Source organism: Paenibacillus sp. p3-SID867, assembly GCF_025142895.1.
GTDB lineage: Bacteria > Bacillota > Bacilli > Paenibacillales > Paenibacillaceae > Paenibacillus_AQ.
Genome location: NZ_JAMBDM010000022.1, coordinates 1 through 57,671, shown reverse-complemented (window position 1 = coordinate 57,671; position 57,671 = coordinate 1). Strand labels below are relative to the sequence as shown.

At 49.4% G+C, this 57,671-nt stretch carries 41 protein-coding genes (1 of these 41 running past the window's edge); 12 read left to right on the top strand and 29 right to left on the bottom strand.

The genetic code is table 11. From position 1 onward, the window contains the following. The 4 genes from M4D81_RS29680 to M4D81_RS29665 form a co-directional block, all read left to right on the top strand. A protein-coding gene (locus tag M4D81_RS29680; protein WP_260069095.1) for a glycoside hydrolase family 35 protein crosses the window boundary here: on the top strand, nucleotides 1-596 show its final stretch. The gene continues 1,174 nt to the left of window position 1, outside the view; the window shows 596 of its 1,770 coding nt (coding positions 1,175-1,770); the start codon falls outside the window, past its left edge; its stop codon occupies nucleotides 594-596. 39 nt (nucleotides 597-635) lie between these two features. Then, nucleotides 636-5,942, top strand: coding sequence for a polysaccharide lyase family 8 super-sandwich domain-containing protein (locus M4D81_RS29675; RefSeq protein ID WP_260069094.1), 5,307 nt, complete (start codon nucleotides 636-638; stop codon nucleotides 5,940-5,942). A gap of 19 nt (nucleotides 5,943-5,961) precedes the next feature. Then, entirely contained in the window at nucleotides 5,962-7,083 is a 1,122-nt protein-coding gene (locus M4D81_RS29670) for a glycoside hydrolase family 88 protein (RefSeq protein WP_260069093.1), read from the top strand. Between the two features lie 282 nt (nucleotides 7,084-7,365). After that, nucleotides 7,366-7,563, top strand: coding sequence for a DUF6366 family protein (locus M4D81_RS29665; RefSeq protein ID WP_096773700.1), 198 nt, complete (start codon nucleotides 7,366-7,368; stop codon nucleotides 7,561-7,563). 823 nt (nucleotides 7,564-8,386) lie between these two features. Here M4D81_RS29665 and M4D81_RS29660 read toward each other — a convergent pair. The 16 genes from M4D81_RS29660 to M4D81_RS29585 form a co-directional block, all read right to left on the bottom strand. Beyond that, a complete protein-coding gene (locus tag M4D81_RS29660) occupies nucleotides 8,387-9,766 on the bottom strand; it encodes an extracellular solute-binding protein (RefSeq protein ID WP_260069121.1) in 1,380 nt (459 codons plus the stop codon). Nucleotides 9,767-9,805: 39 nt separating this feature from the next. Next, entirely contained in the window at nucleotides 9,806-10,675 is an 870-nt protein-coding gene (locus tag M4D81_RS29655; protein ID WP_071220686.1) for a carbohydrate ABC transporter permease, read from the bottom strand. Nucleotides 10,676-10,736: 61 nt separating this feature from the next. After that, nucleotides 10,737-11,687 carry a carbohydrate ABC transporter permease gene (locus tag M4D81_RS29650; RefSeq protein WP_260069092.1) on the bottom strand — a complete coding sequence of 317 codons (951 nt, stop codon included), beginning with the start codon at nucleotides 11,685-11,687 and terminating at the stop codon, nucleotides 10,737-10,739. 276 nt (nucleotides 11,688-11,963) lie between these two features. Beyond that, the gene (locus tag M4D81_RS29645) at nucleotides 11,964-13,637 is read right to left on the bottom strand and encodes a ribonuclease J (protein ID WP_260069091.1); all 1,674 of its coding nucleotides are present in this window, start codon (nucleotides 13,635-13,637) and stop codon (nucleotides 11,964-11,966) included. Nucleotides 13,638-13,839: 202 nt separating this feature from the next. Then, nucleotides 13,840-14,523 (bottom strand): DUF554 domain-containing protein, encoded by a 684-nt coding sequence (locus M4D81_RS29640; protein WP_260069090.1) that lies wholly within the window; start codon nucleotides 14,521-14,523, stop codon nucleotides 13,840-13,842. A 70-nt stretch (nucleotides 14,524-14,593) separates the two neighbouring features. Continuing rightward, nucleotides 14,594-15,409 (bottom strand): MerR family transcriptional regulator, encoded by an 816-nt coding sequence (locus M4D81_RS29635; protein WP_260069089.1) that lies wholly within the window; start codon nucleotides 15,407-15,409, stop codon nucleotides 14,594-14,596. 193 nt (nucleotides 15,410-15,602) lie between these two features. Continuing rightward, complete coding sequence (locus M4D81_RS29630; RefSeq protein WP_260069088.1) at nucleotides 15,603-16,385, bottom strand: hypothetical protein; 783 nt, start codon at nucleotides 16,383-16,385, stop codon at nucleotides 15,603-15,605. Continuing rightward, a complete protein-coding gene (locus tag M4D81_RS29625; protein ID WP_260069087.1) occupies nucleotides 16,382-17,200 on the bottom strand; it encodes a PHP domain-containing protein in 819 nt (272 codons plus the stop codon). Before M4D81_RS29625 ends, M4D81_RS29630 begins: the two co-directional genes overlap by 4 nt. 266 nt (nucleotides 17,201-17,466) lie before the next feature. Further along, nucleotides 17,467-20,685, bottom strand: coding sequence for a glycosyl hydrolase (locus tag M4D81_RS29620; RefSeq protein ID WP_260069086.1), 3,219 nt, complete (start codon nucleotides 20,683-20,685; stop codon nucleotides 17,467-17,469). A gap of 24 nt (nucleotides 20,686-20,709) precedes the next feature. Beyond that, nucleotides 20,710-22,713 carry a glutaminase family protein gene (locus M4D81_RS29615; RefSeq protein ID WP_260069085.1) on the bottom strand — a complete coding sequence of 668 codons (2,004 nt, stop codon included), beginning with the start codon at nucleotides 22,711-22,713 and terminating at the stop codon, nucleotides 20,710-20,712. Nucleotides 22,714-22,877: 164 nt separating this feature from the next. Continuing rightward, nucleotides 22,878-24,536 (bottom strand): extracellular solute-binding protein, encoded by a 1,659-nt coding sequence (locus M4D81_RS29610; protein ID WP_194542580.1) that lies wholly within the window; start codon nucleotides 24,534-24,536, stop codon nucleotides 22,878-22,880. Nucleotides 24,537-24,608: 72 nt separating this feature from the next. Beyond that, nucleotides 24,609-25,505, bottom strand: a complete 897-nt coding sequence (locus tag M4D81_RS29605; RefSeq protein ID WP_260069084.1) for a carbohydrate ABC transporter permease — start codon at nucleotides 25,503-25,505, stop codon at nucleotides 24,609-24,611. Between the two features lie 12 nt (nucleotides 25,506-25,517). After that, nucleotides 25,518-26,444 (bottom strand): ABC transporter permease, encoded by a 927-nt coding sequence (locus M4D81_RS29600; protein ID WP_113059944.1) that lies wholly within the window; start codon nucleotides 26,442-26,444, stop codon nucleotides 25,518-25,520. A 52-nt stretch (nucleotides 26,445-26,496) separates the two neighbouring features. Continuing rightward, nucleotides 26,497-29,565: an alpha-mannosidase gene (locus M4D81_RS29595; protein ID WP_260069083.1), complete on the bottom strand. Its 3,069-nt coding sequence runs from the start codon at nucleotides 29,563-29,565 to the stop codon at nucleotides 26,497-26,499. Nucleotides 29,566-29,605: 40 nt separating this feature from the next. Then, a complete protein-coding gene (locus M4D81_RS29590) occupies nucleotides 29,606-31,825 on the bottom strand; it encodes a hypothetical protein (RefSeq protein ID WP_260069082.1) in 2,220 nt (739 codons plus the stop codon). Nucleotides 31,826-31,990: 165 nt separating this feature from the next. Beyond that, the gene (locus M4D81_RS29585; protein WP_260069081.1) at nucleotides 31,991-33,139 is read right to left on the bottom strand and encodes a GntR family transcriptional regulator; all 1,149 of its coding nucleotides are present in this window, start codon (nucleotides 33,137-33,139) and stop codon (nucleotides 31,991-31,993) included. A gap of 318 nt (nucleotides 33,140-33,457) precedes the next feature. Between M4D81_RS29585 and M4D81_RS29580 the strand changes: the two genes are divergently transcribed. The 4 genes from M4D81_RS29580 (at nucleotide 33,458) to M4D81_RS29565 (ending at nucleotide 39,870) form a co-directional block, all read left to right on the top strand. Then, nucleotides 33,458-35,512 (top strand): GxGYxYP domain-containing protein, encoded by a 2,055-nt coding sequence (locus tag M4D81_RS29580; protein WP_260069080.1) that lies wholly within the window; start codon nucleotides 33,458-33,460, stop codon nucleotides 35,510-35,512. Nucleotides 35,513-36,044: 532 nt separating this feature from the next. Further along, entirely contained in the window at nucleotides 36,045-37,133 is a 1,089-nt protein-coding gene (locus M4D81_RS29575) for a GerAB/ArcD/ProY family transporter (RefSeq protein WP_260069079.1), read from the top strand. Between the two features lie 3 nt (nucleotides 37,134-37,136). Beyond that, nucleotides 37,137-38,669, top strand: coding sequence for a spore germination protein (locus M4D81_RS29570; RefSeq protein ID WP_260069078.1), 1,533 nt, complete (start codon nucleotides 37,137-37,139; stop codon nucleotides 38,667-38,669). Between the two features lie 31 nt (nucleotides 38,670-38,700). Next, nucleotides 38,701-39,870: a Ger(x)C family spore germination protein gene (locus M4D81_RS29565; RefSeq protein ID WP_260069077.1), complete on the top strand. Its 1,170-nt coding sequence runs from the start codon at nucleotides 38,701-38,703 to the stop codon at nucleotides 39,868-39,870. Nucleotides 39,871-40,005: 135 nt separating this feature from the next. Here M4D81_RS29565 and M4D81_RS29560 read toward each other — a convergent pair whose 3' ends face one another. The 12 genes from M4D81_RS29560 to M4D81_RS29505 form a co-directional block, all read right to left on the bottom strand. Beyond that, complete coding sequence (locus tag M4D81_RS29560; RefSeq protein WP_194542573.1) at nucleotides 40,006-40,176, bottom strand: hypothetical protein; 171 nt, start codon at nucleotides 40,174-40,176, stop codon at nucleotides 40,006-40,008. 155 nt (nucleotides 40,177-40,331) lie between these two features. Beyond that, a complete protein-coding gene (locus tag M4D81_RS29555) occupies nucleotides 40,332-41,522 on the bottom strand; it encodes an epoxide hydrolase family protein (RefSeq protein ID WP_260069076.1) in 1,191 nt (396 codons plus the stop codon). Nucleotides 41,523-41,696: 174 nt separating this feature from the next. Further along, nucleotides 41,697-42,551 (bottom strand): protein phosphatase 2C domain-containing protein, encoded by an 855-nt coding sequence (locus M4D81_RS29550; protein WP_260069075.1) that lies wholly within the window; start codon nucleotides 42,549-42,551, stop codon nucleotides 41,697-41,699. A gap of 32 nt (nucleotides 42,552-42,583) precedes the next feature. Further along, nucleotides 42,584-43,330, bottom strand: coding sequence for a DUF4184 family protein (locus tag M4D81_RS29545; RefSeq protein WP_260069074.1), 747 nt, complete (start codon nucleotides 43,328-43,330; stop codon nucleotides 42,584-42,586). Between the two features lie 145 nt (nucleotides 43,331-43,475). Then, nucleotides 43,476-44,468 carry an LLM class flavin-dependent oxidoreductase gene (locus tag M4D81_RS29540; protein ID WP_260069073.1) on the bottom strand — a complete coding sequence of 331 codons (993 nt, stop codon included), beginning with the start codon at nucleotides 44,466-44,468 and terminating at the stop codon, nucleotides 43,476-43,478. Nucleotides 44,469-44,489: 21 nt separating this feature from the next. Continuing rightward, complete coding sequence (locus M4D81_RS29535) at nucleotides 44,490-44,972, bottom strand: RrF2 family transcriptional regulator (protein WP_071220665.1); 483 nt, start codon at nucleotides 44,970-44,972, stop codon at nucleotides 44,490-44,492. 323 nt (nucleotides 44,973-45,295) lie between these two features. Then, on the bottom strand, nucleotides 45,296-46,168 hold the full coding sequence (locus M4D81_RS29530) for a sugar phosphate isomerase/epimerase family protein (RefSeq protein ID WP_260069072.1): 873 nt from the start codon (nucleotides 46,166-46,168) through the stop codon (nucleotides 45,296-45,298). A gap of 15 nt (nucleotides 46,169-46,183) precedes the next feature. Continuing rightward, the gene (locus M4D81_RS29525) at nucleotides 46,184-47,257 is read right to left on the bottom strand and encodes a type 2 periplasmic-binding domain-containing protein (RefSeq protein WP_260069120.1); all 1,074 of its coding nucleotides are present in this window, start codon (nucleotides 47,255-47,257) and stop codon (nucleotides 46,184-46,186) included. Continuing rightward, nucleotides 47,254-47,844: an extracellular solute-binding protein gene (locus M4D81_RS29520; protein ID WP_260069071.1), complete on the bottom strand. Its 591-nt coding sequence runs from the start codon at nucleotides 47,842-47,844 to the stop codon at nucleotides 47,254-47,256. The genes M4D81_RS29525 and M4D81_RS29520 overlap by 4 nt, the downstream gene beginning before the upstream one ends. A gap of 33 nt (nucleotides 47,845-47,877) precedes the next feature. Then, entirely contained in the window at nucleotides 47,878-48,774 is an 897-nt protein-coding gene (locus M4D81_RS29515) for a carbohydrate ABC transporter permease (RefSeq protein ID WP_260069070.1), read from the bottom strand. A gap of 16 nt (nucleotides 48,775-48,790) precedes the next feature. Beyond that, a complete protein-coding gene (locus tag M4D81_RS29510; protein ID WP_260069069.1) occupies nucleotides 48,791-49,663 on the bottom strand; it encodes an ABC transporter permease in 873 nt (290 codons plus the stop codon). Nucleotides 49,664-49,861: 198 nt separating this feature from the next. Beyond that, nucleotides 49,862-52,171, bottom strand: coding sequence for a helix-turn-helix domain-containing protein (locus tag M4D81_RS29505; RefSeq protein WP_260069068.1), 2,310 nt, complete (start codon nucleotides 52,169-52,171; stop codon nucleotides 49,862-49,864). 230 nt (nucleotides 52,172-52,401) lie between these two features. Here M4D81_RS29505 and M4D81_RS29500 point away from each other — a divergent pair, with 230 nt between their 5' ends. The 4 genes from M4D81_RS29500 to M4D81_RS29485 all read left to right on the top strand — a co-directional run bounded on the left by M4D81_RS29500 (nucleotide 52,402) and on the right by M4D81_RS29485 (nucleotide 56,563). Further along, nucleotides 52,402-53,598, top strand: coding sequence for a cytochrome P450 family protein (locus M4D81_RS29500; RefSeq protein WP_260069067.1), 1,197 nt, complete (start codon nucleotides 52,402-52,404; stop codon nucleotides 53,596-53,598). A gap of 307 nt (nucleotides 53,599-53,905) precedes the next feature. After that, on the top strand, nucleotides 53,906-55,096 hold the full coding sequence (locus tag M4D81_RS29495) for a styrene monooxygenase/indole monooxygenase family protein (RefSeq protein ID WP_260069066.1): 1,191 nt from the start codon (nucleotides 53,906-53,908) through the stop codon (nucleotides 55,094-55,096). A 146-nt stretch (nucleotides 55,097-55,242) separates the two neighbouring features. After that, on the top strand, nucleotides 55,243-55,731 hold the full coding sequence (locus M4D81_RS29490) for a DUF2243 domain-containing protein (RefSeq protein WP_071220657.1): 489 nt from the start codon (nucleotides 55,243-55,245) through the stop codon (nucleotides 55,729-55,731). Nucleotides 55,732-55,735: 4 nt separating this feature from the next. Next, the gene (locus M4D81_RS29485) at nucleotides 55,736-56,563 is read left to right on the top strand and encodes a cytochrome c oxidase assembly protein (protein WP_260069065.1); all 828 of its coding nucleotides are present in this window, start codon (nucleotides 55,736-55,738) and stop codon (nucleotides 56,561-56,563) included. On the opposite strand, the gene M4D81_RS29480 is transcribed toward M4D81_RS29485, so the two are convergent. Continuing rightward, nucleotides 56,560-57,483, bottom strand: a complete 924-nt coding sequence (locus tag M4D81_RS29480; protein WP_397376792.1) for a VanW family protein — start codon at nucleotides 57,481-57,483, stop codon at nucleotides 56,560-56,562. The two genes, M4D81_RS29485 and M4D81_RS29480, sit on opposite strands and share 4 nt — an antisense overlap. Nucleotides 57,484-57,671 lie beyond the last annotated feature (188 nt).

Below are 57,671 nucleotides of genomic sequence, written 5' to 3'. Positions count from 1 at the left end.
GAAAGCAGTGCTCGCTGGAGCTGCAGGAGGTGCATGACCGGGCGCTGGTATACGTCAATGGCGAATACAAGGGGGTTATCGAGCGCTGGGACCCGAAACCGATCGAGTTTGAGGTTCCGGAAGGCGGGGCCGAGCTGCGCATTCTGGTCGAAAATATGGGCCGGACCAACTATTGCCCGTACTTAAGGGACTACAAGGGGATCACCGAGGGCGCCAGACTGGGCTTCCAGTTCTTGTTCAACTGGACCATCCATACGCTGCCGCTGGATAATCTCGGCTTGCTGAATGAACGCGCTGCCGATCAGCCGGCAGAGGCGAGTAGTCCGGCGGAAGGACCAGCCTTCTATAAAGGCAGCTTCCATATTGCGGACGAGGCAGATATTGCCGATACCTTCCTGAAGTTTGAGGGATGGACCAAAGGCGTTGCGTACGTGAACGGCTTCAACCTGGGACGCTATTGGGAGGCCGGTCCGCAAAAGGCGCTGTATGTACCCGCTCCGCTGCTTCGGGCGGGCGATAACGAAATCATGGTATTTGAGCTTCACGGAACTTCACAACAGCAGGTTATGCTTCAGGATCATGCAGAATTAGGTTAGCACTACTATACTTAGCTTCAGACGAAAAGGAGCGCACTTATGGATATCAAAAAGAAACAGATATCAATCATAGTAGTATTCTGTATGACGGTTCAGCTGGTTTTTGCAGGTTTGCCCATGTTGAATGGGCAAGCCCACGCCAGCACGCAGATTGATTCAACGGCGAATTTGGTCGTTAACGGCGGATTCGAGAACGGGGGACTGACGCCGCACACGGACTGGACGGGAGGCAAGCCTGAGGGCTGGAGCGTCTGGAAGCCGACGCCCGGCGGACAGGTATCCGTCACGGAGGCCGTTTATCTCACCGGCACCCGCGCTGTAGAGATCAAGCATGATGCGGCCTCGAGAACATCGGTTTCGCTGAGCCCGCTGGCCCCTGTCACGCCGGGGCAATCGTATACGATGCAGGTTTGGCTGAAAACGGACAATGTTCAGCCTGCCGATGCCGGCAAGGGCATGTACATTCGTACACAGTTCTGCGCGGAAAGCGGCGCCAAGATCCAGGACGGACCGAGCATTCCTTTTGTAAAGGGGACTACCGACTGGACACTGTATGAAATGAACATCAAGATACCTAACGATGCCCAGATCACAAGATTCAAAATTGAAGCACTGCTAGAGGCGGGGACGGGAACCGTCTGGATGGATGATGTCTCCCTGGCTCCAGTGAAGGGCATCACCGCACTGGATCTTTCTCCGAAATCGGCGAACATGAAAAAAGGCGAGACTTTGCAGCTGACACCGGTTGCCACACCGGCAGGCGAGCCGCTTGACGGTCTGGTCTGGAGCTCCTCCAATCCCGCAGTGGCTTCCGTTCAGAACGGACTGGTCACCGCAGCCGATCACGGATCGGCAGACATTGAAGTCCGTACCAGCGACGGGAAACACTCCGCACTGAGCCGGATCAACGTAGAATCGGAAGCCCAGCTGCAGGCGTATGATCTAGTCCGTCAGAAATGGGCATCCAAGCTGGCCGGCGGCTCCGGCATCGACCGGAATGATCCCGATGTCGCTGCGAACGTGGAGGCACTGGTGAAGCGGATGACAAATCCGGAGATAACGGGAAGATGGGACACGATGAACAAGGCCGCTGATCCCGATGCCCTATGGCCGGATGTAATCAGCAAAACCCAAAACGATTCGTGGCGCATTTCGTGGGCCTACGGCATTGTCCGCGATCTGTCGCTGGCCTATTCCATCGAGGGCTCCTCGCTGTATAAAAACGAAGAGCTGAAGCAGGATATCGTGCGTGCCATGGACTGGATGTACCGGCACCATTACAACCCGAGCAAAAATATTACCGGCAACTGGTGGGACTGGGAAATCGGCACGCCCCAGGAGATCATGAACATCCTGTCCCTCATGTATGACGCGATTCCACCGGCGATGCTGGATCAATATATGGCCGCGATTGACAGGTTCGTTCCTGATCCGAAGAAGCGCGTAGCCAATTCGGCGGCCGTTGAAACCGGTGCGAATCTGCTCGACAAGGCCTTGGTGGTGACCTTGCGGGGCATTGTCGGCAAGCAGGAAGCCAAAGTGCTCCAAGGCAGAGATGCCATTAATAATGAATTTTTGTACGTGAAGCAGGGGGACGGGCTCTATGAGGACGGTTCTCTTGTACAGCATAAAAATATAGCCTACACCGGCGGCTACGGAGCCGTCCTGCTCGGGCGCATGGCGGATTTGTTCTTCCTGTTCGAAGGCTCCCCATGGCCGATCACGGATCCGAATGCGGGCAATGTTTACAACTGGGTGGAAGATTCCTTTGAGCCGTTAATTTACAAAGGGGCCATCATGGATTCGGTGAAGGGACGCAGCATATCCCGGGCTGCCGATTCGGACCATATTACCGGGCGCACAATCATCATGACACTGCTCCGGCTTGCGGAGTCCGCTCCGGCCGATCAGGCGGCAAGAATCAAAAGCATGGTGAAGGAATGGGCGCTGACGGACACGACGTTTGACAACTATTATGCCGGATTGCCGCTCTACGAGTTGAACCTGTTAAAGAAACTGATGCAGGATCAGAGCATTGCCCGGCGGGGTGAATTGGTTCATACCCAGATGTTTGCAGGCATGGACCGCGCCGTGCAGCTCCGGCCGGAGTTCGGGCTTGGCATCAGCATGTTCTCGGACCGCATCTCGGCTTTTGAATACGGCAATGGCGAGAACAAAAAGGGCTGGTATACCGGTATCGGCAAGACAAGCCTGTACAACAATGATTTAAAGCAATTCAGCAATCAGTACTGGCCGACGGTTGACAGCTATCGACTGGCGGGCACGACGACGGACGGTTCTTATAAGGCCCCGGCGGAATGGGGCTATTACATGAATCCTAAGGATTGGGTCGGCGGCTCGGTCCTGGATAACTACTACGGTGCCGTAGGCATGGACTTTTCCTTGTCCGGCAGCACGGGAAGCCCGCTGCAGGGCAAGAAATCATGGTTCCTGTTTGACGACGAGATGGTGGCCGTTGGTTCGGACATTGCCAATACCTCCGCCAAATTGACGGAAACCATCGTTGAAAACCGGCAATTAACCGAAACGGGAACGAACCGGCTCATCGTGGATGGCCGGGAAATGCCGTCCCAGCTTGGCTGGCAAGAGAAGATGGCCAATGTGAAGTGGGCTCACCTGGAAGGAAACGTAGCGGGCTCGGATATCGGATATGTCTTCCCATCCGGGCAAGAAGTGGCAGGAAATCGCGAAGCCCGCAGCGGCTCCTGGCGGGATATCCACACCAGCGGCCCGACGGATGTCATTACCCGCAATTATTTGAGCCTGGCTGTCGAGCATGGCGTCTCGCCTGAAGCAGGGTCATACGAGTATGTGCTGCTGCCAGGCAAGACACCGGAGCAAACAGCGGCGTATGCCGTGAACCCTGACATTCAGGTGCTGGCGGCGAACGAACGGGTTCACGCCGTTAAGGAAGTGAAGCAAAACGTAACCGGCATGAACTTCTGGAAGGCCGGTGCCTTCCAGCACGTAAAAACCGATAAACCGGTGTCGGTGATGCTGAAGGAAAGCGGCGACCTGCTGTCGGTAGCGGTAGCGGAGCCGACGCAGAAGCAGGGCACGGTGGTGGTGGATATCGGCAAGATCGGCTTCGAGGTCATGTCACAAGATCCAAGTGTAACCGTGATGCAGACATTCCCTTATACCCGCCTTGCGATCGATACGCAGGGCACGGCCGGGAAGACGCATGCCATCACTCTGAAGATCGATCCGAATCAAACGATCAGCCTGGAAGGCTCGGGGCCGGCGGCTGGCGCGGTTGTCAACGTGCCGGTAGCGGAGGATACCTTCGTCCGTGACGGCAGCCTGGCCGGAACGAATCAGGGGAACAAAATGGTTTTGGAGGTCCGCGAAGGCGGTGCCGGCTATACCCAGCGCTCCTTCCTCAAGTTTGATCTGAGCGGGATTGCAGGGGAAGTGGAGTCCGCTCGTTTGAAGGTGCACGGAGCGATCAACGGCAATACGGATACGACGACAGCTGTCATCCGTGCCCATCGGGTTCAGGAAGACAGCTGGAAAGAGATGGAGATGCTGTGGGGCACTCAGCCGCGCTATGAAGAGGCCATCGCTTCGATGACCATCGGCAAGCAGCAGAATTGGCATGAACTCGATGTGACGGCTCAGGTTCGGGCAGAGGCAGCAGGGGATAAAACGCTGAGCCTGGCCCTGATCGAGCAGCCGCAGAACGCTAAGGCCTGGAATATGCAAATCAAGAGCAAAGAGCAGGGCCAGCAGGCACCTTATCTTGAGGTTGAATTGAAAGGGGCGCCTGCCATCGTTGTAACGGAGGTGGCGGTTACGCCGCCAAGCGCCACGATGAAGCAAGGCGAGCAGGTCACGCTCACGGCAGCAGTGAAGCCAGAGAACGCGCAGAATGCTCAAACCGTATGGTCGATGACGGCCACTGATCGAAGCCTGGCTTCACTGCAAGTGAGCGGCGGCCAAGCGGTTGTAACGGGTTTGCAGCCAGGCACGGTAGAGGTGAAGGCTACCGCTGTGGATGGCGGGGTCCAGGCATCCGCGACGATTGTGATTGAAGCCGCGGCTGGCAATCCGGAACCGAACCCGGGTCCGGGGCCAAATCCGAACCCAAACCCAAACCCGAGCCCAGGCTCGGGCTCGGGTTCAGGGCCAGCACCAACGCCTTCACCAAATCCGGTACCGCAGCCTTCTTCAGGTTCCCATGCGGTTAAGGTGCAAGAATTGCTTGGCGATAACGTTGCGATAGAAAGCACAGAGAAGCAGTTAGCTGACGGCCATATCCGCGTTGCGGCGGCCGGCGAGACATCACAGCTCCGCCTGACACCGGCGGCTGTATCCGGCCTGCTGGCATGGAATCGCGGCGCTACGCTCGAGGTGGAAGGGGAGGGTCTGTCCTTCAAGCTCCCTCTCGATAAGCTGGCTCAGCTTCAAGGCGGCCAGTCCGTGACACTTGGGCTTGCAGCTCCCTCTGAAGTGACGGCTGCCGCAGTCGAGGATCAGCTGCACCAATTGGGTGCAGCGCTGATCCGTGTCGCCGGCCGAGCTGTCGCTGAAGGTGTGGCGCAGCCGGGTGCACAGGCCCAGCCGCTGGATACTGGCAAGCTGGCCATGAATTTGAGTGCCGATACAGCCGGAAAGCGTGCGCAACTGGCACTTGTCCGCTATGACAAGGAGCGCGGTGCGCTGGTGCCTGTGCTGGCGCAATGGAAGGCAACGGACAACAGGGCCGAAGCCAGCTTCCAGGGCTTGCCGGGCGAGACGTACCTCGTTATACAATACGAGAAGACGTTTCCGGACATGGAGCAGCACTGGGCAAAACAGGATGTGGAATATCTTGCCTCGCAGCTGATTATGCAGGGCAGGACGGCTGAGCAGTTTGAGCCGAATGCCGGTCTGGCGCGAGCGGAAATGGCGGCATTGATCGCCCGCATGCTGGATTTGAACGCGAAAGGGGCATCCCTCCCCTTCAAAGATGCAACCGACATTCAGGGGAAATGGTATGAGCATGCGGTGCTCCAGGTAAATGCAGCCGGAATGATGTCAGGGTATCAAGATGGGGCTTTCCGGCCGAAGGATTTCATCACGCGCCAGGAATTGGCGGTTATGGCCGCCCGCATTATGAATCAGACTCAGCCGGGCTGGAGCAAAGACGCTGAGCCGTCGGTGCTGGATCGTTTTGCAGACCGGGAAGAGATCGCGAAGTGGGGCGAGAAGGAGGCCGCCGCAATCGTGAAGAGCGGCATCATGCAGGGAGATCGCCAGCAGCAATTCAACCCGCAAGCGATCGTCACCCGCGCTGAGGCAGCTGCCATTTTGAGCCGTATGCTGAATCAGATGAATGGATAGATGGAAAGGGAGTAAGGACGTGTGGAAACAGGCAATTGAGGATGCATTGATCAAAATCAAAAACAACGTGGAGCGTTTCGGAGATCGCTTCCCGCATGTCAGCGTCAATGGAAAATATGAGTTAAACAACAATGAGGATTGGACAAACGGCTTCTGGAGCGGCATGCTCTGGCTGGGCTATCAGCATTCCGGCGACGAGGCTTACCGCGAAGCTGCACGCCGCACGGTGCAAAGCTTCAAACGACGGATGGAGCAGCACATCGTGCTTGACCATCACGATATCGGCTTTCTTTATTCACTGTCCTCCAAGGCACAGTGGATCGTGGAGCGCGACGAGGAGGCCCGGCAGCTGACGCTGCAGGCGGCCGATGTGCTGTTGCGCCGCTGGAGAGAAAAGGGGCAATACATCCAGGCATGGGGCTTGCCGGACGACTCGCAGCATGCAGGGCGCATGATTATCGATTGTCTCCTGAATCTGCCGCTCCTGTTCTGGGCTTACGAGCAAACCGGGGATGAGCGTTACCGGCAAGTCGCTATTCGGCAGGCGGATCAAAGCTGCCGCTATCTCGTTCGGGGGGATGACAGCTCTTATCATACCTTCGTGTTTGATACGGAAACGGGTGTGCCGATCGGCGGAGCAACGCATCAAGGCTATACCAACGGCTCGACCTGGGCCCGCGGCCAGGCATGGGGCGTGTACGGGTTTACGCTTGCTTACCGATACACCGGGGACAAGCTGTACCTGGATACGGCCAAGCGCATGGCAGCTTATTTTCTGGAGCAGCTGCCGGAGGATCATGTGGCTTATTGGGACTTCAATGCTCCGGTGGATGCAGCGACCTACCGGGACAGCTCGGCCTCTGCCATCGTGGCAGCCGGCTTGATTGAGCTGCTGGAGCATATGGATGCGGAAGATCCCCAGCGCGCCGGGTTTGAAGAGAAGCTGAAGCTGTCCATGACCTCCCTTGTGCGGAACTATTCCACGTTGGGCGAGCCAGAGGCTGAAGGGCTGCTGAACCACGGCTCCTATTATGTGCGAGGGAATGTGGCTCCCGACGATTATATGATTTGGGGCGATTATTACTATCTTGAAGCGCTGGTGCGGATGGATAAAGGAATCAAAGGATATTGGTACGAATAATGGACAATCAACGCTTGCTGGATCTGGAAGCAAAGAAACTCCTATCTCCTTGGTCCGGTTGAAACCGAAGAAACCGTCCCGAGCGTAATGCGGTATGCCGGCGAGTATTGAGATGAAACGACGGGCCTGCAGTACCTAACAGGAGGCAGGATAGTTTAAGATCTATTCAATGTTCATTTAAATCCCATTAAATAACATAAAAATGTTATTATTATACTACTTCATCGATAAATTGGTATTGGATATCTAATTAAAATTATTAACCTAGGGGGTAGGTAAACAATGAGCAAAGATTATGAAACTCCTGAAAGAACAAGAGAAAGACTAAGACAAGAAGAATTGGAAAATAATCCATTTGGTCATATGAATCCCGGAAATAGTAGGGCTCGGTATAGTATAGTCGATTTAGGTTGGAAAGGCACTTTAGTATTAACTATTGTTATTATTGTCGGTCTTATAGTTGTTCAATATTTTTATTAATGGTTTTAATATTTGAGAAAGCCAAAATTTGGTCCCATTGAAAGTCGCTATTTGAGCGGCTTTTTTATGGTTCACAATTGATTGACATATGTACAAAATACGAGTTTTGTGAAACAGATGTTAAGTAAAAACGCTAGTTTTTAATCACACTTTCGGTTTGTTTTATTTCTTAACTTCAACTTTCAGTTCATTCGTTTAAGCTCATTTGAATTGCTGTTGAATCCTAGGTTTAATCAATCATCATAAATATTCATTTTTCAATAAATCTTAATTCGTCTGATCATCCAGATTCTTTCACGTTAAGTTATCATTTACACCGTTTATGGATTTATTTATTGAACATTCTAGATTTGATGTGCATTTATTGTTTGTTTCTTACAAAGCTTGAGTCCATAAGCATTTTAACCCCTGAACTCATAATCATCACTAGCTGAACATTGTTATCCTTGTTATTTTTCACGTTGCCTCCCTTCTATATTCTTATTATTTACCATTTATTGTTATTTTATGTGATTTCAATATCTATTTGCTTTGAACTCCATGATCGCCTTATTCGGAATGATCTAGATACGAAATATCACAAAAAAACCGGCCATATAGGTCGGTTTTTTTTCCGGGCAGCATCGAGATCATGCACGTTTTACATAATACTGGAATATATTATGTTGTTTGACTCATATAATCATCATGATTAGTCCCGTCTCTGCAGGGATAAGATTACCAAAGGTTTTCTAAAGTCTTCTCATGCGGCGGAAAACCCGCGATTCCGTAGACTTTACGTTTCAACCACGCCAATACGCACCCAGTGCAGTCCCCTCCTGCTTTACTTCAGATTTGCCGACCATTTCTCAGCACGAGCCTGCAGATCATCCAGAAACTTCTGAATATCCGGTGCGTTTCCGGATGCAGCCTGGCTTATAAATCCGTTAATGGCTGGAGCGATATCGCTCATGTAGAACGGATTGGCTTCATCCATGAGCTCCGAGTGGCCAACATTTGCGATTTCGAGTGCTTTCTTGACAAATTTGTCTTCCGGCGTTACGAAATCAGCGTTTTTAAGTGTCGGAGTACTGGAGAAGTTTTCATACATATATTTTTGCGTCATGTAGCTGGTCAAAAACTTTAACACTTCCCATGATGCATCCACATCTTTTGCATTCTTTGCCATGATGAACGGGTCAACCGCAACCCAGCCTTCGCCTTTAGGCCCCATGTTCAGCACTGGCTCAAAACGGTCCAGCAGCTCTTTATTCTGCTTCGACCGGTATTCACTCATCGTTGAGCCGCCGGTGGAATCAAGGGCAATGGCGATATTGTTCTTCTCCAGTCCGAAATTTTCAGCTCCCTGGGCATTCACGAAACCTGCTGGCGGCAGTTGTGCGGCTTCTTTCAGCCATTCCAGCACTTTGACCATTTCCGGTGAATTCAAGTGCCACTTAATGTTCTTGATATCTTTCAGCGATCCTTCCGCTCCTTTGGCACCATAAGCAAGGGTTAATGCAACAAAGGTGGATCCGTTTAATGAATTGCCGCTCCAATACAGACCGTAATTGTCTTCACCGGTTTTCGGGTTTTTGCCCGTCATTTGCTTGGCTTTCTCCAGAATTTCGTCCGGTCCTGGCTGTGCCGAGAGTGTTTCGACACCCCATTCTTCAAACAGCTTCTTATCATAAATGGTCATCCGGCGGCCAAGAACGGCAGGAATCCCAAACTGCTTGCTTCCATCCGGCGACTTGGTGCTGTAGGAGTTGTTCATAATGCCTTCCAGATAAATGCTCGGGTCAAACGAAGTATCCTTTTCGATCAAGTCGTCCAGATCACGCAATAGCCCTTCCTGGTACCATTGCGATGCAAAGGCTCCCCCGGTATACAAGACATCCGCATCGCCGGAGAGCAACATAGCCGTTTGTTTGGCTTTTACGTTCTCCCAGGGAATCTGATAAACCTCCAGCTTGATGTTCGGATACATTTTTTTGAACGTTTTATCCAAATATTCGTTGAGTCCGATGGTCGGGTTACCTGTCAGCGCATCGATTCCGTTATCCAGCTGCCAGCCTGCCAGCGCAACGCGAACCGTTCCTTCCATATCCGATACTTTTTCAATTGTAACACCGCCTGTTACATCTTTTCCCGAACTGCCTGAACAAGCGGCCAATGTAAACACCAGCACGAATGACAGGATAAGCAGCACAGCTTTTTTCATCACATCAACACCCCCGCATAAATTTAGCTTTATTCTGAATTATTGCTTGATACCAGATAGCGCAATGCTCTCGATAATATAACGCTGCAGGAACATATAAACGACGATAACCGGAATGAGGCTCGTAGTCGTGGCCGCCATAATAATGGATGGCTGTTGGTTAATACCGTTGTTATACGTAAACATGGCCAATCCAATCTGGATTGTGTACTTGGCAGCCGATTTCAGGATCAGCAGCGGCCACAGCATATCATTCCATACGCCTAAGAACAGCAGAATGACCATGGTGGCGATAATAGGCGTACACAGCGGCAGATAAACCCGGCTGAATACGGTGATTTCCTTGGCGCCATCCAGAACGGCCGCCTCCCTTAGACTGCTGGGCAATTGATCGAAGAAGGCTTTGGCTAAAAAGGTACCGAACGCATAGTTCATGGCCGGCAAATAAAAAGCCAGGTAGTTGTCGACCAGTCCGAGTTTACTGAACAGCAAATATTGCGGAATCATCGTCATTTCGAACGGAATCATCATCGTGCTTAGCGCCAGCAGCAGGACGAAGTTTGCTCCTTTGAAGCGAAGCTTGGATAAGGCATAACCGGATAATAGTGCAGACAACGAGCTGATAATGATGACCCCTGCACTTACAAGCGTGGAGTTGCCGATATATCTGAACATATTGATGTTGGTGAAGGCGGCTTCATATGTTCGAATCGACGGCTCCTCCGGCCATATTTTCGGTGGGAATGAAATATTTAATCGTGCAGCCCAATCGAAGCTTGTTACCAGCATCCATAAGAATGGCACAATCATGATGAATGAACCTACCAACAGAACCAGCGTTAGGATCAGCTGTTGAAGTGTAATTCGTTTACGGCGCACAGGCTCTTTGGGTAAGGCAGAACTGCTCATAGTTACCCTCCTGTCTTCTGGAATAAGGTTCCCCTACGGACCCGAATCATGGATAATGGCGTTAGTCCAAACTGTCTTTGCGGCGGCTGAGCAGCATGAGGAACACGGTTAGGATGAGTATGATGACGAATAACAGATAGGATACGGCCGTAGCCAGCCCCATCTGTGAAGAGAGAAACGCATTTCGGTAAATATATAGCACCACGGTCATCAAGCTTCCTCCCGGATTACCAGCGGTTCCGCCGATTAACCATACATCCGTAAACCGTTTCATTCCGCCGATGGTTCCCATGATGAGCATGAACACGAAAATTGGACGCAAGTATGGAATCGTAATATACCACCATTTCCGGTAGGTACCGGCCCCATCCACTTCTGCAGCTTCATAAAGATCACGCGGAACGCTCTGCAAACCAGCCAGAAAAATAATGGTGTTGTACCCAAGCGCGCCCCATAAACTCATGAGCACGATACTGTAACGGGCTACTTCCGGGTTCGTGAACCAGCCGACGGGATCAAGGCCGAACAAACCAATCACAAAGTTGATCAGCCCTTCCTTGGACGGAAAAAACAAGAAGGAGAACAACAAGCTTGTAGCAACGCCTGACACGACATTGGGCAGAAAGTATACCGCTTTGAAAAAATTACGTCCCAGATGCCATTTCAGATTATTAATTAAGCTCGCTAAAACAAATGATAGTGCAATTCCAAGCAGTACAGACCATATCCCCATGACAAACGTATTTGAAAGCGCTTGCCAAAATAAGGAATCTTCTAATGCGTATTGGTAGTTGCTCAGGCCCACCCAGGTGCCGGATAAATTGAGCCCGGATGTCTGATGAAAACTCATAAACAGTGCGGCGAACATAGGATAAATGGCAAACACGATGACACCAACAATCAGTGGGGCGCTGAATAGATAGCCCATCCAGTCATTGCGCGTAAATCTGAACTTTCGTTTAGCCCATTTTCCATGCTCCGCTGTCCATTTCCCTTCTGGGGTGGATGACAAACCGATCCTCCTCCTTTCGTTAATAACCGGATCCATTCCGGTAATCGGACAAGACGTTCATGTCCATTCTGTAAATGGTTATGTGGACGAATCCGGATTATGTGTTATTCTTTTTTTCACAGACGTGAATGGAAGAACAACACCTTCAGCGATTCCTTATCGGCAGTGTATGCAGCGGCCCGCATCCGGGTGTATGCCTACAACGACCATGTTTCGAATCTCACTGAAAAAAGCACAGCCTGAAATAGGCTGTGCTTTTTTTATAATTCAAAAGGCTTATACCTCGATAATGATGGGCAGAATCATCGGCCTTCTCTTTGTCTCGCTGTATATGAATTTCCCGACATGATCTTTCAAGGTCTGCTTGATCAGATTCCATTGGGTGGACCCGGTTTCCGTTAAATCCTTCATGGAAGACATGACGATATCGTGGATTTGCCCCATGAATTCCTCCGAATCTTTCACGAAGATGAAACCTCTGGATATGAGCTCAGGCTTCGCTACCATCTGCTTTTCCGTTTTACTGAGCGTGGTTACGATAATAAGCATCCCATCGGAAGATAGCTGTCTACGGTCCCGCAAAACGATGTTGCCTACGTTCCCGATCATCAATCCGTCCACCAGGCTGTTGCCAGAAGGGATTTTTGGACCTAAGGAGGCCATTCCCTGCTGGATTTGGATCGTGTCGCCATTCTGAATGATGAACACATTCTCATTAGGGATCCCCACGGATTCCGCCAGCTGACGATGCTGATACAGCATTCGGAATTCACCATGAACAGGAATCAAATAATCCGGTTTCATCAAGGTGAGCATTAATTTCAACTCTTCTTGGCTGCCATGCCCGGATACGTGCATCCCTGAAGCAGAACCGGACCCATAGATGACCTGGGCTCCCAGCACATACAAATTATCGATCACATGAGCAAGGTTCCTCTCATTTCCCGGTATGGCCCCTGCAGCTATGATAACGGTATCGCCAGGCAAAATCTCGATATGGGGATGCTTGGAGTTGGCTAATCGTGATAAAGCTGCCATTGGTTCCCCTTGACTCCCCGTGCATAGCACGGCAATTTTGTCCGGTGGATAACGCTCGCTGTCGCCTGCATCAATCAGTAAGTCATCGGGGATATTTAAGTAGCCATGCTCCTTGGATACGGTAACGACATTCACCATGCTGCGGCCGAGCAGAATGAGCTTTCGCCCTGTTTCAGCGGCGGCATCGATGATCTGCTGAACACGGTTCACGTTCGACGCAAACGTAGAGATGAATACCTGCTGTTTTGCCTGTGCGAATGCTTCCAGGATATGTCCGCCAACGAGACGTTCCGAAGGCGTAAAACCCGGTCTCTCGGCGTTTGTGCTTTCGGATAATAACACCTTTACCCCCTGCTTGCCGATATCAGCCATCCGATGCAGATCCGGATATGGTCCCTTCACAGGAGACATGTCAAATTTAAAATCCCCTGTGTGAACAACATTGCCTTCGGGCGTCTGAAAGACGATACCCACGCAGTCCGGAATGCTGTGGCTGGTCGAAAAAAAAGAGGCATGGATGGCTCCCGCTTCAATGGTGGAATTTGCATCGATCGTATGGAGCTCGGAATCACGCAGAAGGCGATGCTCTTTCAGCTTGATTTTAATCAGCTCAATCGTGAGCTTCGTCCCATACACAGGGATCGGGAGCTGCTTCAGCAAATAAGGTATCCCTCCGATATGGTCCTCATGTCCATGGGTGACGATAAGAGCTCTGACTTTATCCGCATGGTCCAGCAAATAGGTGAAGTCAGGCACAATCAAATCGATACCGGGCAGGTTTTCGTCTGGGAATTTGGAGCCGCAATCAATGACCACGATATCTTGATCGTACTGAATGAAGTACATGTTCTTACCAATTTCGTTCACGCCGCCTAGCGCTGCGACCAGCAATTGATGTTCAGCTGTATTCATAACGATGAAGCCTCCTTCTCTCTATCCACCTAGTCCAATTCTTCGTTACGTTCTCCTATATTATTGAAATTGTCACAGAACTTATGCACCAAGGTAAACAATGGTTCATTCCGTGAGCATGGTATGGAAGAACAGCAGAAAACCCGCCATCCGTAGGCGGGCTATCCTTAAAATGAAGATATGGCTGAATCCGGATTTCATATTAAAAACCGAGCAGATTTTTAATCGTAATGAATATGACCGGGATCAACAACGCTGGCGTGAGATTCATGGTTTTGAAGTTCCGTATGCCCAAAATGTTAAGGCCTGAAGCAAAAATTAATATAGCGCCAATGATGGATATTTCGGTTAACAGCTCCGTTGTAATGAAGCCAGAGGCTGCGCCGGCCATTACGTACAATAACCCTTGCCAACAAAATGTGGCCACGGCGGATAGAATGATGCCAATGCCGAAGGTTGAAGCCAGTACGATGGACGTCACGCCATCCAGAATGGCATTGGTAAACAGATAAGTATGATTATTGTTCAAAGCGCTCTCGATCGGTCCGATAATGGACAATGTCCCCATACAGAACAACAGGATGGCCGTTGTTAATCCTTCAGCCAAATTTCCCTTGGCAAACCGCGACACCGCTTTTTTAAATCCCTGCTCCAGGTTCAGCTTCTCCCCGATCAGACCGCCTATGGCAAGACTTACGATGAATAAGACGGGATATTGGCTATCCGGCATATACTTCACGATCGAATTCACACCGAGTGCCATGACGGCCAAACCCATGGCCTGCATCAGGATGTCCTGATAGGTTTCGCTCATCCCCTTCTTAAATACATTTCCAATCGTACTGCCTACAACAATGGTTGTTACGTTTACAATGGTTCCTATCACAGCCGTTCTCTCCTACTAAATATGTTTTGATACAAAGAATAAACCCTCCAGCAGCTGGAGGGTCAATCGTTTATTTAGCAAGCATTTGAATTTCGGTTACGAATTGAGAGGGATCACCGGTAAGCCCGTAATCAATGTAAGTGATCTCCAACGCATCCTCGATCAGAGTGTATCCTTTTTCCTCGATATAATCCAGGAGCTTTCTATAATAAGGCGCTGCATCTTCATGTGTCCCGGCAAACCGAATCGTAATATAAGTGCCTTTGGGCCATATCTTCTCTTCGACCTCAGAGCTGCTGCGTGCCCTATCCTGCTCCACAATGACAAAAATGGAGTCATATTCATCAAATTTACTTTGCATTAAACGATTAATCGAGATCGTTAATCCTACTTTGCCAAGGAAAATGGTGGACTTCATTTTGGTGCTGTTCTCCAATAATCGGATCGGCATATCCAGATTGTCGCTTTTATGTATGTTCTGTTTGAGCAAAACCATCACTCTCTCGGGAAACTCGACTTCCCGAATTTTGTAGAGCTCTTCCTTATTCGAGGCATCTTCGATCTGCTTAATTCGGCTTTTGATCTTCGCCCGGATTCTTTGATAATCCTCAATTTTCTCTTCGGTTCTGCGCTGCTGCTCCTTGAGCAGGGTTAGTATATGGTCAATCTCCCGATCATCCAGAAAAAGCTTAATGTCCTTTAAAGGGATGCCAAGCGCCTTGAGATACAGAATGGTATTCAGCTGCTCGAATTGATCGACCGAATAATAACGGTAATTTGTCAGATGATCCACGGTTGCCGGTTTAAATAAATCAATATCGTCGTAATACCGGAGGGTGCGGATATCGATCTGAAAAAGCTTGGATATTTCACCGATCGTAAACATATCATCTCTCCTCTCCTTAACAGCCTATACCCTTCGTTAAATTTGCACAATAAAATGATAGGATATGCAACAAAATACAACCAACGTCTCTTCAGCTATATTCCGGGCATGCATCATTATACGTCGTGTAAAAAAACAAAAAGACTACCGAACCACCGGCAGTCTTCTAAATAAATCGAGTGCGAGTCGCATCCTACTGATGCTTTCCCTGTTGGTTAGGGCCTTTAGCCGGCTTGTCGTCAACGCTGACAAAGATCGGATTTGAATAAAACCACAGGTCGCCATAGTTTCGTTTATTAATTTCCGCAAACCGCTGCTCGTTGTCTTCGATGTCCGTTTTCGGATCTATGAGTGGGTCGCCATTGCTGGTTTCTCCAGCAACATTCACGCCAAGATTCGTCCCTCTTAAACGGAAGTATTGATCCTTCGTTGCGGTCGTCCGATAAGTGATGACGTTGTATCCATCCCGATCGGTCTTCCAATCCTTGCTCGTAAAACGTTTAACCACTTTCGTCGAGTCGTTGGTGCTCTTGCTGTAAGCCGCCGTACCTGGCTGCGCTTTACCTGTTACGTCGCCTGAGATCAAATCAACATGATCGACGGTTACAGGATCACCGTTGTTATTTTTGCTCGGGCTCTTGAATCGGATCGTAATTTCGATCGGGTTCCCTTTCTTCACTTGCAGGTTACTCCCCATTTCGGCCTGCTTGTTCCCGTGATGAACGCGATAATCCAGCGCGTTAATTAAATCGCCGTAGACGGAGAACGATTTACCCGAACGCATACCGTTAAGTACGCTTTGCATGTCGTTCCCATCTACCCAAGTGTAATTTTTAGCGTATTGTCCAGGCCAATATCCACTGGAGTACAAACGGTTCTCGCTGATCTCAAAATGAGAATCCGAGTTCGCAAAGTTCCAAAACTCGCGTCCTTCGCCGAGCAGTGCATCCCATACGCCGCCAACCTTGGCAATCATGTAATCAGCGCGTACGTTCGGTTTTCTGGCGTGGTTAAGTTTAGTCCGCCGCGGTCAGGCTCCATCTGATTCCCCGGCATGCCTTCCATTCCGAACACCACGTTTGGCGCAATATTGTTGAAATCCCGGATATCCGCGATGGTGTACACGGCTTTTCTGGAAGGATGGTTGAGCAATGCATAACTGCGGTTTCCATAGTTTTTCTGAAGCCATGCCAGTGCTGCTCGGGCATCTTCGGGAGTCGTATAGGCCCGGCTGTCTTGTTTATTCCAATCGGCGACATCTTTGGGATTGAACATCGCTTCATCGCGATCAGTGAACAGATACTCGAACTGACGGGCTGCCTTGAGGCTCGATTCTGAACCGAATTTACCTGATATAATACCGATTCCCACATGTTCATATGTAGGCATGTCCCACTCAAAGCCTGAGAAGATAATCTTGTTCTTGTATTTCCCTGTTTCCTGAAGCTGCTGAATCTTGGGAATCTGGTATTGAGCCATTCCCATGGAGAACGGAATAGATCCGCCGGCAAGGGGATTTCCCTCGTCGTCCCGTTTAGAGACCCTAAGATGGTCGGAGACCGCGATCCAATCCAGGCCATACTTCTGGAATCCGTTGTCCAGCAATTCCTGCAGGGATTGGCTGGCATCATCGGATTGATACGTATGCGCGTGATACTCCCCTGTCATCCATTTGCCGTTTCCTTCCGGCCTAATCTTAGCCCCATCTTCCTTTGCATGAACAATCATGCCTTGCGAAAAAATGGACAAGCTGAGCGCCAAAACCATGATGGTTTTCTTCTTTAGCTGCACTTCATGGCACCTCCAAATTGATATCGTTCGTCAAACTTCTTAAGTGTAAGCCTCCATGATGAAGAGAATGTTATCGTAAATCGTTGATTGTGTAAGAATGAAGCTCCCTATTCAATATGTCTCTATGAAAAAATATCACCCTTGAAACTTGAAATACGAAAGCTCTGCATCCTTAAGATTACATATTAAATATTATGTAAACCATTTGTATGAATGACTACAACCTAACCTCGGCTGCAGTCATTTTCAAAGCTATCCATCTAAGATTACAATCTTTTAGACAAAGTTCGACGCACCAGCTTCACCCTTCCATTCATCCCGGAAGGCAACGCAGTCTTTCCATATAAGTTCTCCAGCGTATTGGCTGCCCGGATGCTAATGTGATTGCTCCCCTGCTCAACATATGGCGTGATGTTCCAGTGATAAGGAGGCCACAATCGAATCCCTACCTCCATATCATTCACATATAAAGAAGCTGTCTCCCTTATATCTTCAGCCTCCAGCCATAATTCCTCATCTGGAGCCAAGCTAACTTGGGTCAGATCCACTTGCTGTGAGTATTCTCCCGCTCCCGCATAATAAGGATAGCCGGCAGAAGCCCAACAACCAAACATATGTTCCGGACTCGCGTTTAGCCTCATCCGATCTTCTATAACAAAGGGTCCAATCAAAAATGCAGGAAATGAAATGGCCGGCATCGGCTCCAGCAATGATACCGTCAGAATCTCAAGTTCGTTCTCGCCCGCTAATAAATGGGGGGTGATATCCACGCTAGCATAGTGTTGATCCTGCCAAGTAGAGGGCTGCAGCGCATTCTGTCTTACGCCATTCACGAAAATTTCAAGGTTGCGCCTGCGCTGCAGGAAGCCGATATGGGAAGGGATTTTCTGTTCCACATCGTCCAGAATGAACTCGATCTTCGGTGATGGGTTGATATTGGATTGATCCGGAAGCCCGCTACTACTCGGTGATTGCAAGCGATCGATCAATTTCTGCGTCATGGTAAACGTTGTACGATACGTGTTCACTTGCCCAGGCATCGTAGCGTTCATCCTGGACTGTCGGTCATTCAGCGTGACCTGCCATTGGTCCAGTAATAAAACATTAGGTTCGGGTGTCTGGAAACGCCATAGCTTATCAAGAAGGATTACATCGCCGGCTTCCCGCTCCATATCGAACATTTGTTCTATTGAACCATTTGGGCTCTCCTCAGGTACAACCGAGAGCACTCGTAGCTCTCCAGGTGCATAGGTAAGAACGGAATCGCTGGCTAACCGGCGTATTTCTCCGCTTTCCAAGCCCCATTCTTCGATTCGGTACTTCGCCTCAATTGCATCAAGCTTCATGGAAACGGAATTCTCCGACCAGTTCATCAGCCACACATATACCCGGTCCCCGAACACACGTTCCACACTAATCAAATCCTCATGTTGTCCTTCGATCAACTTCCATCGTAAAACAGGAGTTTTCCTTAATAACCCGCTTACACGTTCACACAACGAATCAATCGGATCAGGAAATGGCAGGTTCTCCAGGGAATAAAACAGAGTATACCCCTTGCCGATGGATCGTAATTCATTATGCTGCGGAGTCGAATCAAACAGCGCATGCATATGCTTCGCCAGTTCCGGATCATGATGCAAGCACTCGCTATGCCGCGGTATCGCTCCTACGGCAATAAGAGTACCGCCTTGCTTAACATACGAAGCGAGTCGTGCGGCTATGTCCTTCGACATGACCTCAATCTCCGGCATAATCAAAACCGAATATATGTTCGTACACCCGTTAAATCGTACCCCTTCTCCATCCATAAGGCTGGCTTCGCGAAGCTGAGATTCGTCTACATAGTCGTAATCAATGGATCTGCGAAGCATCCGATCCGACAGGAGCGAGAATAGAGTATCGGAAGCGGGATGTTTATTCGATTGACCGGATACGAACATATTTTCGTATACCGTATGGATAGGTGACAGCAGAAGAACCTCCGGTGTACGTTTACCGCTCGCGCCAAGCAGACTCAGTCGACCGAGATAGTCGGCAAAAGCACGATAATGCGGCCAGTGAGGCGCATGCTTGAATTCCGTCGGAGGGAAATCGGTCTTCCGATACCCGGCAAACGAGTAATAGAACGCATGCGGGATGAAGAGGTTAACGCCCAGAAATGCCATGAAGTTGGCATCCAGTCGCCGCTCTCGCATGGAATAGCCGTGACCGCTTGCGCCAAACGATTCGCAGATCACCCGTTCCTTGCTGTTCAGCTGAGCGACAGAAGCTGCCGTCTTTACCGACACGATCCGATGCGGATTCTCCTTCGTGCCGATGCCGGGCGTTAAATAATCCACGCCAGCGTAGTGAAACTGCTGCAGCACCCGGGTCTGATTGCCTTGCGATCTAGCCTGTCCCCAGACCGGCTCTTCGAGCGTATGTCCGATGTAGAGCAGTCCATGCCGCTCACACCATGAACGAATCGCTTGATGATAACCCTCAACATACCAGCGTGTTATCGTATCATAATACTGCTGCCTCGTTGACCGGCTGCCATCAGCCATGTTATATAACAAGGCGCCTAACCGCGGGATGAGATCATAGCCGTTCTCTTGCTGATACCGCTCCGCCATCCCTTCCGTCCAAGCGAAGACCATGCCCGGCAGGGTAGCGCCTACATCGTGAACTGCCGTCCGAATCGCTTCTACCCCAAAGAAACCATCGTGGATCATTAGCCCGGGTTCGTCGGTGAAAACGCCCTGAATCGTTGTGCCAAAGTATTCCTGCAAGGACTGAAACGGATCATAGGACATCCGGATGAAAGTCTGAACGGCTTCCGGATTCAACGTATCCAAGTAGTAACCTTGGGCAAACGTAATGCCTTCCGCGATTTCGCAGGACCAGCAGGCCAAGACGATATAAGAACCTCCCGCTTCCGGTGTCCATTCCTGACCCCATAAATGCGTAAGATCCTCGGCTTCATGATGGAGCAGCCACTCCCCGTCTGACTCGACGGCAGGGTAAGCCAAAATCGCAATAAGCTCATTGTGATCATAACGCGCAAAATCCAGCTTCAATCCTTGTTGTTGTCTGCTATGCGTATATCTTTTCTCTTCAACCCTTAAGTAACGCATGCGATATTCCGGATGCTGACGCGTCAGTTTGCCGCCCAGCGTTCCGCTTGGCCAATTGTCCTCATCGTACAGCCAGACAACCATATTACGTTTCTTGCACTCCAGGGTGCAGAACTCCAAAGCTTCCATAAATGCCGGTGACAGGTAAGAGGTTTGCATCCCATGACGCGCATGCAGAACAACACCTCCGACACCCGCTTCATACATCGATTGGATCTGGCTTTCCAGCTCCGGCTTCGTGAGCTCATGATTCAGGAACCAGAACGGCTGCGGGCGATAGGTGGCATCCGGATTCTCGAATTGCTGCTTCAGTTGCATTAGATCCTTATGGGCTGTTTCTTCCTGAACATTCACGTTATTCAACATGCATCACCTGTCTTATCACAGATTTCATTCAGACCGGGACATAAGCAACCGGATGAAAAACCCACCGACAACGGAGCGATTCTGGAAGTTCATCTGTTTGCCGCTAATCGTGTCATACCAATCGGTCACCGGAACGCGAGCAGAGGTTTCATTCATGAAATCCCATAAGGGCGCAATCATGGCTTCAAACTGGGATTGCTTGGCACTCATGGAGGCACACCATACCAGCCAATCCGCTTTTGTATACGTATCGCGGCTATCCAGCGGAAGGCCGTAACGATTCTGTCTCAACTTATAATAGTCCAGCTCTTGGGCAGCAACTTCTTTTGGAAACAGGTTTAATTCCAGCAGGCGATCCCACACCAGATTGTATTTCATGCTCCAGGTATCGTTTGCGCTGTCGAACGTAAGCTTATAATGATCACCTGCATCGGCCATGGATATCCACTCATTCGCCATATTCCGAGCGGCTGCAAGATAAGATGCCCCTTCCTGTAAGCCCAGCAGGTCGCACATGTATGAATACGCGGCAATGCCCAAGATCGCTTTAATGGACAAATTCGCATTATGCGCCAAATGTCCGGCAAAATCATCCGTGCACAGCTGATTATCCGGATCGAGTCCATGCTGCAGTAGATATCCCGCCCAAGCGGTAAGAGGTTTCCAGTGCTCCCGGGCAAAATCCGCATTCTCTTCATATTTGCATACCGCGGCAGCCATTAGGAGCATATTCCCGCATTCTTCGATCGGCATCTGGTATTCCAGCTTGTTCTCGCCATACACCTGGCCGTTGGCTTTGGGGTATGTTCCCACGTCATGAGGCGCAAAATCGAACGGCCAATCAGGGCTCATGGCATACTTATAAATCGGGCGCATCATCCCCTTGACCAGTTCAGGATTGTATCTCAGGAACAATGGAATCGACGGATAACTGACATCGACCGTAGCGATGCATCCGTTGCTGAAATTCTCCTTGGAAAAAAACAACACATGCCCCGCTTCATCGGCAACCAATTTATGCGCGGCTACCGCCTGTCGATACGTCAAGGCCAGGATATCCCGGTATTTTTCACCGCCTGCGGCAAGGCTCTCTGCCATCAGCTCGCGATTGAAGCTCTCACATTGCTGCATGATGACTTCATATTGGGCGGCGGACTGTAACAGCATGTCATGGAACGTCAATCCGTTTCGCTTCCAGTAAGCATCCAGCGGCTGGTTAAAATATTCGATGGCATGAATATCATCATACGCAAGCATCAGATACTCAGATTCCCATTCATCCCGTACTGGGCCCAGATCAATTTCGGCTGCCATAACGGGGGTATGATTGGATACGGCCCGCGGCTTCTGCTGATCATCTTCCGGGGGTAATTGACCGGTTCGTACATATAACTCACGGCTTGACACAGAATGAATCACCGTCTGGATGCGTTCCGTACGGGGAACCGCCAGCACCATATACCCCCAATCGATTCGGGTATCATCTCCGGCAAGCTGTAGGATCGGCTGTTCGACAGTACCCATCGCCATCATATTCAATTGTCCATCGATAACGCGATGCTCCCAGGTCACTTGCTGATCCGGTGTATTTACGCACCATTCGCCTGTAACATCGAAGTAGAGCTTCACATCATGTTCGCGCCCATCCATCGAACGAAACTGAACTGTCACATACGTTACGGGCCGGGATAACAGATCAAGATCATTCAGTAATAAAGGCGTGGTGAACTCAACTTGAAGCTCAATGCCTTCCCCTTGGAACGTATAACGGGTAGTTACCGGCTCAACCGTCAAATCGGTTTGCTGGAGAACTTCAAGCTCGGGACGTTCTGCTGAATCCGCTGCTGCTACCCTCCCCATAAATCGTCTGGGCAAGCCATCGATGATCGCAAGGCCGACCATACCTTGAATCTTGTTCGTCCAATGCCGGGTATGATCATCGTAGAGATGATCCGCCGCGGACCAGACGCTGAAGTATGGATCTACGGTAACCAGCGGTACGGATGGAGGTCTGAATTTCGTTGTCATCTGACATCAACTCCTTCATGTCTTGTTTATTCTTGATAATGCCTTCTATATCCTTGTGATGGGGAAACAAAAACCAAGGAGAGCAGCAAAAGGCTCCGCCCCCTTGATGGCCAAGGTGCTGCGAAGCCTTTCGTTTTACCGGGCTCCCTTGACGATGGAAGTCATCAGTTCGGCATCTGAACGGTTACCACGTCTTTCCCCTTCAGATTTTCGTTCGTGAACTGCATCGCTTTCTCATATCCGGTTTTGCGGAGCTGTTCCCGTAGTTCATTGATAATGCTCATCGCCGCTTCATCCGATTTGGCAAATACCGCTTCCTTCCACGCATCTCCCATTCGATCCATCGATGGCTTCAGCATTTCCCATTCCGGCGCCTTCGTGATAACATCACCCGGGTTATAAGCTGTAATTACGTGAATGCCGTTCGGACGGAGGATTTTGCGAGCGTTCTCCATCGCTTCAAGCCTTTCTTGTTCCGCCCAGATGTCTCCTCCCGCAGCGGAATTGATGCGGTCAAGCCCTGTCAGCGATTCCAGACCGATGCTGATGCCTTCGTTCTTCCGCAGCTTCATGTTGGTGTCCGTGCTGAATTTGTCAAACCATTCCTGATTGGCAACCGGCTTGCCGTCCTTCATGTCCCAATGAACGCCCTGCACACCGTACCGGGCCAGCATAAAGCCTTCATCGGAAGCCATGAAATCCAGGAACTTCAATGCAGCGTCAACGCAAGCGCCTTTGCAGTTCTTCGTGATCGCCGTTACGTTATTTCCCTGAATCCCCAGATCAACAGGCCTGTCCGGCTCAACGTCAGCGCGCTCCAACGGGCCGAGAGGAATGTAGTCGCTTCCCGGATGCGAAGAGACATACTCCTTGGAAGCATCCAGGATGGCCGGATAGTGCGCAGCCAGGATGGCAATGCGGCCTTGATTGATTTTTTCCTTGGCAATCGGGTCTGTCTGGGTGAAGGCTTCAGGATCCATCAGTCCCTCTTCAACGAGCTTACGATAAAACAGCGTGTATTCTTCGTAGCCCTTAGTGAAGAAGTTATGTTCAACCGTGCCGTCGCCTTTGTCGACGTAACTCGCTCCGGAATAAAACATGGTGTTGCCGATGCCAACGGCCCAGCCGTTACTGAAACCGCCCAGCGGAAAGACCGGCTGGCCGTTCTCCTGCAGATTGGCATCCTTGATTTTTTTGAGGAAGTTGTAGAAATCCTCCTTCGTCACAACGGATTGCGGATCGACGCCGACTTTCTCGGCGATATCTTTGCGCACATAGAAACCATAAAGCCAATCCATGCCGTCTTCGTTCGTGGCCGGCTGATTTTGCAGCAGCAAATATTTTTTGCCGTCGTAGGCGTCTATCGCTTTCTCATATAATGCCGGCGGCACATTTTCTTCCGCAATCGATTTGGACAAGTTCGGATAATCCTTCAGCTTGTCCGATATATCCACCAATTGTCCCTCTTTGGCAGCCTTAATGATGCCATCCAGTTCCCCGCCCCAGGCTGGCCCGGTATAAATGTCCGGCAAATCCTGCGTGGCGAAGATCTGGTTAACCTTCTCCGTCTCACTGCCTTTTGTATATTCCCACTCGAGGGTAACGCCGGTTTTCTCCTTGATGACTTCCTCCACGGGCGTTATGGCATCAGAACCGTTGGAACCATTCCAATTGTGTAGTATTTTGAGTTTGTATGAGTTCTCTCCTTCTGCCCCTTCTCCGTTATCTCCGTTCCCTGATGAATTCGTGCAGCTGATCAGCAAACCTCCAACCATGATGGACACGAGCAATGCGGATACGCCTTTCGACCAAATCCTCTTCAAACCAATCGCCTCCTGGAATATGGATATCAATGATCTTGGTAAAGCTTTGGACAAATTCCGGGTCAGGATGACCTAACCTTTAACTGAACCGATCATAACCCCCTTTACGAAATATCGCTGCAGGAACGGATAAATGCACAAGATCGGGAAGACCGTAATGACAAGCAAGGCCATCCGGAGCGATTCCGGCGTTGCGCCAGCACCGCTGGTTCCGCCAATCGTCTGTCCGCCCTGCTGCGCGGCTCGCTGCATCGAATTCGACAGCGCTTCAGCTTCCGTCAGCATTTCTTGTAAAAGAGTCTGCACCGGTATCAAATCTTTGTTGGATACGTAGTAAGCACCCGAGAACCAATCATTCCAATGGGCCACCCCGATGAAGAGGGAGATGGTGGCAAGCACCGGGCCCGATAGCGGCAGTATAATCCGCACGAAGATTTGAAAATCGCCGTACCCGTCAATGCGGGCAGATTCCTCCAACTCCTCCGGTATGCCTTGCAGGAAGGTTCGGATGATGACGATATGCATGAAATTGAACAGCATCGGCAGCACATACACCCAGAAGCTGTTGATCAGATGCAGCTTTTGCAGCGTGATGAAGAACGGGATGAACCCGGCACTGAAAATCGTCGGCAAGAAGATGTAAAAGGTGAAAAAGGAGCGGCCAGGCAATGTCTTTTTGGAAAGCGCGTAGGCCATGAGCGTACACAGCACAACATGCAGGAATGTACCCAGCACGGTGCGCATGAGCGTAATTTGGTACGCCTTCCAGATGCGGGCGTTATCGAATACCTGGGCGTAGTTCTCCAGCGTGAATTTACGGGGCAAAAAATAAATCGCCCCCATCATCGAATCCTTCCCGTCGTTAAGGGAATACGCCAAAATGTAAATAAACGGATAGATCATCGAAAATCCGATGATGGCGAGAAAGGTGTAATTGAACATCGAGAAAAAAGACCATTTACGTTTCATTACGTCACCTCCTTAGAACAGGGATACATCACTAACTTTGCGGGCGATGCGATTGACGGTCAGAACCAGAATGAGCCCGATAATGCTTTGGAATAGCCCGACTGCAGCGGCGTAACTGAGACGCCCTTCCCGGATACCGGAATTGATGGCGTGCACGTCCAGCACGCTGCCCATACTGGCAGTCGCAGGACCATTCAAGAGAAGGAGCTGTTCATACCCGGCGCTCATCAGATTTCCCACGGCAAGAATAAATAAGATGATGGCCACGTTGCGGATACCAGGCAGTGTCACATGCCACATCTGCTTGAAGCGTCCTGCGCCATCGATCTTGGCGGCTTCGTAGAGCTGCTGATCGATACCCGCAATGGCGGCCATGAAGATAATCGAATTCCAGCCGATGTTCTTCCAGATATCGGACCCGACAATCATCTGATAGAACCAGGTAGGATTGTTCAGGAACTGGATCGATTCGACCCCAAATGATCCCAGCAAGTCATTGACCGGACCGCCATATGGAGTCAGTAATCGCTGCATCAGCGTGACAACCACGATCCAGGATACGAAATAAGGTAAATAAGAAAGCGTTTGAATCGTCTTCTTGAATTTCATCTTCCGAACTTCATTTAATAGGAGCGCAAGAATGATCGGCATCGGAAATCCGATCAGCAGCTTCATGAGACTGATGATGACCGTATTGCGAATGATGTCACCGGACTGATAGTAATTGAAAAATTGTTCAAAATACTTAAATCCTGCCCAGGGACTCCCGGTGAAGCCGCCAACGAAGGTATAGTCTCGGAAAGCAACTTGAATTCCGTATAAGGGCACGTAAGAGAATAGAAAAAACCAGACGATGCCTGGCAGCATGAACAAGTAAAAGAGCTTGTGCTGCCAGATTCGTTTCATGAATCGGTTGTTGGTTAATCGTGACTTGCTCACATTCCCACCTCTCCTTTCAGTGGGGCGGACGGGCCGCCCCGGGTTATTCAAGTTATAATCTCAACCGTAGCGTAATGATTTCAAATGGCGTAAAGGATAACGCAATCTGGTTGGATGCTTCGCCAAGCGGCAGCGCTGCAAGGATGTTTTCCATCAGATCCGTCGTCCAGGCTTCGGCCGCTTCAAATCCACAATGAAGTGTCGTGCTGGCATGTGTTCCCGATGTTTCATACAGACGAACCACGATGTCGTCGCCATCCTCGGCTTTCTTGATGGATTCCACCATAATGTTCGGATGATCCGGCCGCAGAAATGCTTGGGAAGACGGAAGCTTTCCTGTCGCTTGGTCAGGCACGGAAGGCAAGGATATCGCCCGAAGCGGGATATTCAGCTCATTGCCTCGTCGATAGATTTCGGCTTGAACATGGTTCCCTTGATGCGGATATAAAGAATATGTGAATCGGTGCTCCGCACGGTCTGCATCCGGATCCGGATAAGAGCTGCTGCGGAGCAAATGGAGATCCAGCACGTTATGAATCGCCCGGTGGCCGTATTTGCAATCATTGAGCAGCGCGACCCCATAATCCGGCTCCGATAAATCAACCCATTGATGGGCACAAATCTCGTCCTTCGCAAAATCCCACATCGTATTGCGGTGGGTCGGCCTGCTCAAGCTGCCGAACTGGATCTCGCAATGAACCTGATCCGTACGTATATTGACCGGGAACGAGGTTCTTAGCATCCTGCCGTTCTCTCTCCAATCGACGGACGTTTCGAAATCGATACGCCGGCTGCCCTCCGTCAGCACAACGGTCTGCGTCAGCGCAGATTCGCCATAAGCGTACTCGAAGACCAGCCCGACTCGCGGGCCGTCCCGCAGCTTCTGTATCGCTAGGAGGTTTAACGGCTTGCCCGGGTTCGCCGAATAGTCATGACGGAAATCCCATGCATCCCCTTCGTCATGGTACACGCGAAGATCGTTACCTGAGCGGCCTTGCTGAATGACTTCGCGAGCTTCCGCCTTATCCAGAATCGATAGAATGCCCCCGTTTTGGGCAAACTTCACGATCAGTTTGTCGTTCTCCAGGCTTCGCTCGGAAACTGTAAGGTCTAATTCCGCTTCTGGTGTTTCCAAAAGCATTTCAATGCCTGACGCTACTTCATCTTCTGCTCCGGCATCGGCGTCATTCGATATGACAGTGTAGCCCATCGATGGAACCACAACGTGATGCCATCTTCCATGCGCGCGCAGCCACTCCCGGCGTTCCCATGGCAGCGAATTAAATACGACGATTCCGGGAGAAGCTTTGGCATCGTGTGAAATGTGGTCTGCCAGATAACGATAGGTCTCGGCAATCATAGCTTCCGTGTTTGATAGCAGCTCTTTATACCGTACTAACGATTCATCGTATACCCGCTTAATGGAAGAGCCCGGAAGAATGTCGTGGAATTGATACAGCAGAACTTCTTTCCAGATCGTCTCCAGCGTCTCGGAAGGGTATGTCCTGCCTAACCGGGCAGCCAGCACGGAAGCAAACTCCAGCTCGCGCAGCGCTTTCTCCATCTTCCGGTTGTACAGCTTGCTTCGCGCCTGACTGGTCAGGGTGCCTTGATGCTTTTCCAGATAAAGCTCACCGCGCCACGTCTGGAATGAATCGCGTTCCTCGTTCAATCGCTCAAAGAACTTCCACGAGGGCTCCTGTATGACGGGGGACAGTCCGAGCAGGTTCTTCTCGCGTGCAAGCCGCTCCAAATGCTCTTCACCAGGACCGCCGCCGCCGTCCCCAATGCCGAAGAGCATCAGGGCATGGCTGGATACATTTTTATCTAAATATTCCCGCTCCGCTTTGGCGATGGAACGCGGGGCTGCCGGGCTGTTGTAGGTATCTTCAGGCGGCATATGCGTTAATACGGCGGAGCCGTCAATCCCTTCCCATAGAAAGGAATGGTGAGGGTGCCGGTTATATTCGCTCCAGGAGAGCTTCTGGGTCATCATGTAATCCACGCCCGACTTCTTGAGCAGCTGCGGCAGGCTGGCGGAGTATCCGAAAACATCCGGCATCCAGAGCGATTTCATCTCCAAACCGAATTCCTGCTGAAAATACCGCTTGCCGTATAGGATTTGGCGCACCAGAGATTCGCCGCCCGGCACATTGGTATCCGGCTCCACCCACATGGCCCCCTGCGGTTCCCATCTGCCTTCACGTACCCGCTCCTTGATCTGTTCATATAACGCGGGATAATGCCGCTTCATCCAATCGTACAGCTGGGGCTGGCTTGCGCCGAATACATACTCCGGATAGCGTTCCATCATGCGAAGCGCGGTCGAGAACGTCCTGGCGCCTTTTCGGATCGTTTCGCGGATGGGCCACAACCAGGCCAGATCGATATGCGCATGACCCACCGCGCTGATCGTTAAGACCGGATCGCCCCCTTGCAAGCTTAATTGTTTACCCAATTGCTTCTTCGCTTGATTGACCTGCTCCGGCGAGAATTCCGTTAGCTTCAGTGATACGTCATAGAGGACCTGATAGATTCTCTCTTTGCGCGCGGTTCCGGCAGGAAGCTGCTCGGCAGCTTCCAAGAGGACTTCGACATCGTAATAGAGGCCTCGAATGTCTTCCCGGCAGACTGCGATGACAGCCTCTTTCAAAGTACCTCCCTGGTATTTGCCGAAGAGATCGTTATTGCCTGCATCTGCCCATACTTCAATGTCAGATCCGCTCATGTACATGTCATGAAGAAGGACAACACGCTTGCCGGGGAGTCCTAATGAAAAATCGAATTCCGAATTCACGGTAGTCAATCCCTGGACCGGAGATCCTTCCCGGTCCACCAGACACAACTCGCCGTTAATGTCCAGTAAAAGAACGTGGTCTTCCTTACGGCTATTTTCCGGAAGGCTGCCGGTAAATCGGAACCAGGCACAGTCCCACAGGTTGCCCCATCGTTCTCCGTGGACAAGCGTCATTGGCGCACCCGTCATTCGATCCATGAACGATACGGGCTCAGGCGTAACCCATGCCTTCACTTCCAACTCGGCAACCGGCTCATATATCGCTTCCCGAAGCTGGTTTAACATTTGTTTTAACCGTTCCGGCCTTATCAGTTCGTATGGCATGATGATTTGCTCCTCTCTAGTGCGTCAATCGGCTGCAGATTCACATATGAACTTCGCTTGCTGTCCAATCCACCTGGATCTCTGCATGATTCACGCCGCCATGTTCATACTGCAGCAGCACGGTTTGCGACTTCGGATCCCATACCCATCCAGCAGGTACGGCTTGATCCTGAATAACGTACTGAACAGATATCGGCTCTGTTGGGCAATACAATCTCGCGCTTGCCTGCAGATTGGACGGCCCTCTCGCAATGAATCGGAAGCCTGATTCCGTCTGGACAAGATCCTCGATTCGGGAGGAAGCGGCAATGACGGATACCTTGCCGTTCGAAGGACGTCCGGCCTCAACATCATAGAGCAGCGCCTGTTTCCCGGGGCTTAACGTAACCTGATCCAAAACGGATAGCTTCGAATCGAACAAGTCCACAATCGGTCCCGAGATATTCAACGGCTCAGCGGAGATCGATTCCTCCAGAACCGAAGCGATCAGATAAGGGCCTCGCTTGAGCTTGAAATAATGTTTGGGATTCCACGGTCGTTCTGCGCCGTGATGTGCTTCCAGCGTGGCTTGGACGGCGTGCCGCAGCCGGTCCGCCCCCGCTTTGGATAAGGTGAATTCAGCCGGATGTTGATCCAACCAGCACACGATGCCTTTCCCTGCCGGATGGATGCCTTCCGCTTTCCCCTTCAGGCCAAGCTGCTCAAACAGATGCTCCCGCGGCGAATTATACTTCGAGCCAAACGGTTCATCCTTGTGATCATGGTTCCACCATGAACGAATGCCGTGATACGGGTCGCTGTCATCGCCAACATAGATCAACGCCCCGCCATCCTGCACCCACTGGGCAAGAGCATTATGAATGTCCGGATACTCCGGTTTGATGAACTCATAGCTCAGAACCAGCACGCGGTATGGAGCCAAATAACCCGGATACCGCCTTACATTATCCAGCTGAAGCGGACGAACCGGGATTCCATGTTTCAGCAGCGGCAGTGACAGACCGTAAAAAGGGGAAAAATCGAGAAGCTCCGTGTCCCCTTCCGCCTGAAATCCTTCAGGGTCCGTACCATCGTATTTACCGGCATCGGGCGCTTCCGGATCCGGCTTCATCCGCTGAAACATCGCGGAGTCGGCAATAAGAACGCCAACCTGCAACTCATCCTCTGCCGATTCGATCACTTCTTGGTCCATATTGCCCAGCGTGTGCATGACCTGGAGCAGCGTCGTTGCATAGTCAGACGGGATGGATTCCTTACCCGAGCCGTCTTCAGATGGATAAGTTCCTTTAAAGATTCTTCGCGGCCAGGGTGAAACTTCGTAATGGGCCACTCCGGGATGCAGCAGTGAGGCGACCACGGTCTTTAAGTAGTTCTGTTTGTAATCCGCCCAAGTGTGGTTCGGGTTATCTTCAATCGGATCATGCAAGAACCACATGCGTCTGTCGGTTCCGCGGACCAGCTCCTGCATCACGCCATATTCAAGGTAAGCGGTTTCAAACGTCCGTTCCTTGCGCAGTCCTTCATACACATTCGGTGTTCGGGACGTCCCCGTCCAGATCTGTGCAATGTACCCGTCAATGGATGGAAGCTCTACGAGCGCGGATTGCGGGCTGACAATTCGCCACTGCGTGTAATTGATCAGGGAATGAGTCGGAACGTAAAAGCGAAGGACTCGGCCGTAACGATGCAGGGCGTAATCCTTCATTTCTGCACATAATCGGTCCAGCACGCGTGTGTATAAATACGCTTTCAATTTGGAAGCCCGGTATTGCGCGTCAGGAGAAGCGTGCGGTGGAATCCATGGCTCTTTGTAATACAGCAGCCATTCCCGCTTAAATGCTTCCGAATAACCGCCATTTACCCAGAATTCGGGCTCTTCCAGATGAATGGCCTCTACGCCCGCATCAACCGCGACGCGTATTCGATCCGCCAGATAGCGCCCAAAGGAAATCGTCGGCACCATGTAAGGAATAACCGGTTTTTTGCCATGCAGGATCATCTCTCCGTGACGATCGGTCTGTGCTTCATCCCAATGTGATAAGCCGTCAACCTCCCCGTCCAGGTAGTTGTTGTATGTCCCCCATGCGACTCCTGTCATCAGATGGACGATATATCCTTTGTCCTTCCATTTCTGAATGCGCTCCGGCATCGTTTCATCAATTCCGTAGACCATCACAAAGTCAGTCTGAAGATCATAGTCGGGATGATACGGAGCCGATTCCTGAAACCCGGTTCGTTCTTCTCTGCGGTCTCTTGGCACGTTCTAAACCTCCCTGCTCTGGTTAGATGCACACTTACTTCTTGGTTATCCATCATTTTCTAGAATATAATATATAATATTAATATATTCAATATGTTTTTTAGTGAGAAATAAAAAAAGCCCTCTCCGTTAGTTAACGGAAAGGGCTTTTCCTTAGCCTAAGTATTAAGTTTGTGGAACATGACCCGACGTTTGACGAATGATCAACTCCGGCTCAATCAGCAATTTGCTGTAGCTCTTCACTTCTCCATGACCGCGCAATACTTCGAGCAGTTTACCGGCAGCCTGGTATCCCATATCCCATTCAAACTGTTTGACATGGGTAAATATGCTGAATTCCTCCACGATGGAAGTCGGATCGTCGAAGCTGACGATCGAAACGTCTTCCGGGACGCGAAGTCCCGCTTGCTTGGCCATCTGATAGATTTGGACGCCCAATCTTCCGTTTAGCGAAATATAGGCGGTAACCATGCGATTTCGGATATATCGGTACAATGGATGAGCTTCGGCATCCTTGAGCACACTCAGCGGTTTGAAATCCGTAATCATATGCGCCGGATTGATTAATGCTTCCTTGTCCTTTAATGCATCAATGTACCCTTCGATCCGCTCCTGAACCGTGACCGTTTGCAGGGGAGAATCCGAGCATATGGCGATGTCCCGGTGTCCAAGCTCCCATAGATGTTCAACGGCGAGCCTCGTGCCGCGCCTTCCATCAGCGGCAATATAATGCGTCTCGACCCCTGGCAAATACCGGTCAATCAGCACAAAAGGAAACCCGGATAGCTTCATACCCAGTATTTCCTCGTTGTAGTTCTCCTCGTCGACCGGGAAAATCAACAGGCCTTCGGCTCCGAGAGCCTTCAGCTCTTTGATGGCATTCTTTTCTTTTTCCAGCTTGCCGTCGGTTAGCATGATCATGCTGCGATAACCTTCGTCATTCAACGCAGCCTGGATTCCCTCAATGAGCCTGATCGCGAAATAATCATGGATGGTGGGCATGATCACGCCAATGATGCCCGTGGCCAGCTTCCCCTCTTTTCCCTTAAGCTTCGCAGTTGATGACTGGCCCGCAGTTAAGAAAACGGCCTCCTCTGCTACAAAACTGCCTTTACCCGGCACCCGGGCAATTAATTTCTCATTCGCTAATCCGGTTAGGGCATTGGCAACCGTTATTTTACTGACATGAAACTGATCCATCAGCTCCTTCTCTGTCGGAATGCGGTCCCCAGGCTTCATATTTTCTGTTGTTATGACGTGTCGGATATAGTCCTGGATTTGCTGATACAACGGAATTCGATCGTTTGCACTCATTCTAATCACATCACCAATTCATTCATGATATTTGAAATATATAATATATCCTTACACATACAAGCGCAATAAACAAGCATGAGACGATCACCGTCTCTAACGACAAACTCTTGATATACCACTGTTTAATTTGCCTGATTTTCAAGAATTATAGGAAGTTTTGTCGAACCACTTGTAAAACCATACTTGAATATATTAAATATGTGTTGATAAGCGAAGTGTTGACCGGCTATTGGGCCGAAAAAGGAGGATCGATGTTTGCGGATGAACACACGCTTTAAATTCTGATCATAGTTCATAACAAGGAGTGAATTCGCCATGGCTCGTAGATTCACGATTCTCTGTTTAGCTATCCTATGTGCTTTTTCATTAACGACCAGCGCAGCTTATGCTTCGGAAACGAATCCACAATCAGCGCAAACTGACAGCTCCAATCATCGTGAACTGCCAAGTTTCAAGAAGCCTAAGCATCTGGACGTCGCAGATATTTATGATGCACCAGGCGACATCAAATTGTTGTTAGGGACCTTGCAGGGAATCGTAAACAGGGAACAGCCCCGAATCTATTTGATTGAATCCCAGGAAGAAGGGAAATTGACCTGGCTTAACGATATCGATGTGCCTTACACGCTTCATGAAGACTATTGGGATGTGTTCTCCGCATATCGCAGCGAGGCAAAAGGCATGATTGTATATGATCCGGAAGTTCCTGATACGATTAATGTCGCCACCACGCTCGCAGGTTTGAAAAATGCGGTCGTTGCCAGTCCTGAGCTGGCCGACAAATTGTCCAAAGCTCCATTCGACTTGAAGATCCTGGACGATCTTCGCGGTAAATTCGATAATCGACTTGAAGCATACACCTGGCAATATGAGCATCTGTGGGAGCAGACAACTCATCAGATGCTGATCGGGCTGGATCCGGATACAGCGATTCGTATTCCTTCCGGAATGCCTGAATCGTTCGTAACGATTGCGGAAGAGAAGCAGCAAGTGCGAGATGCGAGCAACCGTGATACTTACAACCTCGACCTCTCCTCTCTCTTGGGAGAATCATCCGTTTATCTGCGCTTTGATGATGCTTTTACCCAGGATGGCTGGGGACCCGCGGTACATGAAGTTACGATCAAGGCTGACGGCAAAGAGATAGCAAGCTTCATCGCAGGAACGCCTGAAGAAGAGTCATACCTCTATGATCGGCAAAACTCCAAGTTCAGTGAAGGCCAAGGCGGTCACCGCTTTGCCGATAACGGCAGTTATTTTGTATATGAATTCACTCCGCCTGCGGGAACCGAGATACTGACCGCAGAAGTTGATATGTGGAACCAGTACAAGGTTTCGGCGGGGAATATCCGTCCGCCTTCTGCAGAGCAGCAGGAGCCCTATGGCTATTTAAGAGATTACGCTGTTGCCAATAAAGCGATGGTATTCTGGCTCGATTCCAATGTACCTGAGCAAAAAGCGCTTTTCGAGAAAATCATGTCCGATGTGGAGCCGGGCACCCCTTACCTCGGCTGGTTCAGCAATGATGTGGAAGGCGAGTTCAGCTCGGTCGAGATAGCCTCCCGTTACGGCGTCTATGTGCTGGCAGCCGATTGGTTCAGCAATCTGACCGTGTTCTCAGGAACCAAGCCGAAGTTCAAGCTGGCGAAAACACCTCCACAGCCGGGGCTTGAGAACAAAATTTATGTGACCTATACCTTTACGGAAGGCGACAACTTTCAATATAACCAGCATCGCATGCGCGTCATGTGGGATGACCCGGCCAGAGGCAAGGTTCCGATAAACTGGACTTCAAGTCCATTGCTCTATGAAGGTGCCCCTGCCATATTGAATTACTATCTAAACACGGCAACGGAGAACGATTTGCTCATTGCCGGACCGTCCGGTGCCGGTTACTTCTATCCGAGTCCATGGCCTGACGCAAGCTTCCGTGAGTTTTTGCAGCAAACCGAGAAATATATGAAAAAGACAGGAATGACAATCCCTTATGTATTGAACCGAATCGATGGCGAAAATGTGCCGTTATCAACGTTTAAAGCAAAAGCTTATGAGGAGGAATATAACGTACCTGGTTTATTTATTAGTTATGAAGACAAATACGGGGTTGAAATTATCGGCGACAGCCTGCCCGTGTCTACGATCCGGGGGATCAGCACCGTTCAAGACGGATTGCAGGTGCTCAATGATGCCAAAGCGAATTGGGATGGTAAATCACCGTTGTTCATCTCGCTCGGTATGCTCGCATGGAGCATGACCCCTTCCGATGCGCTGGCGCTGACCGAACAGCTCGGGGCAGATTTCAAAGTCGTTCGCGCCGATCATTATTTCTCCTTGATCCGCGAAAGCTACAACTTGCCAATCAAGAAATGACGATTTCCAGTTAAACAAGTGGCAGACGTATAATGGCATCGCAGGTCCGATTTTCTTGGGATCTGCGATGTTTTTTTATGATGAAATAGAGATTCTTCCCCACCCCTTGGTTACGGGATTTAGGAGGGGTAATTAATGACATTAAATATGGTTAATTAATGCCGTTAATTAATATCATAATCACTATTCGCTGTATTCATTTAATGGGGTTAATTAATTTAATTAATAACATTAATTAAATGCGATCATCCTCCTAATTCATGAAGCAATAGAAACTCGCCACTCCATGATCTCCACCATGCATCCTCCGTAAACAGTACATTTCCTCTCCCTCCGCACAACAGCCCATCCGATTTCCGCAGTCTCGGCAGCTTGCATCCAGATGATTTCTCCTGATTATTTCTTGGGTAATCGCAAAAACCACATCCATTCGACAGGAGACCGAACTCTTCCCCTTATACATAAAATGCGGCAAATGGTGAATACTCACTATATCGATTAGCATGTATTCCCTCATATGGAGATTAGTATAATGCCCACTAGCAAAAAGATATCATTGATTGAGGTCTACTTCATCATGCTGTTGTCCTTGGGTATCACCAATCATGTTATCCTGATTCCGCTTATTCTGCAGGACGCGGGCCGTGACGCATGGATGGGCACCCTGCTGACCCTGATCCTGCATATAGGCTGGGTCTACATTTTGTTTTTTATCATGAAACGAACAGAGCAACAATCGATATTCGCCTGGTTCAAAGATGGTTTTGGTCCGATCATCGGCTGGATATTTATATGCATCATGTCACTCTACTTTTTTTGGATGTCCATAGTCATATTAAGAGAAACGGTGACATGGATTCGGGTTACCTACCTGCCGCAAACGCCGAAAACGGTCGTCTCGCTGACCATTATTCTGCTATGCGTCTATGTGGCCAATAACGGGATTCGCTCAATAGCGATCATATCCGGCATTTTGCTCCCCGTTGTGTGGGTATTGGGCCATTTTGTAGCTGTGTCGAATCTTCAATATAAGGACTACTCATTGTTAACTCCGCTATTCGTTGAAGGTTACACTCCTATGCTCAAGAGCATGATCGTAGCCGGAGGCGGGTTCATGGAGATGATTGTGCTGATCTTTCTTCAGCATCATATGAAACGAAAGATGAATTACCTCTCGATTGTTATTTTATCGGTTCTTCTCGGCGGGCTGACGCTAGGACCATTGATGGGAGCAATCGCCACATTCGGTCCTGTTCCCGCGATGGAATCCCGCTATCCTGCATACGAACAGTGGATGCTGGTCACCATTACGAAATATATAACGCATGTCGATTTTCTGGCTCTATACCAATGGATATCAGGGACATTAATCCGCATCTCTCTTTTCCTGTTTATTATGGCCGATGGTATAACATTTAAAAAATCCAAACGACGCCTTTGGTATTTGTTAGGGGTGGGTGTCGCACTGACTGTCTTTTCTTTAATACCGGTAATCGATCGACAAATCGAGTTATTCGTTCTCGGCAAATACTCTACTGCATTCCTTGGCTTCCTGTCTGTGCTAACGCTATTCATTGCGATCCTAGTAACATTTAAACCTAAAACAAAAGGGGGCGGGTAGACGATGACACATCACAGACCTCGAAATCGAATGTTCCGTCAACAATCGAAACAAGCTCCGTTTGCAGTTGACCGCCGCAAGCCTGCTCTCGATACATTGGATGAGAATGCCCTGCGTTCCATGTTTGCCTCTTCCGCAGACGTTGTCATCAAATCCTTTCCGGCAAAGAAGGTTAGTGCGTTTCCTGCATTGCTCATCTACAGCGAAGGTATGGTTGATCCCACACTGATGACCCAATATGTGCTGCCGGATCTGGAAGAAAAGCTGGAGCACTTCAATGAGTGGGAACCACTGGCCAGAGAATTGGATAAATCGATGGAATGGAGTGAAATTAACCAGCATGCCGACGTTGTAAAGCTTTTGTTCGAAGGGCACATGATCCTGTTTTTTACAACAGAAAAATGCTGTTATTCCATTAATATCGCCGCTCGTCCGAATAGACAGCCTGATGAATCCAATACCGAGGTGGCCATAAAAGGGGCTAGGGACGCTTTTACGGAGGATATCACCACGAACGTGGCACTTGTCCGAAAAAGGCTGCGCACGGCCACACTCCATAATGAACAAATGGTCATTGGAGATCGCAGCCAGACCCGAGTTTCACTTCTATATATTTCCGATATCATACGCCCTGAAGTCGTCAACGAGGCTAAAGAGCGATTAAAAGGCATCCATGTCGATGCACTTATAACCAGCGGCCAACTGGAGGAAGCTCTTTCCGATTCCACCCTCTCCCTGTTTCCACTAATGGATTATATCGGCAGGCCGGACTTTGTAGTGGAGTGTTTGCTTCGAGGACGTTTCGTTATAGTTGTGGATGGTTCACCAATGGCGTTAATTGCACCCTGCAATTTGATGGAATTATTAAAAACGCCTGAAGATTCCTACTTCCCCTACTACTTTGTAATCTTTGAACGGCTTCTCAGGCTGCTGGGTCTCTTTCTCGCCATTATGCTGCCGGGATTTTGGATTGCCCTGACAAGCTATAACATCGATCAGCTCCCCTTTCTACTTCTTGCGACCGTCACTGTTTCCAGATTCGGGCTTCCGCTTTCCTCCCCCATGGAGATCTTATTGATGCTGGGTATGTTCGAGCTTTTCAGAGAGGCTGGCATCAGGCTGCCCAAAGCAGTCGGTCAAACCATCGCGGTTTTAGGCGGTCTCATTATCGGTGATGCTGCCATCCGTGCGGGCCTTACTTCACCAACCATGCTGGTTGTCTCTGCAACGACCGCGGTCGCGACGTTTACATTAGTCAATCAGACGCTAAGCGGGACGGTCAGCATTATTCGACTCTATGTGCTCATCTGGTCCGCCTTGCTGGGTATGCTCGGATTCTTCATTGGCATATTAAGCCTTGTCGCATACCTCTCTGTTCTCGAATCCTTCGGACTTCCTTACTTAGCTCCCCTATCGCCATTAACGTTCAAAGATCTGATGAGTTCCCTCTTAAAAAAACCATGGGCTTTCAACAAAAAACGACCGCAAATGCTTCAAACGATAGATGACACATCTGAAGAAAGGGAACCTGGATGAAATGACAACCTGCGTCAGAGTCATAAAATTAATGTGGTTAATCGTAGTTCTCAATTTGTTAACCGGCTGCTGGGACATTAAAGAGATTCAAGACATCAATTACATTACTGCCATCGGGATCGATCAACAAAACGGGAACTTTGTCGTTTACACCCAGATGATGGATTTCACTTCCGTAGCCAAAATTGATTCAGGAAAGTCTGATAAGCCCTCTCAAATTTGGACGTCCAAAACAAAGGGAAAAACCTTGGACTTGGCGATCAATAACATTTATGACTCTGCGCAGGAACGTACGATCTGGAGTCATATTTCCTGTATTATCATTAGTGATAACGTATTGAAATCGAATGTCCTAACGAAACTGGATACCATCGGTCGCTACCAGGAGGTTCGCATGACGCCTTGGGTATTTGGCACAAAGGAATCGATCGAGGAATTGATGAATATCCCGGCGTTTTTCAACCTCTCCCCCTTAAATACATTAGCCCATGAACCTATTGACGAATATAATCAGAGATCTTATATTGAACCGATCCGATATTTCGATTTCATGGCATTGATGACAGAACCAGGCTGGACGGTTTTGCTTCCAAATCTCACGATTGATACAGAGACATGGAGCCGTAACCAAAAAGAAGATCCGAAGTTAGAGATTAACGGAGTATTTGCTATATCCAAAGGGGGATCCAATGGCTTATTCACCAATGACAAGCTTACCGGTTTGCGCTGGCTGGAAGCCGATACTAAGCGTTCCCACATCCCGATTACCAATCAGAACGGTGAATTAGCAGGAGTCGCGGTATTATCCAACCCTGAAATCAGCGTGAAACTAAACATTGTCAATGGCATGCCCAAATACCGCGTTAGCGTCAAGTTAAGTGGAAACGTAGTGGAAGCACTCGATGATATGAACAAGACGGATATTGAATTACAGGCAGCTAAGGGGGTACGCGAGGAAATTTTGACTACGTTTAAAAATGGGGCTGCTTCAAAAACGGACCTCTTCAGTTTGGAGCACGTGTTGTTCAGGAGGGACACCCGGCTTTGGAAAAAAATCAATCAGTCGTCTGCTCAAGCGATCGATACAAGCGCACTGGAGACAGTACACGTCGAAATCCATCTGGATCACGCCGGCATGAAGCTGCTCCCTCATCATAATAGTCCGATTACACCTACGACTAAAAACGAAGCAGACTCCTGACACTCTATAATAAAAGAACCCATAATAAAGGCAGCCTGTTCTTATAGTCAAGAACGGCTGCCATTGATTTGGAGGAAGCTCCATATGGCATATATGATAAAGCGAATTTTTTGATATTGGTATATAACATCTTGGTTAGATGATAACGTCCACATCGTCATCCTCAAACAAGTCATCATATGCGACGTAAAGGCCTATAGCTGAGGCAATCAATACTAAGATAGCTGCAATGAACGCCAATTGCTTAACCGTAGCTTTTTTCGAAGCTGCTTGTTGTCTGCGTTTTCTTTGCGTTCCTTGGCCCATACGACATACCTCCCGCTTCCATGCCATTACCATAAAATATGAATTGTACATGAAAATGTTGTTAGGCAAAGTACGGTTATATCGTATTCGTGATACCGGTGCTTACGGTAAGTTTGCTCCCAGTGGCTCGACTACGACTTTAGTCAATCACAAGATCAGCGAAGCTTGCTGAAATATTCGCTAATATCCTCAATGAGTGATTCCGGCTCTGCCATGGCAACCATATGACTGCCGCTCTTCCGATTCGACCAGTGGACAATGTTGTTATTGGCCTCGGCAATACGCCGGAATGCTGAACCTCCACCATGGGAAACCCCTGTCGGTACTCTCTTCTGATTGGTTGGCATCCCAGCTGCTCCCTCATAATAGGTCCAGGAAGACGAAGCAGCCGTCTCCGTAAACCAATATAGCGTTGCGTTCGTGAGGAGCAGATCTTTATGGATGGGCTCTAGCGGAATCTCTTCCGTGTTTTTGGGCCATCCGTCAAATTCTTTAAACCTCTCAACAAGGTAAGCAAGTCCAGCCACCGGCGAGTCAAGCAGCCCATAACTGAGTGTTTGCGGTCGGTTGGACAGATACGGTGCATAACCGCTCCCACCTTCAAACAGCTCGGCTAGATGAGTAATTTCGGCCATTTCCTCCTCGCTGCACCCTTCCAGTTCACTCGGATCTCCCATGGGGATACCCAGCCCTCCTGTAATATGAACACCAATCATATGCTCAGCATCAAGGATAGCCAGCTCGGGGGAAACTAGTGCTCCTGCATCATTGCCATGGGCACCGTAACGATCATAACCGAGCCTGCGCATCAATTCGGCCCAAATACGGGCGACGCGTTTGATGCTCCATGGTCTCTCATCTGTCCGCTCCGGAAAAGCCGAGAATCCGAACCCGGGAAGTGATGGTGCCACGATATGAAAAGCCATGCTTGGATCTCCACCATAGGCTCGTGGATTGGTTAGTGGTCCAATGATGTTCATGAATTCAATGATGGAATTCGGCCAACTATGGGTCATGATCAACGGTAAGGCATGTGGCTCGGGAGATCGTACATGAAGAAAGTGGATCTGCTGACCCTCAATGTCCGTTATAAATTGCGGAAATGCATTAAGTTTTTGCTCATACTCACGCCAGTCATATTCATTCTGCCAATATTCCACCAGCTCTTTAAGATACGAAACAGGAATTCCCCGACTCCAATCACCTCCAGGTACCTGGGAAGGCCACCGGGTATGAGCTATGCGTGCTCGCAGATCGTCAATGTCTTGTTGAGGAATGTCGATGTGAAAGGGGCGGATGGAGATTTCGGAATCATGGTACATGGTATCTTGATGATTGTTAGCCATCGGGTTACCTCGCTCTCAATTTTTTCTTCATTATAAGAGCGAAACACTGACGACAATGTGTCAGTGTTTCGGAGGAAGATTTCTTGTGAGAGTGCCCGATCACTCCGAATTAAATAAAGAACCCATGATATACACGGGTTCAGTTAAGTCATTAATGCTTTATCGATTGACCATTTAGGAGTTGTTAAAGTGAAGCACCATGCCTGTTTTATCATCGGATTTTTTGAATCTTGCATAAGTTAAGCACTCAGGGTCAGACTCTTCGACCTCAAGTAATTCATGTGCATACTGTTCAACCCCCTTTTCGAGTATACGCTGCGCGATATAACCCCAATAGGATTGATCACTCGGAACATCGCGATCAGGCCAGAACAAACCATCCGTTAACAAGATCACGTGTTTTAAGCGTGACTTGTTGATCTTTCCGTATTCGAGAAAATGGGCAGCTTGGGCTTCTCCGTTCAATACGCCATAGCCTCCATTCGTATTACTCTGAAAGCGGTTCGCCCTGATGATATCAATAACCGTCCCGTGAAGGTCTTTTTGATTGGATAATCCCTTATTCACGCCCTCCTCCCATTTTGCGATGGCCGGAGATTCCAAATGAGCGACTTGTCTCCAGGTTAACGGGCGAACCTCCCCATCTTGGTATACGGCAAGAATCATGCAGTCGCCTGTCTGAATAAATTCCATACGGTCCTCTTGAATTCGAACAAGAGCAAGTGCAGTGCCCCAGAGGCCATCTTTTTTCTTCATATTAATATTGGCTTCCAGCATAAGTTCTCTTAGCTTTTGGTTCGCTGCCGCAACATGATCCGTAAGTTGTACAACCTGGTCCAGTGATTCGAAGTAATTCTTCACGGTTCGGGCAGCGATGTAACCTCCGGTTTCCTTCTTGTCGCTGAGGTATGGGACGATGGATGAAACTCCATCTAACACGCCATACAATGAGGCTCGTTCGTTTATGACAAGTGCATCTTCGTTTAAGAAATGGATTCCCCTATGCGTGAATTGCTCAACGGTTACCATAACGCTCCTCCTGTCGATTCCGATTCTAATTACTAGCTTTGCAACTTGACCCTTGCAGCCCGCCAAAAGACAAGACACGTTACAAGCAGGGCCAGCATGAAGCTGCTGATGGCCGGAACGACAAGCTGGAATACAAGCGTCATCCCTTCACCATCAACAACCGTCAGCATGGCTATGAGCATAACCAGAATATAGATCACTATAAATACGCACCAAAATGGCAGAACCGAATATGAATGTTCTCTTTGCGCTGGTACTACATACAAATAGCGATGAATCCACCATACGATCAGGACCAGTCCGATCAGACTGCTGCCGTGCTGACATAATTTATATACCGGAATTTGTACGGAATCGATATGTATCCAATGGGTAAGAAAAGGAATCTGATTCACGATCCAGGCACCTTGATGCGTAAACTGATCCCATAATAGATGTGTTGCAACGCCAACTAAACCCAAGATCATTACGACAAACCAACCTTTAAAAGTGGCCGGCACCTTCCCTCCCCGATCCCATCGGTATGGAAACCATGAAGGCAAATATACGAATAGAACGGGCCGTACCACCGTCTCGAAAATAACGTACAGGAGCAAGATCACGGGAAGGTTGAACAGCAAGATGCCAGGACCCTCGTGGCTCCATATGCCAGATGCCCGAAATCGGATGAAATATTCAAAATCCGGTGCCATGGAGCCGATAATGAGGGCTGATACCGGCAGCGATTTCTTCTTCCACCAAGGCATCGTGATGACAGGATGAGCGAACGTAAACGGCATAAGATCTCCTAACTGCTGCGAATGTTGTTGAACATAGCTAATTTTTAACTATTCTAACAGATTCGTATCGTACTCGTAAGGGACAAAGAAATTATACCTATACAAAAAAAGGACAGGCATCCGCCTATCCCTCATCTACTTGATATTACAGCAATTCGCGTGCGAGCAGTCGGTAAACCTCCAGCCGTTTCTCCTGCGAATGCGGAATGCTGCATATCATGGCTTCCTGGAATCCGTAGTGCGCTTGCTCTTCCTGTAAGCGTGCCGCGATATCCTTTACCGCTCCCACAAGATGGATCTTGCGCCCTTCCTGGATAGCCATCCGGTCGATTTCCGTTAAGGACACATTCTGAGCCTCCTCGGGCGTCAGCACCTGCGTAATCCGGCCCTTGCTCATCATCAACCGGAAAATATCCTGCGGCAGCGCTTCATACTCGGCTTCTTCCTTCGTTTCGGCCGTCGTCACCATATAAGATACGTTAATCTCAGGCTTTTCCATGAATATGGACGGCTGGTAGTTATCGCGGTAATGATCCAATATTTCGTTGCTCATCGCTCCGTTGAAGAATTGCGCGAAGGAGTAGCCGACTCCCATTTGAGCCGCTTTTAACGCGCTATTGCCGCTGGAGCCCAGCAGCCACACTTCAGGCAGGGCAACTCCGGTTGGAGCAGCGGCGTTCTTGGCGTAGAGTTCATCTTCCGGGATCTCGTCTCGAAGGAGCTGCATGGTAACGGCCAGCTTATCATACATGTTATGAAGCATCAGCTGCCGTCCTTCAGACAAAGCGTACATGGCACCCGTATCACCGCCTGGTGCTCGTCCTACACCGAAATCAATCCTCCCCGGGGTAAAAGCACTTAACGTCTTAAACACTTCCGCAAGTTTAAGGGGTGAATAATGCATCATCATGACACCGCCGGTGCCAATGCGAATCCGGTCGGTTTTGGCTGCAAGCCGGGCTGCCGTCACTTCGGGTGCGGAGCTGGCAAAGGTATTCCCGCCATGATGCTCGGCCATCCACATTCGGCTGTATCCCAATTCATCTGCCAAGACAGCCAGTTCTTCCGCTTTATTCAAGGCGCCTTCCGCTGTGTTGCCGCTTGTTACGGGTGCCTGATCTAATACGCTTAATCTCATGAAAGTTCATCCCTTCCTCGGTCAAATGACCATTTTGTTATTGATCCAGTCCTCTAAAGCCGCCACCTTGTCTTTAAAGCGCTCACCGCGCATCTCTTCCGACAGCGAAGCGATGGTCTCTCGCTTTAATACGGCTTTCCAGGATGACTCTGCTTCTTCCATTAAATCGGATAACAGGCAGCAGCTTTCTTCCTTTTCCAAGTCCAGCATGTCTACCAGTATTCCGTGGGATGAATAGAGGGACTGCTGCCCTTCCACCGCAAGGTATACGTCGTATACACGGATATCCTCGGGTTTCTTCTTTAATCTAAAACCACCCTTGATACCGGGAACAGACGTGATGATGTCTGCTGTTACCAGCTTCCTTAACAGTTTCTGAAAATAGGTTGCCGATGTCCCCAGCTGTTGGCTGATCGCTTCCCCGGGCAGCACGGCCTTGTCAGGCAGCATATTCAGCAGAACCAGGGCGTACACCGACTGTTCCACGCCGGTTTTCATATGCATAAACAGCACCTCATTCAGGAAAATGATCTAAACTACACACTCATATAACCATTCATGATTAAATCGGATAAATAATATCCACGTTATATATTATATGAATTCGAACGGAAAGTAAAACGGGGTAAAAGCGAGCGCTTACGCTTGTCCGGAATCGATTCGCCCTCTCCGCTATGTCGTGCAGAATGCTACTTATTTAGACGCAAAGAAACCGTTCTTTGGTAAAATGGCGGGGCTACCCACACCATTTACGAAAGGAACGGTTTCTTTTGTGCATTCAATATACTATGAAGCAACTCAATATCCAATGGATTTGGAGGAAGATTCTACGCTTCGTCCCATAACCGCTTCAGATTGTCCAGACCCAGCCGGGTTCCTTCCCGGCATTCTTCCATACCTTCGAATTCCAGCGTAATGTCTCCGTCATAACCCTCATTCTTAATGAGTCGCAGAATCCGGCGGACATCGATATCACCTTGGCCGAAGATCGAGCCTCGGAGGTAATTGCCATGGGATGTTCTGAACCATTTCCCCCCACCCGGGTCCTGATCAAACGGACGATAATAGAAGTCTTTCACATGGATGAGCGAGGCCAGCGGCAGGTTGCGTTTCACGCCAACCAGCGGCTGCTCGTCAACGCATAGAAAGTTCCCGATATCCAGAGTTGTCTTGAAGTTCGGTCGGTCGACCGCCTGAAGCACACGCTGTACACGGTCGCTCGCCTGCACGCTCACGCCATGGTTCTCGATCGTGGTCGTAATACCATACCCGGCTGCGTAATCTGCAATAAGACGACACCCTTCCACAATCCTATCCAGATGGGTTTCCACATAATCAATGCCCATCTTCTCAGGCGGCAGCGTGAAAGCTGTCACGTCATGACGCATATGCTTCATTCCCAGCCGATTGACCGTATCCACATGTCGCTTGATTCGTTCCACTTCAGAATCAAAGTCGTCCCGGCTCTCCTGGACGAAATTAGCGGGCATGGAATAATTGGACAATGCGATGCCGACTTCCGCCGCCCGCTTACGCACTGCGTCAGTAAGCTCGGGATTGTCCTCCAGCGTAAATCCATAGGGTACAATCTCCATGTGCTGTCCGCCGTTCTCGGCGATCCATTCCACAACATCCAGCACCGTCATCTCGCCTGCACGAATAGCCGGTAGCAGGCTGTAGGTACTCACACCAACCCTCATTCTAGGATCCCTCCTTTATTTGCTTCTTCCATCATACGCTTCCTGGTAGATTTCCAGATAGCGGGCTACATTCATGGCCTCGAGCTGCTGAACGTAGCCATCCCAGTCCTTATCCAGATCGGCATCGCCAATCACGAAGCGGGCCATCATTTCATCAACGTAATCATTGATCGTTTTGGACAGATCCGCAACCTCGGATGCCTGCTCGTTGGTCAGAAATAACGGCGGAACGGTGCTGACATCGGTCGGTTTGTGAGGTTCGTATTTATTCTTCGTCTCGTTGTACAAAACGACTTCCAGATCGTCGTCCCCTTTGGCAACAGCGCTCAGACGGAAATCATTCGTCCGCAAGCTTGGGCCGGTTTGAATCCAGGCGATATTCTGCACCGTACCGTAAGACTTTAGCTCAGACCAGACCGCAGGCTCCCCGTTGATGCCGACCTCTCCGTCCTTCGCTTCACGCCATTCCTGGTCCGGGCGGCCATACACGCTTCGCAGCGTGTGCTCCCGCTCGTACAGGCCATCCGCCCAACGCAAGGCGAGCTCAGGATGCTTCGCCTTCTTCGTGATGACAAATGCACCCGGATTCATTCCAGTGGAATCCAGAGCAGCGTATCGAACTCCATTGGGTCCCTTGAGCGGCGGCACGGTCTTGTATTCCAACCATCTTCCGCTTTCGCCGAGGAGTTGGGTAAATATACCCTGATGGCCGCCTGTTGAAGCGCCAAGAAGCACGGTATCGGGGTTCTCGCCGATCTGTATCAATTGATTGTCATCCTGCGTGAACGACTCCGGAGCGAGAAGCCCCTCAGCATACAGCTTGTTCATATACCGCAAGCCTTCCCTCCACTCCGGTTTGTTGAAAGCCACGTCAAGCTTGTCGTCTTTAATGAATATATGCTTATAACTCGAGCCGTAAACCGGATTATAGATGAATGAATTTAATAGGAACGCATCGATGGAGGAGCTCCAGGATTTCGGAGATATCGACAAAGGAATTTCGTCCTGCATGCCGTTTCCGTTCGGATCTTGCTCCTTGAAAGCTTTCAGCACCTCGTACAGCTCATCCGTGGTTTCCGGCATCTTCATTTCAGCCAAGGCTCATAAATCCACATTTTCTGGCTCATGGAACAGTGATAACATTCATTCACTTCCGGAAGCGCATAGATGTTGCCGTCCAGCGCCGTGATCGCAGATTGGATCTCCGGATTGTCCTGGAACATTTTCTTCGTATTCGTCCCCTGCTTCTCAATCAAGTCATTCAACGGAAGAAAGGCACCCTGCGAGCCGTATATCATCTGCTGCGCCGGCGAAATATTTAAACCCATAATGACGTCGGGATAATCCTCGCTGGCAAGAACAAGATTCAACTTCTCCTGTATGCTCTGCTCCGGAACGACCTCCCATTCGATGTGCACATTCGTTTTTTCTTCGTACCACTTGGTAAAATCATTCGTTTCGAAATTCTCGACCAGCGGATTTCCCCGCACCATCACCTTTAAAGTGGTTTTCTCTTGAACCAGCGGATAGGTCCCCGGTTCGGATAAGGCGATTGGCTCGGTACCCGCATTTGGCACTTCATCCGAGCCCTTCGGGCTTTGTGAACCGGTACAGCCTGCAAGAAGGATGCTGAATGCGGTGAAAGCGCCCATAATAACCCTTGTTCTTTTTCTCATAACGTCCCGCCCTCCTGAAAAATAATGGATGGATTATCCCTTTAACGAACCGATCATGACTCCTTTAACAAAAAACTTCTGCAAAAACGGATATACGATCAACAGCGGAACCGAGGTCACGACAATCAGCGAATATTTCAACAGCTCCCGCAGCCCTTGCCGGGCCGCAGCGGTTTTAGCGTCGCCCAGCATTTCGATATTCACCTCGTTCTGAACCAGAATATCGCGAAGCACGAGTTGGAGCGGGTACAAATCCGCGCTCTTTAAATAGATCATGGCGTTGAAATATTGATTCCAGTGTCCAACCGCATAGAACAAAGCAATAACGGCCAAGATGGGACCCGAAAGCGGCAGTACGATGCGCCACAGGAAGCGAAAATCGGTACAGCCATCCAGCTGTGAAGCCTCCAGCAGTTCCTGTGGGATGGTCGTCTGGAAATACGTGCGCATGATGATGACATTCCACACCGACAGCGCCCCCGGGATCAGCATCGACCATATCGTGTCAATCATGCCGAGGTCCTTCACCAACAGATAGGTTGGGATCAGCCCCCCATTAAACAGCATCGTGAACACGAACAACAGCATGAACACGCTGCGGCCCCGAAAATCTTTGCGTGATAACGGGTACGCCGCCATGACCGACAGAATGAGATTGATCACAGTGCCTGCCAGCGTATAGAACAGTGTGTTCATGAAGCCTTTGGCAACCATCGTATTTTTGAATACCGCACGGTAGCCTTCGAGCGTCGGTTCGACGGGCCACAGCCATACCTTTCCTGACAAAACCGCGCTGCTTGAACTGAATGAGGCACTGACTACATAAATGAGCGGGTATAACACAATGATTAGGAAAACGGATAACATCGCATAATTGACCACCGTAAAAACGCGATCCGAGCCGGATTCCTTCATGGCAGGTGATTGCATACAAGTCCTCCCTTCCTTACCATAGACTCTCCTGCTTCAGCTTTTTGGCCGTTTGATTTACGATCAACAGCAGCACGAAACCGATGATCGCTTTAAACAATCCAATCGCCGTGGCATATGAGAAATTCATCGCTTGGGATACCAATCCCACCTTGTACACATACGTGTCTATGACTTCGGATGAACGCAAATTCAGTGCGTTCTGCATTAACAGAATTTTCTCGAAGCCGGTCTCCAGCATTTGCCCCGTATTCAGAATGAGCAAAATCATGGCGATTGGCATGATGCCCGGAAGATCAATGTGGCGCATCCGCTGCATTTTCGTAGCCCCATCCATGACAGCTGCTTCATGAAGTGCCGGATCAATCCCTGAAAGCGTTGCCAAAAAAATGATGCATGAAAACCCGACATTCTGCCAGATATGGGACCACACATAGATCGACTGAAACCAGGACGCCTCCGCCATGAAATGAAACGGACCGATGCCGATCCAGCCGAGCATCGTATTGATAAGTCCCGTTCTGGGATCCATAAACTGCAGCATCAAGCCCACCAGCACGACCAGAGAGATGAAATACGGCGCGTATGTAACCATCTGGACGGTATTCTTGAATCGCCGGTTCCTTACATAATTCAGTCCAAGCGCCAGTATAATGGGAAACGGAAAACTGGCGATCAGGGTGTACAAGCTGATGGAGAACGTATTCTTCAGCAATCGCCAGAATTCATGCGATTGAAAGAAACGTTCGAACTGGGCCAATCCGACCCATGGACTTCCGTTGATCCCCTTCGTGACGTTGAACTCTTTAAACGCAATTTGCGCGCCGTACATCGGCACATACTTGAAAATAATGATGTACAGCAGCGGAAGTAAAAAAAGCGCATACAACTGCCAGCTACGGATGAAACTCTTCCAGCCACTCAGCGGCTACCACTCCAATCTTCAATGGATTCGTCCCGGGTGCGGTCCGTGATTGGAGTATATACAGCTGGGTGGATCTGCGTAAATCTTCATGTTTCCGGTCCATTATTCAGAATTTTAGAATGGGCTGTTATTCATTAATCAGGCACTACGCATTCCTTTAGATTAAGCATGTTCTCCTTCACGTTGAAGGCGTCTATACTCGGTAGCGCTAATACCATTTACCCGTTTGAACGCACGGCTGAAGGTATTGAGTGAGAGATAGCCAACAGAAGCGGCAATCTCGCTTACCGGCCTATCGCCAGACGACAATTCCCGCTTCGCCTCATCCATTCGGAGCTGCTCCAGGTAATCCGAGAAATTCAAGCCTGTTTGCTCCTTAAAGAAGTAAGATACATAGGCTTCGGAGGTGCGCGTTTCCCTGGCAAGCGCGGTCAAACTGAGATCACTTTCCCAATAGTGTCCCTTGATATAGGTTAGCAGTCGGTTCGTTAAATGATCATTGTGGCTCTTCTTCCTCTCTTCGTTCTTCCGACAGAGCCGAATGAAAGCGGTATGGAGAATATTCATGGCTTCCGCCGGGGACATCACCGGATGTAGAGCTCTGATGACGGCATCCATTTCCTCCGTTCTGCCGCTTCCATCATCTCCTGTCTGTTCGCAGCATTTCATCAGGGTACCGCTAAGCTCCTGAGCAAGGAGCTTCTCCACGGCCATCGGCAATTGCCGCTCCGATCTGTTCTTCTCCTTGATCTGCAATAATAGCTGCTTGGTCTCATCCAGATTGCCTGCTTTCACAAGCTGAATTAATCTCATCTCTTCATCGGCCGGATAATAATAGGTGAAGGGCGGCGTTTCCATTTCAGCATGAAATAAGATGGGCGTCTTCTCGCTCCATCCAGCGTGATGAAGCACAAACCTGGCTTCTCCGTAAGAACGGTATAGCTCAGCAATGCTGGACTGGCATTCACCTACAGCTATATACAAGCCCGTATCCGGGATTGCGCTCAAATGCTCATAAATTCCCTTTATATACGCTCGCATCCGTGTCGTAAAATCCGCGTGGTCTGCCGCCGTTCCGGACAGGATCAGGACCAACTGGTTTTCACCAAAATCATGCAGCAGCACTTCCTCCCCGCATAACGATTGAATCCGGTCGCGGATGTTGATTTTTACAATATCAAGTTCCATCAGCATCTCTTCCATAAACGGCTCCCGGTATCCCCGAATGTGAAGCAGGGCAACCGCATGGTGAGATCCCCGAAGCTGGACTTGTGCATGTTCCATGGCAGCGTCGATCTCCTGCATCGAGGTGAAACCTCCCTTCAGAAGCCTGTCAACTACGACATTTCGCAGCATCGGGATCTGCTCTTCCAACCGCTCCTTCAGCGTATGATGGCTTTCGATCAGCTCGGACACGGAATGACCGATATAATCGACGGCGTTACGAGCAATAGCATGCTTTACATCCCGGCGCGATGAGGGTAGAAGCTGGAGAATCTTCAGGAATGGCCTGCTGCTTCGATACGCGAGATAGCCGGCTATGCCAAGCCCTAGCAGAAGAGCCGTGATAAAGATCGCCAATGTCAGCTGTTTGATATAGTTTACCTTTTGCAGAACCACGGATTTCGGTTGGGCAGATACATAGCTCCAGCCATTGTATTGGGACGTGGATTGCGTCACCAGCATTTCTTGACCACCTAATCGAATATGGGAGTAGCCTCCTTTTTTAGGAAGCGCTTTCAAAACATCCGGTTCTTTCAAACCAATGGAGCTGATCAGGTTGCCGTTCTGATCTGCAATGTAGGCAAAACCCTCTTGTTCCGGATCGACTTTACGAAGCATGTCCTGGATCTGCATATTATTGATCAGTACAGTGACCACTCCGCTGCTTCTTTTATTCCCGAAGGATTGCATGTAGCTGACAACCGAGTAAGGTTTCCCTTCATATACAACCGAATGGCCAGGGGCATACGTTTTATAATGATACTGCCCAAACAAAGCTTGCTTCCACTCGCTTAATGGCTGGTCGTCATAGTGCAGCTGCATCCGATAATACTGGTCCACCGTATACACCTTGCGAGGTGATACGATCATGTTGCTGTTTCTGTAAGCGATGTAATAATCCACAATGAAGTGATTGAACAATTTGTAATTAAACAAACTCTTTTCCAAATCCCATAGACGATAGGGACCCGTACCGGCAAATGGTTCTTTCTCGAATTGAAAAGAGAGCACCTTCGATTCGCTCGACATCTGCCGTGCAAGGTTCTCGATTTCGGCAAATCTCTGATCCAGCGCTTCCTGGATCTGCTGCAGAGCTGCGGAGGTGGTTCTCACCGTCTCGCTTTCGATAAGCTCTGCGGTTTTCCCATAAGCAAACCATCCAACCAATAGGGAGCCCACCAAAATGACAGCATACGGTATAAAAAATCGAACCAGCAGCGCTGCCTTCTCCCCGGAAACGGATTTCACCGCTTGATTCCCCCTTTCAACTATTCAGATATGATCCAATATAACAAAGAAAACGACGGATAGTCAGTAGACCAAATGGCACTCTTTAAGAGTCAATCAGGATTCCATTTTCTCGCAAGTTGGTGTGATCAAGCATTTGGAGACTGCCGGCATTTCATCCGTAAATTGGTTATCTCCTTCTCCTTCCCTTATACTGGATATGAAACTATATTTTCGAGAGGAGCCCCTATATGACAAATGCCAACGAATCTCTGAAAAATGTATTGTTTACGAAGGAATTTACCCATAACCCATATCCGGTATACGAGAAATTGAGGCAAAGCGATCCCATTCTGAATCTGCAATTTCCTGATGGACGTTTCGGATGGCTGATCAGCAATTACGAGCAAGCTGTTGAAGCGCTCAAGGATGGCCGATTTAGCAAAGACGTCGCTAAAGCAATGGGTCAGGAACAGACCAGCGTATTCAGCACCAATATGCTGTTCTCTGATCCACCGGATCACAAACGACTTCGCGGCTTGGTTCAAAAGGGTTTTACGCCACAGAGAATCGCAGATATGCGAGGCCATATCCAAGAGATCGCGGATAACCTGCTGGATGCTGTCTCCTCCAAAGACACTATAAATCTCATTGACGAATATGCCTTCAAACTTCCCATTATCGTAATAAGTGAAATCCTTGGCGTGCCTACGGAGGATCAGGACAAGTTCCGGGTATGGTCCAACTCCATCATTGGCGCGTCCAACCATGAAATGAACGAGCAAGTGGTTCAGCATATGAATGAATTTATCGCTTATTTGAAGGATTGGTTCGCAAAGGTTCGCGAACAACCGGGTGATGATATGATCAGTCAGCTTGTCATTGCCGAGAATCAGGGTGATCGCTTATCCGAACAGGAGTTATATGGCGTCGTCACCCTGATGATCATTGCGGGTCATGAAACGACGGTGAACCTGATCGGCAATGGCGTGCTTGCGTTGTTGGAGCATCCGGAGCAGCGCAAGCTTCTGCAGGAACAACCCGAACTCATTCATGGCGCAATTGAGGAAATGCTTCGCTACAACGGTCCCGTTGAATTCAGCACCTCCCGCTGGGCAGCGGAGGATATGGATTTTCAAGGCGTTCACATGAAAAAAGGCGACTTGGTTGTCATCGCTCTGAACTCCGCAAATCGGGATGCCTCACAATTCGAGAATCCGGATATCTTTGATATTACCCGGGAGAAAAGCCAGCATTTAGCCTTCGGCAAAGGAATTCACCTCTGCCTGGGAGCCCCGCTCGCCAGACTGGAGGGTGAAATCGCAATCAACACGCTGCTCCGCCGCTACCCCCATTTTAAGCTTCAACGGGACATCGATGAGCTTGAATGGAGACCGGGTATGATTGTTCGCGGTGTAAAGGAGATTCCGATTTCACTTCATGCCTGATGCTAAACAACATAAATGCCAATATGAAGAGGCGAATCCTGTTTAGGGGTTCGCCTTTTTAATGTTTTTTTAACATCCAGAGTGTATTGAAATAGGAACTATTGATACAGTCGTCTACCGAGCAGGAATTCATCTTTAGGAATTGTTCTAGAGGTTACATATTATACATTATGTAAACTAATTATCGACGTATTGCGTGTATCCTTTTAGTTCAATTGCCGGAGTGAATAATAGTTAATTCCACCCTTTTGATCCAATTCTCATCGCTGTATTCTATTTAAAAGCCCATTTCAAGGAGGACATATGTATGAGACGTATTGGTATAATCGGCTGCGGTACCGCCGGAATCCAGCTTGCCTATTCGCTGAAGAATGATTTTGATGTCACCGTTCATCATTATGAACAGCCGCAGAACATCCTGGATGGAAGAATTCGATCCACACAGGTACATTTTCATCCCACATTAGAACGCGAACGACGTTTTAACATGCCTGCCGAGGATAGCGCACCTCCAATCCGTACGATCCACTTTCATTTAGGCCAGCAAAAACTGTTTACAGGTAATCTAACCGGAATCGCCGCATCAGTGGACCAACGCTTGCGCTTCGCTGAATCAATCCATGATTTAACTTCGCAAGGCGTGAAGTTTGTACACGGACGTTTGAAGCAGGAAGACCTTCTGGAGCTGACTCATTCCTACAATCTCATCATCGACACAACGGGTAAAGCAGGGCCGCTGGCGCCATTCCCTGTAGAAACGGGACTCACTCCCTACCAAACGCCTCAGCGGAAATGCATCGTAGGTTATTTTACCGGCGTACAGCCTGTGAAGCCTGAAGGCATTTCCATTACAGTTCTTCCAGGGAACGGTGAAATGTTCGAGATTCCTGCTATTACCGATTCAGGACGTGCCACCATCTTATTCATCGAAGCGGTGCCTGAGGGAATATTGGATGTGTTTAAAGCGATTAAGAATTCTTCCGAGTTTATGGCACGCATGGCGAAAGTAATTAAAGAGCATTTTCATCCTATATATGAGCGAATTGATATGGACCGGTTTGCACTCATCGATGAGCACGCCTTTCTTCAAACCGCGATTACGCCTGTCATTCACAGGCCATATACTATACTGGGCGGAACGCTGGTACTTGGGTGCGGCGACAGCGTGTTTCTCAGTGACCCGATCACAGGCCAAGGCTGTAATACCGCTTCATATGCCGCCGAACAATTATATGAAACCCTCATAACACATAAGGAATCGACATGGGATAAAGCTGTTGGTATAGACTACTGGAACCGTACGAATCAATACATTACGACTGTTACGGAATGGACAAACGCGATGACGGAGCCGCTTCCTGAGCATATCGCCGGGCTGCTGATGCAAGCAGCATCCGATCAGATGACGGCAAACGGAATTGCGGGCTGGTTCGAAGATCCCACGAAAGCCCATAAAGCATTTCATGAACATCCAATAAATCAACCGTTTCTCCGTTAATCGACAGAAAGCGCAATCCTAAATAAGGAATCCTTATTCCAGGCCACAGGAGTTATTGAAATGGTAAAAATGGGTAACCTTAGAAAGTAGAACCCTTTTAAAACAATACACTTCGAATCTTTATGAAATGGAAGCGGATGAACCGAATGAAGTCAACAAAATTCAAAGAACACCAATTACAGCGCATACGATACTCCGCACGTAATTTATGGGCCGGAATCTTATTCGGATTAGGTTTAGTCGGTTTTATCGATGAGGCTGTGTTTCATCAATTGCTGCACTGGCATCATTTCTATGATAAATCTACAAGCGATATCGGCCTTGTCTCCGATGGACTGTTTCACGCGTTCAGCTGGTTCGCCACCATCGGATCCTCGTTCATGCTTGCCGATCTTCACCGCCGAAATGCGTTCTGGCTGAAACGGTGGATTGGTGGTATCCTGCTTGGAGGCGGCGCCTTCCAGCTGTATGACGGCATCATTCAGCATAAATGGATGCGTCTGCACCAAATTCGTTATAACGTCGATATCCGTCCCTACGATTGGGTCTGGAACCTGATTGCTGCGGGCATGATCATAGTGGGTATGATTCTCATCGTGCGAACTCAAAACCGAGCTCTTTCCAGGGAGGCCTGATCTTATGGTGAGTAACCATTCGTTTGATCATGGGGCTGAAATGGCCGAAGCCTCTGCTTCATGGACGTCCTGGGATTTAATCATAGGCGGCTTGAGCTTCGCGCTTCCCATTCTTCTGTATTTGGTTGCTGCTAAAGTCTCCAATCGAAATTACCGAACTTGGCCGGTCTATCGTTATGTGTGCTGGGTTGCGGGAATGCTTTGCGTTGGTTTGCCGCTGATCGGTCCGCTCGCGCGACTCGCCCCTGCGAACTTCACGATTCACATGCTCGGACATCTGCTGCTTGGTATGCTGGGGCCGCTGTTGATTGCATTCTCCGCTCCGATAACGCTGTTGCTCAGGTCTACCCCACTACCAGTCGCGAGACGGATCACTCGTTTGCTGAAGAGCAATCCAGCTCGAATCGTTGCTCATCCGGCGGTAGCGGCCTTGTTGAATATCGGTGGACTATGGGTCCTGTACACAACCGGCCTATTCATGGAAATGCATCATAGTCTTTTGCTTCATATCGTGGTGCATTTTCATGTTTTTGCAGCCGGGTATATATTTACGGTATCTATGATTTACGTAGATGTGGCTCCGCACCGTCGCAGCTTCCAGGCTCGTGCGATCATCCTGATCATCGCCATTGCCGGACATGGAATACTCTCCAAATACATATATGCCCATCCGCCAGACGGCGTCTCTTCGGAACAGGCCAAGCTCGGCGGAATGCTGATGTATTACGGCGGCGACGCGATTGAGCTCATTCTAGTGTTTTGGCTGTGTATGCAATGGTATAAGTCGGCGCGCCCGCGACCTGCTGCATCCATCCTCCAAGCCTTGGATTAATCGCCGTTTACCGGATTGTGCTTGGTGTCACTCGTCTCCTCCGGCAGCAGGTTAGATATGCTTGGTACATTGCGCGGCTTATATTCTATGAGTTCAGAAGAGTAGATGGCAACGGTCATTCTTCCCCCATTACCGAATGCCCGGATGAGGATAGGCTGATTATAGGCGTTCTCAAAAACAAAATCCGGGCCTCCCCAGCTCACCGTAGCATCGCGCCCCGGCAGCACATAAGGGACGTTCCGGCTGTGAGAGTAGCGCTTTACAATCTGCAAGCCTGCACGGTCAATGGCGTTATACAATGTAGAAGAAACCTGACAGATCCCTCCTCCTACTCCCTCTGATAACTCACCTCTGACGATAACGCCGGCACGTCTGTAACCTCTGTCCACTGTTCTCATGCCAACCACCTGATTAAACGAGAAGGTTTCTCCGGGGAACACGACTGCACTGTCAATCGCCTGGGCAGCTAATGCTATATTATGGGAACGATTTTTGTTGTTGGAATTAAAATAGGTGACATAGTAACCTATCGGTTTAACCCGAATGGAGGCAAGAAGCTCGGTATCCACCTTCGGATATATCGGATACCTTGGCGCTTCGACGGTAGCGCCCCCAGTCCCGTACCAATACGAATAATATCGTTCCAGCAGTTTGCGTCGATCCAGTCTATGACCATTCTGCCCCGGAATGATTTGGCCGCTGCTGCCAATCCGGGCATTCCTGGCTTCCAGATAGGTTTTCCGATCAAGCGCATCCACCCATTGATTGTATTTATCCATATCCAGCAGCGGGAATACATCAAGTGCATGTTCGCTTCGGCTCACGCTGGCCATGACTTTGCCTTCTTGCGTTATCATTAAATTGTTGTTTTCCGGTTCATCCCCTTGCAAGAGCATAAACAATAGACCGAAGACTGACATCCATCTCAAGCTGGTTCACCTGCTTTATCTTTGTGTTTTTCTCTTCTTTCGGTTTACGTGATATGTCCAGTTTCGTTTACTCTCTGGTATTATGATTGCATTACAGGTAATTCATTCAGATTGTTTTATAAAGCAAAGAAAACCCGCACCATGTAATGTGCGGGTTTCCAGAGTGTCGAGAAACCCTG

Excerpts from the sequence above, each read along its gene's own strand:
- M4D81_RS29525 (WP_260069120.1), bottom strand. The coding sequence starts at position 47,257 with ATGAAGATGCCGGAAACCACGGATGAGCTGTACGAGGTGCTGAAAGCT.
- M4D81_RS29665 (WP_096773700.1), top strand. The coding sequence starts at position 7,366 with ATGAGCAAAGATTATGAAACTCCTGAAAGAACAAGAGAAAGACTAAGA.
- M4D81_RS29495 (WP_260069066.1), top strand. The coding sequence starts at position 53,906 with ATGAGACGTATTGGTATAATCGGCTGCGGTACCGCCGGAATCCAGCTT.
- M4D81_RS29550 (WP_260069075.1), bottom strand. The coding sequence starts at position 42,551 with ATGGTAACCGTTGAGCAATTCACGCATAGGGGAATCCATTTCTTAAAC.
- M4D81_RS29570 (WP_260069078.1), top strand. The coding sequence starts at position 37,137 with ATGACACATCACAGACCTCGAAATCGAATGTTCCGTCAACAATCGAAA.
- M4D81_RS29520 (WP_260069071.1), bottom strand. The coding sequence starts at position 47,844 with ATGAGAAAAAGAACAAGGGTTATTATGGGCGCTTTCACCGCATTCAGC.
- M4D81_RS29630 (WP_260069088.1), bottom strand. The coding sequence starts at position 16,385 with ATGATTGCCAAGGTTGGCGGCGTATGGGATGCACTGCTCGGCGAAGGA.
- M4D81_RS29575 (WP_260069079.1), top strand. The coding sequence starts at position 36,045 with ATGCCCACTAGCAAAAAGATATCATTGATTGAGGTCTACTTCATCATG.
- M4D81_RS29655 (WP_071220686.1), bottom strand. The coding sequence starts at position 10,675 with ATGAGCAGTTCTGCCTTACCCAAAGAGCCTGTGCGCCGTAAACGAATT.
- M4D81_RS29530 (WP_260069072.1), bottom strand. The coding sequence starts at position 46,168 with ATGAGGGTTGGTGTGAGTACCTACAGCCTGCTACCGGCTATTCGTGCA.
- M4D81_RS29645 (WP_260069091.1), bottom strand. The coding sequence starts at position 13,637 with ATGAATACAGCTGAACATCAATTGCTGGTCGCAGCGCTAGGCGGCGTG.
- M4D81_RS29580 (WP_260069080.1), top strand. The coding sequence starts at position 33,458 with ATGGCTCGTAGATTCACGATTCTCTGTTTAGCTATCCTATGTGCTTTT.
- M4D81_RS29595 (WP_260069083.1), bottom strand. The coding sequence starts at position 29,565 with ATGCCATACGAACTGATAAGGCCGGAACGGTTAAAACAAATGTTAAAC.
- M4D81_RS29620 (WP_260069086.1), bottom strand. The coding sequence starts at position 20,685 with ATGTTGAATAACGTGAATGTTCAGGAAGAAACAGCCCATAAGGATCTA.
- M4D81_RS29500 (WP_260069067.1), top strand. The coding sequence starts at position 52,402 with ATGACAAATGCCAACGAATCTCTGAAAAATGTATTGTTTACGAAGGAA.
- M4D81_RS29660 (WP_260069121.1), bottom strand. The coding sequence starts at position 9,766 with ATGAAAAAAGCTGTGCTGCTTATCCTGTCATTCGTGCTGGTGTTTACA.
- M4D81_RS29560 (WP_194542573.1), bottom strand. The coding sequence starts at position 40,176 with ATGGGCCAAGGAACGCAAAGAAAACGCAGACAACAAGCAGCTTCGAAA.
- M4D81_RS29635 (WP_260069089.1), bottom strand. The coding sequence starts at position 15,409 with ATGTTTACGATCGGTGAAATATCCAAGCTTTTTCAGATCGATATCCGC.
- M4D81_RS29535 (WP_071220665.1), bottom strand. The coding sequence starts at position 44,972 with ATGCATATGAAAACCGGCGTGGAACAGTCGGTGTACGCCCTGGTTCTG.
- M4D81_RS29485 (WP_260069065.1), top strand. The coding sequence starts at position 55,736 with ATGGTGAGTAACCATTCGTTTGATCATGGGGCTGAAATGGCCGAAGCC.
- M4D81_RS29555 (WP_260069076.1), bottom strand. The coding sequence starts at position 41,522 with ATGGCTAACAATCATCAAGATACCATGTACCATGATTCCGAAATCTCC.
- M4D81_RS29615 (WP_260069085.1), bottom strand. The coding sequence starts at position 22,713 with ATGACAACGAAATTCAGACCTCCATCCGTACCGCTGGTTACCGTAGAT.
- M4D81_RS29605 (WP_260069084.1), bottom strand. The coding sequence starts at position 25,505 with ATGAAACGTAAATGGTCTTTTTTCTCGATGTTCAATTACACCTTTCTC.
- M4D81_RS29515 (WP_260069070.1), bottom strand. The coding sequence starts at position 48,774 with ATGCAATCACCTGCCATGAAGGAATCCGGCTCGGATCGCGTTTTTACG.
- M4D81_RS29540 (WP_260069073.1), bottom strand. The coding sequence starts at position 44,468 with ATGAGATTAAGCGTATTAGATCAGGCACCCGTAACAAGCGGCAACACA.
- M4D81_RS29565 (WP_260069077.1), top strand. The coding sequence starts at position 38,701 with ATGTGGTTAATCGTAGTTCTCAATTTGTTAACCGGCTGCTGGGACATT.
- M4D81_RS29490 (WP_071220657.1), top strand. The coding sequence starts at position 55,243 with ATGAAGTCAACAAAATTCAAAGAACACCAATTACAGCGCATACGATAC.
- M4D81_RS29545 (WP_260069074.1), bottom strand. The coding sequence starts at position 43,330 with ATGCCGTTTACGTTCGCTCATCCTGTCATCACGATGCCTTGGTGGAAG.
- M4D81_RS29675 (WP_260069094.1), top strand. The coding sequence starts at position 636 with ATGGATATCAAAAAGAAACAGATATCAATCATAGTAGTATTCTGTATG.
- M4D81_RS29585 (WP_260069081.1), bottom strand. The coding sequence starts at position 33,139 with ATGAGTGCAAACGATCGAATTCCGTTGTATCAGCAAATCCAGGACTAT.
- M4D81_RS29480 (WP_397376792.1), bottom strand. The coding sequence starts at position 57,483 with ATGTCAGTCTTCGGTCTATTGTTTATGCTCTTGCAAGGGGATGAACCG.